Annotated in this window: 52 protein-coding genes and 2 pseudogenes (1 of these 54 only partly in view); 34 read left to right on the top strand and 20 right to left on the bottom strand. The window is 69.4% G+C overall.

Annotated features, from left to right (window positions below):
- Together AB0G28_RS38495 and AB0G28_RS38490 are read right to left on the bottom strand one after the other, a co-directional pair.
- On the bottom strand, positions 1-387 hold the start of the coding sequence (locus AB0G28_RS38495) for a HAMP domain-containing sensor histidine kinase (RefSeq protein ID WP_361101250.1). 951 nt of this gene lie to the left of the window's left edge; 387 of the gene's 1,338 nt are visible here — the first part of the coding sequence; it begins with the start codon at positions 385-387; its stop codon lies off the left edge, out of view.
- 8 nt (positions 388-395) lie between these two features.
- Positions 396-1,073 (bottom strand): response regulator transcription factor, encoded by a 678-nt coding sequence (locus tag AB0G28_RS38490; protein ID WP_361101248.1) that lies wholly within the window; start codon positions 1,071-1,073, stop codon positions 396-398.
- Between the two features lie 167 nt (positions 1,074-1,240).
- Between AB0G28_RS38490 and AB0G28_RS38485 the strand changes: the two genes are divergently transcribed.
- Together AB0G28_RS38485 and AB0G28_RS38480 are read left to right on the top strand one after the other, a co-directional pair.
- Positions 1,241-2,488 carry a bifunctional glycosyltransferase family 2/GtrA family protein gene (locus tag AB0G28_RS38485; RefSeq protein WP_361101245.1) on the top strand — a complete coding sequence of 416 codons (1,248 nt, stop codon included), beginning with the start codon at positions 1,241-1,243 and terminating at the stop codon, positions 2,486-2,488.
- Entirely contained in the window at positions 2,485-4,644 is a 2,160-nt protein-coding gene (locus AB0G28_RS38480) for a glycosyltransferase family 39 protein (RefSeq protein ID WP_361101242.1), read from the top strand. The genes AB0G28_RS38485 and AB0G28_RS38480 overlap by 4 nt, the downstream gene beginning before the upstream one ends.
- Before the next feature lie 124 nt (positions 4,645-4,768).
- Here the strand turns inward: AB0G28_RS38480 and AB0G28_RS38475 are convergent, their stop codons facing one another.
- The gene (locus AB0G28_RS38475; RefSeq protein ID WP_361101265.1) at positions 4,769-4,906 is read right to left on the bottom strand and encodes a fumarylacetoacetate hydrolase family protein; all 138 of its coding nucleotides are present in this window, start codon (positions 4,904-4,906) and stop codon (positions 4,769-4,771) included.
- Between the two features lie 374 nt (positions 4,907-5,280).
- On the opposite strand from AB0G28_RS38475, the gene AB0G28_RS38470 reads away from it, so the two are divergent.
- Together AB0G28_RS38470 and AB0G28_RS38465 are read left to right on the top strand one after the other, a co-directional pair.
- A complete protein-coding gene (locus AB0G28_RS38470) occupies positions 5,281-5,820 on the top strand; it encodes a hypothetical protein (RefSeq protein WP_361101239.1) in 540 nt (179 codons plus the stop codon).
- A 147-nt stretch (positions 5,821-5,967) separates the two neighbouring features.
- Positions 5,968-6,138, top strand: a pseudogene (locus AB0G28_RS38465) (CoA transferase); the annotation flags it as partial.
- A gap of 110 nt (positions 6,139-6,248) precedes the next feature.
- Here the strand turns inward: AB0G28_RS38465 and AB0G28_RS38460 are convergent.
- A pseudogene (locus AB0G28_RS38460) lies at positions 6,249-6,486 on the bottom strand (helix-turn-helix transcriptional regulator); the annotation flags it as partial.
- Here AB0G28_RS38460 and AB0G28_RS38455 point away from each other — a divergent pair.
- Positions 6,458-6,649 (top strand): hypothetical protein, encoded by a 192-nt coding sequence (locus AB0G28_RS38455; RefSeq protein ID WP_361101268.1) that lies wholly within the window; start codon positions 6,458-6,460, stop codon positions 6,647-6,649. The pseudogene AB0G28_RS38460 and the gene AB0G28_RS38455 sit on opposite strands and share 29 nt — an antisense overlap.
- A gap of 148 nt (positions 6,650-6,797) precedes the next feature.
- On the opposite strand, the gene AB0G28_RS38450 is transcribed toward AB0G28_RS38455, so the two are convergent.
- Positions 6,798-7,589, bottom strand: a complete 792-nt coding sequence (locus tag AB0G28_RS38450) for an SDR family oxidoreductase (protein WP_361101236.1) — start codon at positions 7,587-7,589, stop codon at positions 6,798-6,800.
- A 3-nt stretch (positions 7,590-7,592) separates the two neighbouring features.
- A complete protein-coding gene (locus tag AB0G28_RS38445; protein WP_361101233.1) occupies positions 7,593-8,411 on the bottom strand; it encodes a 3-hydroxyacyl-CoA dehydrogenase family protein in 819 nt (272 codons plus the stop codon).
- On the opposite strand from AB0G28_RS38445, the gene AB0G28_RS38440 reads away from it, so the two are divergent.
- Positions 8,374-9,591, top strand: a complete 1,218-nt coding sequence (locus AB0G28_RS38440; RefSeq protein WP_361101230.1) for a carboxylesterase family protein — start codon at positions 8,374-8,376, stop codon at positions 9,589-9,591. The genes AB0G28_RS38445 and AB0G28_RS38440 overlap by 38 nt on opposite strands.
- Before the next feature lie 612 nt (positions 9,592-10,203).
- On the opposite strand, the gene AB0G28_RS38435 is transcribed toward AB0G28_RS38440, so the two are convergent.
- From AB0G28_RS38435 to AB0G28_RS38425, 3 genes are all read right to left on the bottom strand, one after another.
- Positions 10,204-10,473, bottom strand: coding sequence for an NmrA family NAD(P)-binding protein (locus AB0G28_RS38435; protein WP_361101262.1), 270 nt, complete (start codon positions 10,471-10,473; stop codon positions 10,204-10,206).
- 25 nt (positions 10,474-10,498) lie between these two features.
- Entirely contained in the window at positions 10,499-11,419 is a 921-nt protein-coding gene (locus tag AB0G28_RS38430; RefSeq protein WP_361101226.1) for an NADP-dependent oxidoreductase, read from the bottom strand.
- Between the two features lie 116 nt (positions 11,420-11,535).
- Positions 11,536-11,976 carry a nitroreductase family deazaflavin-dependent oxidoreductase gene (locus tag AB0G28_RS38425; RefSeq protein ID WP_361101223.1) on the bottom strand — a complete coding sequence of 147 codons (441 nt, stop codon included), beginning with the start codon at positions 11,974-11,976 and terminating at the stop codon, positions 11,536-11,538.
- 124 nt (positions 11,977-12,100) lie between these two features.
- Between AB0G28_RS38425 and AB0G28_RS38420 the strand changes: the two genes are divergently transcribed.
- Entirely contained in the window at positions 12,101-12,667 is a 567-nt protein-coding gene (locus tag AB0G28_RS38420; protein WP_361101220.1) for a TetR/AcrR family transcriptional regulator, read from the top strand.
- A 923-nt stretch (positions 12,668-13,590) separates the two neighbouring features.
- Here the strand turns inward: AB0G28_RS38420 and AB0G28_RS38415 are convergent.
- Positions 13,591-14,637, bottom strand: coding sequence for a LacI family DNA-binding transcriptional regulator (locus AB0G28_RS38415; RefSeq protein ID WP_361101217.1), 1,047 nt, complete (start codon positions 14,635-14,637; stop codon positions 13,591-13,593).
- Between the two features lie 120 nt (positions 14,638-14,757).
- Between AB0G28_RS38415 and AB0G28_RS38410 the strand changes: the two genes are divergently transcribed.
- Genes AB0G28_RS38410 through AB0G28_RS38400 form a run of 3 tightly spaced genes read left to right on the top strand, consistent with a single transcriptional unit; the run spans position 14,758 to position 18,241 of the window.
- The gene (locus tag AB0G28_RS38410) at positions 14,758-16,200 is read left to right on the top strand and encodes an APC family permease (protein WP_361101214.1); all 1,443 of its coding nucleotides are present in this window, start codon (positions 14,758-14,760) and stop codon (positions 16,198-16,200) included.
- A complete protein-coding gene (locus AB0G28_RS38405; RefSeq protein WP_361101211.1) occupies positions 16,197-17,852 on the top strand; it encodes a N,N-dimethylformamidase beta subunit family domain-containing protein in 1,656 nt (551 codons plus the stop codon). Before AB0G28_RS38410 ends, AB0G28_RS38405 begins: the two co-directional genes overlap by 4 nt.
- The gene (locus tag AB0G28_RS38400; RefSeq protein ID WP_361101208.1) at positions 17,849-18,241 is read left to right on the top strand and encodes a cupin domain-containing protein; all 393 of its coding nucleotides are present in this window, start codon (positions 17,849-17,851) and stop codon (positions 18,239-18,241) included. Before AB0G28_RS38405 ends, AB0G28_RS38400 begins: the two co-directional genes overlap by 4 nt.
- A gap of 28 nt (positions 18,242-18,269) precedes the next feature.
- Here AB0G28_RS38400 and AB0G28_RS38395 read toward each other — a convergent pair whose 3' ends face one another.
- Both AB0G28_RS38395 and AB0G28_RS38390 read right to left on the bottom strand, forming a co-directional pair.
- Positions 18,270-19,652 carry an MFS transporter gene (locus AB0G28_RS38395; protein ID WP_361101205.1) on the bottom strand — a complete coding sequence of 461 codons (1,383 nt, stop codon included), beginning with the start codon at positions 19,650-19,652 and terminating at the stop codon, positions 18,270-18,272.
- Between the two features lie 100 nt (positions 19,653-19,752).
- On the bottom strand, positions 19,753-20,682 hold the full coding sequence (locus AB0G28_RS38390) for a dihydrodipicolinate synthase family protein (protein WP_361101202.1): 930 nt from the start codon (positions 20,680-20,682) through the stop codon (positions 19,753-19,755).
- Positions 20,683-20,803: 121 nt separating this feature from the next.
- On the opposite strand from AB0G28_RS38390, the gene AB0G28_RS38385 reads away from it, so the two are divergent.
- A complete protein-coding gene (locus AB0G28_RS38385; protein ID WP_361101199.1) occupies positions 20,804-21,784 on the top strand; it encodes a LacI family DNA-binding transcriptional regulator in 981 nt (326 codons plus the stop codon).
- Here AB0G28_RS38385 and AB0G28_RS38380 read toward each other — a convergent pair.
- Positions 21,776-22,363, bottom strand: coding sequence for a helix-turn-helix domain-containing protein (locus tag AB0G28_RS38380; protein WP_361101196.1), 588 nt, complete (start codon positions 22,361-22,363; stop codon positions 21,776-21,778). The genes AB0G28_RS38385 and AB0G28_RS38380 overlap by 9 nt on opposite strands.
- Before the next feature lie 127 nt (positions 22,364-22,490).
- Between AB0G28_RS38380 and AB0G28_RS38375 the strand changes: the two genes are divergently transcribed.
- On the top strand, positions 22,491-24,164 hold the full coding sequence (locus tag AB0G28_RS38375) for a carboxylesterase/lipase family protein (protein WP_361101194.1): 1,674 nt from the start codon (positions 22,491-22,493) through the stop codon (positions 24,162-24,164).
- Here AB0G28_RS38375 and AB0G28_RS38370 read toward each other — a convergent pair.
- Entirely contained in the window at positions 24,161-26,119 is a 1,959-nt protein-coding gene (locus AB0G28_RS38370; RefSeq protein ID WP_361101191.1) for an acetoacetate--CoA ligase, read from the bottom strand. The genes AB0G28_RS38375 and AB0G28_RS38370 overlap by 4 nt on opposite strands.
- Positions 26,120-26,308: 189 nt before the next feature.
- On the opposite strand from AB0G28_RS38370, the gene AB0G28_RS38365 reads away from it, so the two are divergent.
- Genes AB0G28_RS38365 through AB0G28_RS38320 form a run of 10 tightly spaced genes read left to right on the top strand, consistent with a single transcriptional unit; the run spans position 26,309 to position 35,942 of the window.
- On the top strand, positions 26,309-27,166 hold the full coding sequence (locus tag AB0G28_RS38365) for a VOC family protein (protein WP_361101188.1): 858 nt from the start codon (positions 26,309-26,311) through the stop codon (positions 27,164-27,166).
- A 29-nt stretch (positions 27,167-27,195) separates the two neighbouring features.
- Entirely contained in the window at positions 27,196-28,383 is a 1,188-nt protein-coding gene (locus tag AB0G28_RS38360; RefSeq protein ID WP_361101185.1) for a CoA transferase, read from the top strand.
- The gene (locus AB0G28_RS38355) at positions 28,376-29,173 is read left to right on the top strand and encodes an enoyl-CoA hydratase-related protein (protein ID WP_361101182.1); all 798 of its coding nucleotides are present in this window, start codon (positions 28,376-28,378) and stop codon (positions 29,171-29,173) included. Before AB0G28_RS38360 ends, AB0G28_RS38355 begins: the two co-directional genes overlap by 8 nt.
- Positions 29,174-29,178: 5 nt before the next feature.
- Positions 29,179-30,396 (top strand): acyl-CoA dehydrogenase family protein, encoded by a 1,218-nt coding sequence (locus AB0G28_RS38350; protein WP_361101179.1) that lies wholly within the window; start codon positions 29,179-29,181, stop codon positions 30,394-30,396.
- Positions 30,393-31,148: a 3-oxoacyl-ACP reductase family protein gene (locus AB0G28_RS38345; RefSeq protein ID WP_361101176.1), complete on the top strand. Its 756-nt coding sequence runs from the start codon at positions 30,393-30,395 to the stop codon at positions 31,146-31,148. Before AB0G28_RS38350 ends, AB0G28_RS38345 begins: the two co-directional genes overlap by 4 nt.
- 16 nt (positions 31,149-31,164) lie before the next feature.
- A complete protein-coding gene (locus AB0G28_RS38340) occupies positions 31,165-32,040 on the top strand; it encodes a 3-hydroxyacyl-CoA dehydrogenase family protein (RefSeq protein ID WP_361101173.1) in 876 nt (291 codons plus the stop codon).
- Positions 32,041-32,055: 15 nt separating this feature from the next.
- Complete coding sequence (locus AB0G28_RS38335) at positions 32,056-32,931, top strand: 3-hydroxyacyl-CoA dehydrogenase family protein (RefSeq protein ID WP_361101170.1); 876 nt, start codon at positions 32,056-32,058, stop codon at positions 32,929-32,931.
- Positions 32,928-33,713: an enoyl-CoA hydratase-related protein gene (locus tag AB0G28_RS38330; protein ID WP_361101167.1), complete on the top strand. Its 786-nt coding sequence runs from the start codon at positions 32,928-32,930 to the stop codon at positions 33,711-33,713. Before AB0G28_RS38335 ends, AB0G28_RS38330 begins: the two co-directional genes overlap by 4 nt.
- Complete coding sequence (locus AB0G28_RS38325) at positions 33,710-34,687, top strand: acyl-CoA dehydrogenase (RefSeq protein WP_361101164.1); 978 nt, start codon at positions 33,710-33,712, stop codon at positions 34,685-34,687. Before AB0G28_RS38330 ends, AB0G28_RS38325 begins: the two co-directional genes overlap by 4 nt.
- Positions 34,688-34,694: 7 nt before the next feature.
- Positions 34,695-35,942 (top strand): acyl-CoA dehydrogenase family protein, encoded by a 1,248-nt coding sequence (locus AB0G28_RS38320; RefSeq protein WP_361101161.1) that lies wholly within the window; start codon positions 34,695-34,697, stop codon positions 35,940-35,942.
- A gap of 38 nt (positions 35,943-35,980) precedes the next feature.
- Here the strand turns inward: AB0G28_RS38320 and AB0G28_RS38315 are convergent, their stop codons facing one another.
- Positions 35,981-36,697, bottom strand: coding sequence for an FCD domain-containing protein (locus tag AB0G28_RS38315; RefSeq protein WP_361101158.1), 717 nt, complete (start codon positions 36,695-36,697; stop codon positions 35,981-35,983).
- Positions 36,698-36,823: 126 nt separating this feature from the next.
- Between AB0G28_RS38315 and AB0G28_RS38310 the strand changes: the two genes are divergently transcribed.
- The gene (locus AB0G28_RS38310) at positions 36,824-37,984 is read left to right on the top strand and encodes an alcohol dehydrogenase catalytic domain-containing protein (protein ID WP_361101155.1); all 1,161 of its coding nucleotides are present in this window, start codon (positions 36,824-36,826) and stop codon (positions 37,982-37,984) included.
- Here AB0G28_RS38310 and AB0G28_RS38305 read toward each other — a convergent pair.
- Positions 37,975-39,165: a flavin reductase gene (locus AB0G28_RS38305; protein WP_361101152.1), complete on the bottom strand. Its 1,191-nt coding sequence runs from the start codon at positions 39,163-39,165 to the stop codon at positions 37,975-37,977. The two genes, AB0G28_RS38310 and AB0G28_RS38305, sit on opposite strands and share 10 nt — an antisense overlap.
- A gap of 161 nt (positions 39,166-39,326) precedes the next feature.
- Between AB0G28_RS38305 and AB0G28_RS38300 the strand changes: the two genes are divergently transcribed.
- From AB0G28_RS38300 to AB0G28_RS38270, 7 genes are all read left to right on the top strand, one after another.
- Positions 39,327-40,904, top strand: a complete 1,578-nt coding sequence (locus AB0G28_RS38300; protein ID WP_361101149.1) for an ABC transporter substrate-binding protein — start codon at positions 39,327-39,329, stop codon at positions 40,902-40,904.
- A gap of 15 nt (positions 40,905-40,919) precedes the next feature.
- The gene (locus AB0G28_RS38295) at positions 40,920-41,336 is read left to right on the top strand and encodes an SDR family oxidoreductase (protein ID WP_361101146.1); all 417 of its coding nucleotides are present in this window, start codon (positions 40,920-40,922) and stop codon (positions 41,334-41,336) included.
- Between the two features lie 228 nt (positions 41,337-41,564).
- On the top strand, positions 41,565-42,506 hold the full coding sequence (locus AB0G28_RS38290) for an ABC transporter permease (RefSeq protein ID WP_361101143.1): 942 nt from the start codon (positions 41,565-41,567) through the stop codon (positions 42,504-42,506).
- Complete coding sequence (locus AB0G28_RS38285; RefSeq protein ID WP_361101140.1) at positions 42,476-44,473, top strand: dipeptide/oligopeptide/nickel ABC transporter permease/ATP-binding protein; 1,998 nt, start codon at positions 42,476-42,478, stop codon at positions 44,471-44,473. The genes AB0G28_RS38290 and AB0G28_RS38285 overlap by 31 nt, the downstream gene beginning before the upstream one ends.
- Positions 44,466-45,437 (top strand): ABC transporter ATP-binding protein, encoded by a 972-nt coding sequence (locus tag AB0G28_RS38280; RefSeq protein WP_361101137.1) that lies wholly within the window; start codon positions 44,466-44,468, stop codon positions 45,435-45,437. The genes AB0G28_RS38285 and AB0G28_RS38280 overlap by 8 nt, the downstream gene beginning before the upstream one ends.
- Positions 45,438-45,460: 23 nt before the next feature.
- Positions 45,461-46,264: a nuclear transport factor 2 family protein gene (locus tag AB0G28_RS38275; protein WP_361101134.1), complete on the top strand. Its 804-nt coding sequence runs from the start codon at positions 45,461-45,463 to the stop codon at positions 46,262-46,264.
- 105 nt (positions 46,265-46,369) lie between these two features.
- A complete protein-coding gene (locus AB0G28_RS38270) occupies positions 46,370-47,059 on the top strand; it encodes a signal peptidase II (RefSeq protein WP_361101131.1) in 690 nt (229 codons plus the stop codon).
- 60 nt (positions 47,060-47,119) lie between these two features.
- On the opposite strand, the gene AB0G28_RS38265 is transcribed toward AB0G28_RS38270, so the two are convergent.
- A complete protein-coding gene (locus AB0G28_RS38265) occupies positions 47,120-47,995 on the bottom strand; it encodes a fumarylacetoacetate hydrolase family protein (RefSeq protein WP_361101128.1) in 876 nt (291 codons plus the stop codon).
- A gap of 222 nt (positions 47,996-48,217) precedes the next feature.
- Between AB0G28_RS38265 and AB0G28_RS38260 the strand changes: the two genes are divergently transcribed.
- Complete coding sequence (locus AB0G28_RS38260; RefSeq protein WP_361101125.1) at positions 48,218-50,461, top strand: zinc-binding dehydrogenase; 2,244 nt, start codon at positions 48,218-48,220, stop codon at positions 50,459-50,461.
- Between the two features lie 25 nt (positions 50,462-50,486).
- Here the strand turns inward: AB0G28_RS38260 and AB0G28_RS38255 are convergent, their stop codons facing one another.
- On the bottom strand, positions 50,487-51,023 hold the full coding sequence (locus tag AB0G28_RS38255) for a cupin domain-containing protein (RefSeq protein WP_361101122.1): 537 nt from the start codon (positions 51,021-51,023) through the stop codon (positions 50,487-50,489).
- A gap of 115 nt (positions 51,024-51,138) precedes the next feature.
- Between AB0G28_RS38255 and iolM the strand changes: the two genes are divergently transcribed.
- The gene (gene iolM, locus AB0G28_RS38250) at positions 51,139-52,296 is read left to right on the top strand and encodes a scyllo-inosose 3-dehydrogenase (RefSeq protein WP_361101119.1); all 1,158 of its coding nucleotides are present in this window, start codon (positions 51,139-51,141) and stop codon (positions 52,294-52,296) included.
- A 52-nt stretch (positions 52,297-52,348) separates the two neighbouring features.
- Here iolM and AB0G28_RS38245 read toward each other — a convergent pair whose 3' ends face one another.
- Positions 52,349-53,866: an FAD-binding oxidoreductase gene (locus AB0G28_RS38245; protein WP_361101116.1), complete on the bottom strand. Its 1,518-nt coding sequence runs from the start codon at positions 53,864-53,866 to the stop codon at positions 52,349-52,351.
- Positions 53,867-53,988: 122 nt separating this feature from the next.
- Between AB0G28_RS38245 and AB0G28_RS38240 the strand changes: the two genes are divergently transcribed.
- Both AB0G28_RS38240 and AB0G28_RS38235 read left to right on the top strand, forming a co-directional pair.
- Entirely contained in the window at positions 53,989-55,635 is a 1,647-nt protein-coding gene (locus tag AB0G28_RS38240) for an FAD-dependent monooxygenase (protein WP_361101113.1), read from the top strand.
- Positions 55,636-55,682: 47 nt separating this feature from the next.
- Complete coding sequence (locus AB0G28_RS38235) at positions 55,683-56,039, top strand: carboxymuconolactone decarboxylase family protein (protein ID WP_361101259.1); 357 nt, start codon at positions 55,683-55,685, stop codon at positions 56,037-56,039.
- A 16-nt stretch (positions 56,040-56,055) separates the two neighbouring features.
- Here the strand turns inward: AB0G28_RS38235 and AB0G28_RS38230 are convergent.
- Positions 56,056-56,748, bottom strand: a 693-nt coding sequence (locus AB0G28_RS38230) for a glycoside hydrolase family 43 protein (protein ID WP_361101110.1), incomplete at its 5' end; no start/stop codon positions are given.

Raw genomic sequence — 56,748 nt, 5'->3', positions numbered from 1 at the left:
CGGACCCAGCAGGACCCGCACCGGCGTGCCGGACTGCGTGTAGCCGTCTCGCAGCGTCACCGCGCGCGTCGTCCGGTCCGATGCCGCCGGCACGACCGAGTCCACGCCCGCGGGCGAGCAGGTCGTCCCGTCGGACTTGAGCAGCTGCACGCCTTCGAGGAACCGCTGCAACGGACGGCCCCGGTTCACCGCGCGGCACAGATCGGCCCAGTCGGGTTTCGGTGCCGCGGGATCCTGCGCGCCGGGTGGCGGCCAGCCGCCGAGCAGCGTCTCGTCCAGTTGCGCACGCAGGTTGTGCTGAGTGGAGACGTAGGTGACGGTGCTGATCGACGCGATCGCGAACGCGACGATGGCCGCGGTGATCAGCGCGACGCGGCTGCGCAGCATCCGCGGCCTCACGGTGCCCGCAACACGAACCCGACACCGCGGACGGTGTGCAGCAGGCGGCTCGCCCCGCCCGATTCCGTCTTGCGCCGCAGGTACCCGACGTAGACGTCGAGGTTGTTGGTGCGGCTCGGTTCCCGCCCCCACACGGCCTGCCTCAGCTGGTGTTTGGTCAGCACCTTGCCCGGGGCGTCCAAGAAGGCCGTCAGGAGGTCGAACTCCGTCGGTGTCAGCTCCATCCGATGCCCGCCGCGGGTGACCTCGCGGGTGTGCGGGTCGAGTTCGAGGTCCGCGAACCGGCGGACCTCGGGCACGGAGCAGCGGCTGCGGTTCTGCTTCAGCAGCGCCCGTACGCGCGCGAGCAGCTCCTCCAGGGCGAACGGCTTCACGAGGTAGTCGTCGGCTCCGGCGTCGAGCCCGGTGACCCGGTCACCGAGCGCGTCACGCGCGGTGAGCATCAGCACCGGCAACCGCTCGCCTGTCGCGCGGATACGCCGACACGTCTCCAGACCGTCGACCCCGGGCATCATCACGTCGAGGATCACCAGATCGGGCCTCCGGTCGCCGACGACAGCTTCGAGCGCCGTCGCCCCGCAGGTCGCCGTGCCGACGTCGTAGCCTTCGAACTCCAGGCTGCGCTGAAGGCTTTCCCGCACGTCAGGATCATCGTCCACCACCAGCAGTCGCACCCGGCAGAGGCTACGCCGCCGGCCTGTGTGTGAGCTGTAGATCCACTTCTCATGATTCTCTCAGGCGAATTCCAGGTGCTTCTCACGATCGGTAGCCCACCGTATGAGCAACGTAACCGGTCACACAGCGTCGTGTTCGGCCGCAGGAAACCCAGAACGGAGGAAGCATGTCGGTCGGCGCGACCGGAGGCCTCACCACCTCCCCCGAACAGCGTGCTGTGACAGCCACGGTGGACATCGTCGTCCCGGTGTACAACGAGGAACGCGCGCTGCCGGGGTGCATCCACGTGCTGCGCGAGTTCCTCCGCGACCAGTTCCCCTTCGACTGGACCATCGTGGTCGCGGACAACGCCAGTACCGATCGGACCCTCGAAGTCGCGGAGGCCCTGGCCCGCGACGACGAGTCCGTCCGCGTGCGCCACCTCGACCGCAAGGGCCGCGGCCTGGCCCTGCGGGAAACCTGGCGGGCCAGCACCGCCGACGTCGTCGTCTACATGGACGTCGACCTCTCCACCGGGCTCGACGCGCTGCTGCCGCTGGTCGCGCCGCTGGTCAACGGCCACTCCGATGTCGCCATCGGCTCGCGGCTGGCCCCGGGGGCGCGCACGGTCCGCGGGCCGAAACGCGAGTTCGTCTCCCGCTGCTACAACGGGCTGATCCGGCTCAGCCACGGTGCCCGGTTCTCCGACGCGCAGTGCGGCTTCAAAGCCGCGCGCACCGACGTCGTCCGGCCGCTGCTGGACCACGTCGAGGACGACGCCTGGTTCTTCGACACCGAGCTGCTGCTCCTGGCCGAGCACAACGGGCTGCGCGTGCACGAAGTCCCGGTCGACTGGGTCGAGGACACCGACAGCCGCGTCGACGTCACCAAGACCGCTCTCGACGACATCCGCGGGCTGATCCGCGTCGCCCGCGCGAAGGCGGCCGGGACGGCGCGCGTGCCGGACCTCCCCCGCCGTCCCGCCCCGCGCGCCGCCCACCCGGACGCCGTCCTGGGCACGCCGAGCGGCGGCCGGCTCTGGGAAATCCTGTCCTTCGCCGTGGTCGGGGTCGTCTCCACGATCGCGAACCTGGTGCTGTACGCGGTGTTCCGGTTGTGGTGGCCGGTGCTGGTGGCCAACCTCGTCGCGCTCGTGCTCACCACGCTTTTCAACACCGAAGCCAACCGCCGCTTCACCTTCGCCGGCGCGAGCACGTCACGGGGCAAGGCGCACCTACAGGGGCTCGTCGTCTTCGGGCTGTACTACGCCTTCACCTCCGCCGCGCTGCTGGCCCTGCATGGGTTCGACCCCGAGCCGGGCCGCGCGCTGGAGCTGACGGTGCTGTTCGCCGCCTCGGTGCTCGGCACCGCGGGCCGGTTCGTGCTGCTGCGCAGCTGGGTCTTCCGCAATTCCCCAGGAAAGGACGAAGAATGACAGTCGCCGCCGACCAAGCGGCACCGGCCGGTTCCGTCACCACCACCCCCGCCCGCACGCGGTGGCGGGGCTGGGCACTCGCCGGGATCTGCGTCGCCGCCGCCGTGCTCTACGCGTGGCGGATCGGCGCGGGCCAGCTGGGCAACACGTACTACTCGGCCGCAGTGAAGTCCATGACGGACAGCTTCACGAACTTCCTGTTCGGCTCGTTCGACCCGTACGGCGTGTTCACCGTGGACAAACCACCGATGTCGCTGTGGCCGCAAGCGCTTTCGGTGCTGGCGTTCGGATTCCACGGCTGGGCGCTGCTGCTGCCGCAGGTGATCGAGGGCGTCGCGGCGGTGTTCCTGCTGCACCGGACGGTCCGGCACTGGGCGGGCGAGAACGTCGCCCTGCTGGCCGCACTGATCCTGACGCTCACCCCGATCACCGTGGCGATCAACCGGGACAACAACCCGGACACGCTGCTCGTGCTGCTGCTCATCGCCGCGGCATATGCGTTCACGCGCTCGGTGAAGGCGGACACGAGCCGCACGCGGACACGCTGGCTGCTGTGGTGCGCGTTCTTCGTCGGCTGCGGGTTCGTCACGAAGATGATGCAGGCGTGGATCGTCGTCCCCGGGTTCGCGCTGGCGTACCTGGTCGGCACGCGCGCGGCGGTCAAGCGGCGGATCGTCGACCTGCTCGGGGCGGGTGTCGTCCTGTTCGCGTCGTCGTTCTGGTGGGCGGCGCTGCACGACTGGTGGCCGGGATCGAAGCCCTACATGGGCGGCAGCACCGACGGCACCGCGTGGAATCTCATCTTCGGCTACAACGGCTTCGGCCGGATCTTCGGCGGCGAAGGCAACCTCGGCCCCGGTGGTGGCGGCGCGCGGCCGGATCTTCCCGAAGGGATGAGCCTACCGTCCGGGATGGGCGGCGGCATGTTCGGCGGCGACACCGGGCTCGGCCGGCTGTTCGGCTCGTCGGTGGGCGGGCAGATTTCGTGGCTGCTGCCGCTCTCGCTGGTCGTGCTGGTGGTCGTCGCCATCCAGGGCGTGCGGGCGAAAGGATCGGGTGACCCGGCTTCGCGGGCGGGCTGGTTCGCCTGGGGCGGCTGGCTTCTCGTGACGGGGGTGGTGTTCAGCTACGCCCAGGGCATCTGGCACCCGTACTACACGACGATGCTCGCCCCGGCGATCGCGGCGATCTCCGCGGCCGGGCTCGCGCGGTTCTGGCGTGCGTACCGCGGGGACGGGGTGGCCTCGTGGCTGCTGCTGCCCGGGGCCGTCGCTCTCACCACGGTGTGGGCGTTCGTGCTGGCGGGCCGCGATCCGTCGTGGCACGGCTGGACCCGCTGGGCGGTCCTCGTCGCGGGCGTGGTCACCGTGGCCGCGTTGCTCGGGGCGCGGCTCGTCGAGACGCGCCGGCCGCTGGTTTCCCGGGTCGCGTTGGTGTTCGGGCTGGTGACGGTGCTCCTCGTGCCCGCGGTGTGGTCCACCGCGACCGCGGCGACCGGCGAGAACCTCGGCGCGATGCCGGCCGCGGGACCGAGCGGCGGCGGGTTCGGCGGCATGCGCCCGGGCGGCTTCCCCGGCGGTTCGGGAGACCTGCCGCAGTTCCCCGGCGGCACCGGTGGGTTCCCGGGCGGCATGTCGCAGCTGCCCGGCGGCACCGGCGGCTTCCCCGGTGGCGACCTCCCGGAAATGCCGGGTGGCTCGGGCCGCGGCCGCGCGGGCGGCGGTTTCGGCGCTGTGGACGGCAAGCTCACCGACGAGCAACGCCGCATCCTCGACTACGCCCGGCAGCACAAGGGGAACGCGGAGATCACCCTGGCCGTCGACGGCTCGGCGACCATGGCCGCGGGCTTCATCATCGGCTCCGACGAGACAGTCATCGGCATGGGCGGCTTCTCGGGCGGCGACGACTCGCCCTCGGTCGACCAGCTCCAGCAGTGGGCCGCCGAAGGCAAGCTGAAGTTCGTGCTCGGCACCGAGTCCGGCGGACGCGCCGGCGGAATGCCCGGCATGAACGGCGGGGCCGGCCAGCAGCGGCAGCAGTGGATCGCGCGGCACTGCACCAAGGTCGACCCGGCTGCCTATGGCGGGCCGCAGCAGCAGGGTCAGCAGCCGGTGGGACCGACGGAAGCGCAGACCCTCTACGAGTGCCACTCGTGAGCGGCGTTGCCGTCCCGGGACGCGCCCCGGGTCCGGGACGGCAACGCCGCCGCCAAGCCGGCCGCGACGAAGGCCCGGCACCGCTCGCAGCCGCACCTCGTGACGGCCACGCTCCGGCTGCCGGCTACGGCTTCCGCACCGCCCGGAAGCCGTTCCGCAGCCCACCCAGGCCGTCGATACGGCTGGTCAGCACGTCTTCCGCGGTGAGGCAGCGCGGCGGCGTGCGGCGGTTGCCGACACCGGCCGGGGTGCCGGTGAAGATCAGGTCCCCCCGGCTGGAGCGGGCACACCGCCGACAGCCGAGCGACCAGATCCGGGACGTCGGGTTCGCCTCTTATCGCCGCCGTACTCCTCCGGGAGCTGGGACTGCGGCTCGGATCGGCCCACGGTGTCCTGACAAGCCTCGTGAAACGGGAACCTTGGACACTGCTGCTCAACGAGACTGAAGCCGATTCGGATCAACTCGAACCGCTCGAAATCATCACCTCACTCGCCTTGATGCTCGCCATCCGGCATCAGACGCCCGCCGCCTAGGAGCTGGTCCGAACCTGGCTCTCCGATCCCACAGCGACGGCGGCCGCCCAGCACGCTGTCGGCAACCTGCGCGCGTGGACTGAACTGCCACCTGGACAAGCCGTGGAACGCGCACGTGCTTTCGACATGCTGGAGGCCGCGACCGCCGCACTGGCTCGACTTCGCCATGCAGCAACCGACTCCCCGGATCGGCCGGGCAAGATCTTTCTCACGGCCGACCTCATCTCCCGCAACATCAACCTCGCCTCAGAAGCGGTTCTAGTGACCAGCGGTCAACCCACCGAAGATCGCGAATTCGCCGCGAGAGCCCTCACCGTATTGGACGGGATCGCCCAATTCAAGCATCCCTCGATCACACACTTCCTGATCGAAGCACTGGGCCATCTTGCCGCCGCCGACCCGTCCCGAGCCTTCCACACAGCAGCAACAGCGGTGCGCACAGGCGACGAGTACACGTATGACTCAGTCGCAGCCGCCGAAACGACCAAATTCATCGAGCGCTACCTGGCCGAGTTCCGCGAAGTCGTGATCGCCGACGACAAGTTGCTGACGTCGATCCGGTCGGTACTCCATGCCTTCGTCGACGCTGGCTGGCCTTCGGCTATTTCCCTGGCCTATCGGCTGAGTGAAGCGTTTCGATGAGGACTACCACCGAGGCTGAACAGCCACCCGAGACCGCATGACGCCGGACCGAGTTGATCTATAACCCCACCCTGAGATTTGCCACGGACCCGCAAGTTGGCTGACGTCCAGAAGCCCAACCGCGACGCGGGGAAGCTCACGTTCGCCGTGCGGCCCGGCCTCATCCACGTCACCGCCAGCTGCCACGGCGGAACCGGCCCCTGGGCCCAGCGCGTCGGCTTCGACCAGGTCGCCGGCACGGTGACCGGCATGGTCGCCGCCGAAGGCAGCCTCGAGGAACCGAAGCTCCCGCCGACCTCGATCATCAACGACTACCTCGTCGCCTGGCTCGGCGCGACCGGCGCCATGGCCGCCCTCGCCCGCCGCGCCACCGAAGGCGGCAGCTACCGGGTCCCACGTCTCCCTCACCCGCGCGGCGATGTGGGCGATCACCCTCGGCTTCTTCGACTGGGACAGGCCTCGCGCAGCCGGCGACGTGAGCTGATGCCGAGCTTGCCGATGACGTTGTGCAGGTGCCATTCCACGGTGCGCGGGCTGAGGAACAGCCGCGCGCCGATTTCGGGGTTCGAAAGGCCCTCGCGGACGAGGCGCACGATCTGCAGCTCCTGGGCGGTCCGCTCCTCGGGCGCCCCCGGTCGTGCGTTTGCACGCCGTTTCGCCGATGGCCAACGGCATCCCGGTCGACGACCGCATGGCCGCCGGCGACGGGCTGTGGGCCGTCGCCGACGTCACCGGGCAGCGGAGCCTGACCCACGAGTACCAGGGCCGGGTCGTGGCCGCGAACATCCTCGGCCGGCCCGCGAAGGTGAACTACGACGCCATTCCGTGAGTGGTGTTCACCGACCCGCAGGTCGCGGCCGTCGGCGCCGCCGAAGGCGCCGTCACCGCCACCGTGCAGCTCTCCGACGTGGCCCGCACAGCGACCTACCCCCGCGCCTACGCCGTCGGCCCCGAAGCACGCGAGGCCACCCGACCACTCACACTCCGCGGAAGCTATCCCTGACCATTACCAACGACTTTGCCTGGACCGTGCAGGACGCCCCGTCCAGGCGGAGCATCGCGCCGGTGCTGAACGACGAGGCGTCGGAGGCGAAGTAGAGGGCGGCGGCGGCGATCTCCGCCGGCTCGCCGATCCGCCCCAGCGCCGCGCCTGCGGCCAGTTCGGCCTCGACGTCGGAGGACCAGGCGCGAGAGATGTCGGTCCGGAACGCTCCGCATTGGATGGTGTTGACGCGCACTTTCGGGGCGAAGGCCTTGGCGAACCCTTCGGTGAGTGTGTTGAGGCCTGCCTTCGCGGCGGCGTAGGGAAGGAACTCGGGTTCCGGCCGGATCGCGGCCATCGAGCTGATGTTGATGATCGAGCCCCCGTCTCCCGCGGCCATGCGGGTGCCGATCGCGGCGGTGAGCCGGAACGGCCCCTTCAGGTTGACGCCGAGCACCTTGTCCCACAGGGCCTCGCCGACCTCGTCGAGGCTCGGGTACGGCACGGACATGCCGGCGTTGTTCACGAGCACGTCCACTCGGCCGAGTTCCCCGTAGACTTTTTCGACCAGGCTGTCGCACTGCGCCCAGTCGCTCACGTTGCACGCGACCGGCAGCGTGGTCCGGTCGTACTTCTCCCGGATCTGCTGGGCGAGCGCCGCGCACTCGTCGATCTTGCGGCTGGCGATCACCACGTGCGCGCCCTCGGCGGCGAAGGCGTCGACCATCACCTTGCCCAGTCCGCGGCTGCCGCCGGTGACCAGCGCGATCTTCCCGTTCATCCGCATCGCTCAACTCCTGCTCAGAAACTCGCCGGCGGCGGCGCACGCGCGCACGTTCTCCGGGACGATGAAGCGGTCGCCGTACTTCGCGCGCAGCTCGTCGGCGCGGGCCGCGAAGCCGGCCGGGCCACCTTCGTACTGGTCGATGTACTGCAGGGTGCCGCCCGTCCACGCGGGGAACCCGATGCCGAAGATCGAGCCGATATTCGCGTCGGCGCTGGACCGGACGATGCCCTTCTCGTAGCAGCGGGCGGCCTCGAGCGCGGCGGCGACGGGTAGACGCTCGGTCATGTCCTCGAAGGGAAGGTCGACCTCGGGGCGGTGATAGTGCTGGATCAGCGCCGGCCACAGCCCCAAGCGGGTTCCGTCCTCGGCGTAGGAGTAGAACCCGTTGCCTTCCAGGCGGCCGGGCCGCTCGAACTCCTCGACCATGCGGTCCACGAGGTGGCTGCCCGGGGTCTGGGCGAACGCCGGGTTCTCCGTCGCGATCGCGGAGAAGCCTCGGTTGATTTTCTGGATGGTCTTCATGTTGATCTCGTCCAACAGCGCCAGGACGCCGACCGGGAATCCGGCCTGGGTGGCCGCCTGTTCGACGCTGGCCGGATGCGCGCCCTCGGCCGTCATCGACAGCGCTTGGTCCACGAACTGCATGATCACGCGGTTGGCGTAGAAGCCGTAGACGTCCGTGACGACGATCGGGGTCTTCTCGATCTGTCGTGCGAAGTCCAGCGCGCGGGCCAGTGTCTCGTCGCCGGTCTGCGCGCCCACGACGATCTCCAGCAGCGGCATCTTGTCGACGGGCACCCGGCCCGGATGCCGGCCGGTCATCGTCTACCTCTACGGCGGCGGGAACCGCACCGGGTCCGCTTCCCTCTATCCCGGCGCCCCGCTCATCGGCGGGTCCGACGCCGTCTTCGTCAGCTTCAACTTCCGGATCGGAGTCCTGGGCTTCCTGGACCTCGCCGGCCTTGACGCGGGCGGCGGGTTCGACTCCAACCTGGCTCTGCGCGACCAACTCGCCGCGCTGACCTGGGTTCAGCAGAACATCGCCGCGTTCGGGGGCGACCCCGGGAACGTCACCATCTACGGAGAATCCGCCGGAGCGCTGGCCGTCACGACCCTTCTCGCGGTCCCGGCAGCCGCCGGCCTGTTCGCCCGGGCCGTAGCCGCCAGTTCACCGGCGTTCCACGTCCACTCACGTGAGCGGTCTCGAGCCTGGGCACGACGGTATCTCCAGCTGCTCGATCTCGACCCGGCCAATCTGGAGGACATCCGCGACATGCCGGTCGACCGGCTGCCGGCAGCAGCCACGACCTTCGACAAGGCGACGAAGCGAGATGACCCCGGAACCATCAGCGTCAGCTACGTAGTCGACGGCGAACTCCTGCCCCAGAGCCCGATCGACGCGATCCGCGCCGGCCGCGGCCACCGAGTACCGCTGCTCATCGGCACCTGCCGCGACGAACACACGCTCTTCCAAAAGATCCTGAAGGGTGAGCTCGCCGGCAACTACGACGACCTCCGCCGCCTCTTCGCGCGGTCCGGCGACGATGTCCTCGATCGCGTACTAGCCGCGTACGGCGGCCCCGGCGACACGGCGCAACACCCTCGGGTCGGCGGCGACGCGGCATTCTGGTACCCGTCGGTGGCGCTCGCCGAGGCCCACTCCACAGTGGCACCGACCCGGATGTTCCGCGTCGACCACACACCCCGCGTTTTCGGGCTAACCGGCCTGGGGCCCACGCACGGCACGGACGTCCTGCTGCTGTTCGGCCACCTTGAGAAGGTCGAGCGGTGGCTCGGCGCGGCCCGCCGCGACCGCGCCTTCGTCGACCATCTGCGAGCGAACCTGATCGCCTTCGCCCGACACGGCGAGACCGCATCAGAATGGCCGCTCTACGAGCCAGGCCGGCGCACGACACTCGTCTACACGCAGACGACAGCCCTCATCGACGACCCACACGCCGACCGCCGAGCCGCCTGGACCGGATTCATCGGATACACGTGACCTAGTAGTTTGTCGCTGCTTAGATATGGCACATGCTACTGGGAGGCTGTTGCCCGGCAGGTCCCTTTCCATGCCGGACAAGGACTTTTGACATCGGCCGGGTTTGAAAAACGGAACTGCGTCCTCATCTGAGAAAGTGCTGGAACATCCCACCGCCGGCGAACGCGGAGTGCGCCGCCCCGCATGGAGGACGTCCTCTCCGTCTACGCCCGGCCGTACGATCCCGCCCGCCCGGTCGTGCGCATGGACGAGAAACCTTTCCAGCTCCTCGGCCGCGTCCGCGACCCGCTGCCCACCCGGCCTGCCAACGATGCCTGTGAGGACAGTGAATACGTCCGGTGCTGCACCTGCTCGATCTTCGCATGGGCCGAGCCCCTGCACGGGTGGCGCCGTGTCCACGCCCTGGCCCAGCGCACCAAAATCGACTGGGCCGGGCAGGTCAAACAACTCCTGACCGTGGACTATCCCGACGCCGAGACCGCGGTGCCGGTCAGGGACAAACTCAAGACCCATGGCATCGCCGGGTATCGAGAACGTTCTTCTGCCGCAACGAAAGAAACGACTCCATCGCAGCGTTGTCACCGCAGGCACCGACTCTGCCCATCGCCCCGGTCAGCCCATGAGCACGCAGCAGAAGCCGGTGGGCCGCCGATCGGAATCAGGCGCCGCGGTGTCTTCGAGGGTCGACCAGATCGCGTGTCCCACGCCGGCCGCCTTTGCCGCGCGCGCCATTGCGTGAACCTGATCGATCTCGGCCTTCGGGTCCATCAGCTCCGCCCAGTTCGTAACGAGATACGCGGCGTCAACACCCTCGAAGGCCACCCGCAGGCTCGCCTCATCCGACAAGTCCGCCTTCACAACCTCCGCCCCACGCTCCCGCAACGCCTGCGCGGCCTCGGAGTCGGGGTTACGGGTAATCGCCCGCAACGCGGACCACGATCTTTCCCTGCGTGTGTCCGCGCTCGGCGTATGCGTGCGCTTCCGCGATCTGTTCGAGCGGGTACGTCCGCTCGATGCGCGGGGTGTAGCGGCCCTGTCGGCCGAGTTCGCCCGCTTCGGCGAGGAGCGTGGGGTCGTTCAGCACGTTGGGCAGGTGCACGCCCAGGCGATGCGCGTTGGCGTGGTCGGCGATCGTCGACACGCGGGCGGGGTCGCCCACGATCGCGACGAGATCGGCCAGGGAACCGGAGGCCGCGGTGTCGAGTGCGATGTCGACTCCGCCCGGAGCCAGGGTGGCGAGGCGCTGCGCGAGGCCGGGGCCGTAGGTGGTGGGAACGGCTCCGAGCGAGGCGAGGAACGCGTGGTTGCGCTCACGGGCCGTGCCGATCACGGAGGCGCCCTGAGCCACCGCTATCTCGACAGCGGCACTGCCCACGCCTCCGGCGGCGCCCTCGATGAGCAGAGTGCGGCCCCGCAGGGGACCGAGCGCCTTCAACCCGCTCATCGCGGTCACGGATGCCAGAGCGGCGCCGGCGGCCTCCTCGTCGGTCCACGTGGCGGGCGCGTGGGCCCAGGCCAAGAGCACGACCAGCTCCGCCGTCGCGCCGGTGAGGCCGCCCAGCCCGAAGACACGGTCACCGATGCTCACCCCCTGCACCCACGCACCCACCTGGTCAACGACACCGACGGCCTCACGCCCGGGAATCGCGGGCAGGTCGACGGGAAGCACCCCGCGCGCGGCACCGGAACGCAACTTCCAGTCGATGGGATTGACGCCGGCCGCTGCGACACGGATACGGATCTCGCCGGGCCCGGGACGGGGCTCCGGCACCTGCTCGACCACGAGGGTCTCCACACCGCCGTACTCGTGATAGCGGACTGCGCGCATGAGGTTCTGCCTTTCCACGCGGCCGGAAAGGGCCGTTCGTGAGATCAGTAGGTGAAGCGGGGTGTGCGTCAGAGGGGGTGCCGGGGCCCGCGTGAATGCGGGCCCCGGCGCGGCGATCACCCGGGTGTGCGCGTCAGGACGAAGACCGGGATCAGGCGGTCGGTCTTCTTCTCGAAGTCGACGTAGTCGGGCGCTGCCTCGACCGCGCGTTCCCACCACACCGCGCGCTCGTCGCCCTCGATCTCGCGGGCCACGTAGTCGTGCTTCTCCCTGCCGTCCTGCAGCTCGACGTGCGGGTCCTTGCGCAGGTTGTAGACCCATCCCGGGTTTTGCGGCGCGCCGGCGAGCGAGCCGACCACGGCGTACTCCCCGTTGTGCTCGACCCGCATCACCGGGGTCTTGCGCAGCTTGCCGGTCTTGGCGCCGACCGACGTCAGGATGACCACGGGCCTCCCCATGAGCTCGACGGCCTCGGCGCCTCCGGACGCCTCGTAGGTTTCGACCTGCTTGCGGGCGAAGTCGGACGGACTCGGCGCATATTCTCCGCTCAATGGCATTACGCCAGGCTCCTGGTGCTGGGAGGGTCACGTGAAGGCTGCTATCGTCACGAGACGGAGACAACTCTCCGTTTCCGCGAACATACGGAGATGCCTCTCCGCTTGTCAAATGGAGGCAGGGAACGTGACAGCCACCACACCGCGACCGCTGAGGGCCGACGCCGCCCGCAACCGCTCCAAGCTGCTGGCGACGGCCGGCGAGGCGTTCTCGATCCGGGGCCTGGGGATCTCCATGGACGACATCGCCCGAGCCGCCGGCGTCGGGGCCGGCACCCTGTACCGCCACTTCCCCACCAAAGACCACCTGGTCGCCGCCGTCCTGGACGAGCGGATCCGCGAGCTGGCCCGCGAGGGCAGGGAACTGCTGGACCTCACCGGGCCGCGCGAAGCCCTCTTCATGCTGCTGCGCAAAGTCGTCCTGGAATGGGGACCCACCGACCGCGGCCTGGTCGAGTCGCTGGCCAGCACCGCCGGACAGGAAGAATGCGTCCCTCGCAGCGCACGCGAAGACTTCACCTCCAGTATCGACCTGCTGTTGCAGGCCGCTGTACACGAAGGGGTCGTGCGAGCCGACGTGACCAGCGACGAGGTGGAAACCCTCATCGTCGGCTGCCAGGCGATGCAGCAATACCGGCCGGACCTGGCGGAAAAAACGCTCGCCATCATGCTCGACGGCCTACGCTCCACCTGACCTGCACCGGCCACGTCAGCCGATCGACTCGCGAGCGGCCGAGATCACCAGGCCCGCCGAGGCCGATGGCCACACGGACGCACTGCCCGACGCACGACAGCAGGAAGATCCGCATCCGTCGAACTCCGGGCGTGGCTCGCCGGCGCCCGGGCGTAGCGGGTCAGCGCCACGGAAGCCGGCCTCGGCCTCCAGCAGGTGCGCCGGCCGCAGCGTGACCGGCTCCCGCTGCTCGGTTCCGACTGGCGGTCCGCCTGCTTGCGGGGAAGGACACGGAAGTCGTGGACGTCGCCGACAGCCTGATATCGAGAGGCTGACACGTCTCGAACACGACGCCGTCCGCGGCGGCACGTCATCCGCGTCTACGGGGATAGCCTGCGATGACTCACCGCATCACGGGCAGGGCGACCGCTTGCCCGGCGTGGACACCCGGAGCCGGCTGACTACCGCTGGTGGACCGGGTCGATAGGGGTGATGACCCCGGCTCGGTCCTCGATGGCCTGCGCGGCGTCGAGGATCCAGCTCGCCCGCTTGATCTTCGCCGCCATCGCGGTGAAGCCGATCGCGAAGACGCGACCCGGCCCGCGGACTCGCCGACTTCGTCATCCAGGGCCTGACCGAGCACCGCACCACTGTGCTCGGGAAGCCGATCGGCCGGTCCTCTGAGGTGACCGTGGACGGCGGCGCTGCCGAGCAGCTGGAAGCCCGCGATGCGGGCGAAACCGGTGTTGCGAACCTCGCTCGCCGTGCGTGGCGAACGCTGTTCTGCACGACCAGTTTGCCGCCAAGCGAGTACGTGCCCACTCCCGACACCACGCCGGCCTTGTCCACCCAGCCACAGAAGTTCGCCCCGCGCGGCGCCGCTGCCGCCCACCTCGGACCTGCCGCGCGGGCGGCTCGTCCCACACCCGGGACGCTCTCGGCTGCTACTGGCTCCCGCTCGGCCACTCCCGCCGGACGAGAGCAGTGCTGGCCCGGGCGCGCAGTTCGGTCGGGGTGTTCAGCTCGCCCGCGGGGCGACCGCCCCGGAGCAGTTCGAGCAGGGTGGCGACCGCGGTGCGCGCCTGCGCCTCCGGGAACAGATCCACTGCCGTGATCGGTGGGTCGGTAGCGTGCAGGGCCGGCTCGTCGCTGTCCTGGGCGAGCAACAGGTCGTGCGGCACCCGCAGGCCCAGATCGCGCGCCGCGGCCAGGACACCGACGCCGAAACCCAGGCCCAGCGCGAGAATCGCGTCCGGCGGATCGTCCCGGAGGACCTGCAGCGCGGCCTGCCGCGCCGACTCCGACATGGTGCCGGCGGAAAGCTGCGCCGGCGGGGGTACCCGCACGGCGGCCGGTTCGATGTTGCGGGCGCCGCACCAGCGCCGGTAGGTGGCGATCGAGCGTTCGGTCCACTCCCACGCCATGTCCGGCGCCACCGCGGTGATCCGGGCGGCACCCTGGGCGGCCAGGTGGTCCAGGAGCCCGGCCACGGCGGCATCGGTGTCCGGGGCGACCTGGTGGGCGATGCGCCCCGTCGGGTCCCGGCCGAGGGCCACGGCAGGCACGCCCAGGTCGGCGAGCGCGGCCAGGCGCGGATCACCTTCGCCCGGCTCGACCAGGATCAACCCGTCGAACGCCATTCTTCGCAGCTGACCGGCGTCGTGAACGGCCGGGAGCAGCAGCAACCCGTGCTCGGCCTCGAACGCGGCTTGGGCCGCGGCCGTGGTCACCCGGCCGTACCACTCGAACGACAGGATGTCGTCGCGACGCTGCCCGATCACCGTGCCGAGCGCCATGCCGAGCGTCGCGGTGCGGCCGGAGCGCAGGCCGCGCGCGACCGGGTCGGCCGCATACCCCAGCTCGGTGGCGATCCGGCGGATGCGCTCCCGGGTGTCCGGGTCGACGCGGCCTTTGCCGTTGAGCGCGTAGGACACGGTGCCCACCGACACACCCGCGACGGTGGCGACGTCCCGCAAAGTCGGCTTCGCCATGCCCGCACTCTAGCGCACAAACGTTTCATCACTGGTATTGACTTCGCTTAAACGTTTGTGCACGCTGTGCCGAACGCCGCGCGGGGTAGCCCCGTCGAACGAGAGCGAGGAGGGGCCGTCATGGGGCCTGAGCTGCCGGACACCGGAACCGCCCTGCGCGCCGACGCCGTCGGCGTGCGGGACTTGGTGTTCTTCGTCCTGTCCGCGGCGGCGCCGCTGACCGTGATGGCCGGGTTCGCCGCGATCGCGTTCCTGGTCGGCGGCATCGTCGCGCCGGCCGGGTTCCTCATCGCCGGCGTCGTGTTCGCCGTGTTCGCGGTCGGCTTCACCGCGATGAGCAGGCACCTGCGCGGCAGCGGCGCGTTCTACGTCTACATCCGGCGCGGGCTCGGGCCGCTGGCCGGGACGGGTGCCGCGCTCGTGGCGTACGTGGCCTACGCGCTGGGACAGGTCGGGTTCGTCGCGGTGGCCGGGCTCTTCGCCTCGACGACGTTGCGCGACCTGCTCGGGTGGTCCGCGCCGTGGCAGGTGTGTGCTCTGGTGCTCGGGTTGCTCGTGGCCGTGCTGTCCTACCTGAAGGTGGACATCGGTGCCCGGGTCCTGGCGGTGCTGCTCACCGCGGAGGTCGCCGTCCTGTTCGTGCTGTCGGCCGCAATCCTGCTCCACGGCGGCCATGAGGGACTGTCGTTCGGCAGCTTCGACCCGGCCAACCTGCTCACGCCGGGGCTGGGTTCGCTGTTCGTCATCACCTTCGTCGTCTACCTGGGGTTCGAGCAGACCGCGATCTACAGCGAGGAGGCCCGGGACCCTCGCCGGACCGTCTCCCGGGCCACCTACATCGCGGTGGCCACCCTCGCGGTGCTCTACACGTTCGTTTCGTGGGTGATCCTGATGGGAGCCGGCCCGAACCGCCTCGCGTCGCTGCTCGCCGGTGATCCCGCCGACCTGGTCTTCGGCCTCAACACCGAGTACGTCGGCACCGCGATGACCGACGTGATGCACGTCCTGATCGTCACCAGCTTCTTCGCCGGCGTGCTCGCCCTCCAGAACGCCGGCAGCCGGTACCTGTACTCGCTCGGGCGCGACGGCGTTCTCCCGGCGGCGTTCGCGCGCACCAGCCGAGGCCGGACACCCAGCACCGCCGGAGTGATCCACACCGTGGTCGTGCTCGGCGTGCTGGCCGGGTTCGCGCTGGCCGGATTGGACCCGTACCGGCAGATCGTGGCGTGGACCAACGCCCCTGCGTTGGTCGGCGTGCTGGCGCTGGAGGCGGCCACGTCGATCGCGGTGATCCGGTTCTTCCGCCGGAACCGGACCGGGGAAACGGCGTGGCAGCGGCTCGTCGCGCCCGCGCTGGCGGCGGTGCTGCTCGTCGCCGTGCTCGTGCTGGTGATCCTCCGGATGAACATGCTGACCAACCTCGGGCCGACGGGCAACTTCCTCGTGCTCAGCCCGCTGGTCGCCGGCCTGCTCGCCGGCTGCGGCCGCGCGCTGTGGCTGCGCGGCGCCCACCGCCACCCAGCCGAAGAGGCCGACCCCACCTCGGAGGAAAACCGTCGATGACGCACCACCCCCTGCCCCCGCTGCCCGGGCCGTCGGTCACCGGCCCCGGTCTCCGTCCGCGCTACGCCTGGTCGATCCCCGGCTTCGCGGTGGAACGCCCGTCCGGAACCGGGGACCCGGAGATCTGGTGCTACACCGACAAGTTCGGCTACCGGCCCGGCGAAGTGATCGACGTGCACGTCCACACCACCGCGGCACGCTACGACCTGACCGTGCTCCGGGACGGCGCGGCGCCGAAGGTCGTCTGGCACCGGCGGGACCTGGCCGGCGCAGCCCACCCGACGTCCGAGGACGCGTACCGGCGAGGGTGTGACTGGCCGGTGGCGCTGCGGATCGAGGTCGATCCCCAGTGGCAGTCCGGACTTTACCTGCTGGTCGTCGGAATCGAGGTGGACGGCCGGCGGTACGAACGCGAGCACTTCGTCGTGATCCGTCCAAGCGGGACAGTCCCGCGCACGCCGTTCGCTCTGGTGCTGACGACCAGCACGATGATCGCCTACAACGACTGGGGCGGCGCCAACCACTACCGTGGTCTCGGCGACGATCCCTACGCCGACGTGCCCTCCCCCGAGCTGTCGATCCACCGACCCGTCGCCCGTGGCATGCTGCGGCTGCCGCCCGGCGCACCCCGTGCCGCCAATCCGGACACGCCCGGAATCGACTACGTACCCAGGCATCCCGCCTACGAATGGGCACACGCGCACGGCTACTCGCGGCACTACGCGGACGCGTTCTGGGCGACCTACGAGCGTCCGTTCGTGGTCTGGGCCGAGCGCAACGGCTACGCGTTCGACTACCTGACCCAGCACGACCTGCACCAGGACCCGCATTGCCTCGACGGCTACCGGTGCGCGATCCTCGTCGGCCACGACGAGTACTGGACCGCCCGGATGCGCGACACACTCGACGCGTTCGTCGACGGCGGCGGGAACGTCGCGCGGTTCGGAGCGAACTTCGCCTGGCAGATCCGGCTGCAGGACGACGACACGACCCAGGTCTGCTACAAGGACCCGAGAGCCGACCCCCTCGCCGCGACCGAGCCGGAGCAGGCGACCACGCTGTGGGACGCGCCGGCCGTCGGCCGCCCCGGGGCGGCGACCATGGGCTTGACCGCGGTCGGCGGCGGCTACACCCGGTACGGGTCCACGACGCCCCGCTCCAGCGGCGGCTACACCATCTACCGGCCCCGCCACTGGGTGTTCGACGGAACCGACCTGCGCTACGGCGACGTCTTCGGCCAGGCTCCGATCTGCGTCGTCGGCTTCGAAGTCGACGGCGTGGACTACACCGTCCGCAATGGACTTCCCTACCCCACCGGGACGGACGGCGCGCCGGACGATCTCGCCATCCTGGCGATGGCCCCGGCCGTGATCGGGGAAACCGACGACTGGCAGGGCATGGTCCCGCTCGGCGCCCCGGCCGACGAGGTGATCAGCCTGACCGAAGTGTTGTACGGCACCGCCGTCCCCGAGCGGATGCAGGGCGAACGTTACGGCGCGGCGATGATGGCGGTCTTCTCCCGGGGGCTCGGCACGGTGTTCAACGCCGGCACCTGCGAATGGGTCAACGGCCTGATCCATCGCGACGAGTTCACCGAAACCATCACCCACAACGTCCTGCGCCGATTCGCCACCACGGGAGCGAAGGCATGAACATCGACGACATCCGGACGATCACCATCGGATCCGGCACCCCGGTCCACCCCGAATGGCCACCGGGACACGCCAGCCCGACCTGGTCGGAAACCGAATGGCGCTGCTTCGGCAGCGAAGCCGGAAACCACTGGTTCGGCGGCGCATGGGAAGGCGAGCCAGGCACCCTCGACCTGCCCGCCTACCCCTACGACGAACTGTGCGTCATGCTCGCCGGCCGCGTAGCCCTCACCGACGAACAAGGTAACCGCCGCGTCTTCGAGGCCGGCGAAGCGTTCTTCGTGCCCCGGGGTTTCCGAGGCCGTTGGGAAACCCTCGAACCTTCGAAGAAGATCTTCGTCGCGCTCGGCCCGTTCTCCCAGGCCCAGCGCGACAGGACCGTCAACTGAGCTTCCACACCGCCGAGCCTGCCCTCGATCACGGTGAAAGCTCTTCGAGAACCTTGTTCCTGGTTTCGATGGCGAACAGGATGGTGACGATTCCGCCGATGAGCGCGACCGCGGCGAAGGCGGAGAAGACGTAGCGGATGCCGAGGTCGGCGACGATCCAACCGACCAGCAGCGGGCCGACGGAGGAGCCGGCGCGCAGCCAGGCGCTGCCGAAGCCGGTGCCGATCGCGCGCAGCCGCGTCGGATACAGCTCGGCCGAGTAGAGGTACAGGGAGAACGAGATCGTCTGCAGGATCGCGTAAGCGAGCGTGGCCATGATCAGGACCTGGATCGCTGTGGTGGCGCCGGAAACGGTGAGGGCGACCAGCGGCACGATCGCGAGCAGGAAAGCCCACGAATACCATCGTTTGCGGCCGACCTTGTCGATCAGCAGGGCGCAGGCGACCGAGGCGAGCACGCCGACACCGGAGGTGACCCAGCCGTAGGCGAGGCTGGTCTGCAAGGGCAGGTGGAAGAGCTGCTTGTAGAGGGTGGGCAGCCAGGTGACCAGGCCGTTGTTGACCAGGTAGACGGTCGCCCACAGCACCCAGATCATCAACGTGCGCCTGCGGTAGATGCCCTGGAACAGCTCACGCCAGTCCGAGCGGGTCTTCACCTTCGGGTCGACCGGGCGGACGACGGGCTCGGTCAGGACGTGCCCCTGCTTCACGGCCTCGTTCTCGAGCATCGAGACGACCTTGTCAGCCTTCTCGACGCGGCCGTTGGCGGCCAGCCAGCGCGGTGATTCCGGCATCAGCAGGCGCAGCGGGATGGTCAGCACGGCGGGGATGAGCCCGACGACGAACAGGGCGCGCCAGCCGTAGACCGGGACGAGGAAGTAGCCGGCGATCCCGGCGAACATCAGCCCGACCGGGAAGATGACCTCGTAGAGCAGGAAGAACCGGCCGCGCTTGCGGGCCCCGATGAACTCGTTGAGGTAGGCACTGGCCACCGGGACTTCGCCGCCGGTGCCGATGCCCTGCAGGAACCGGAAGATCAGGATCGACGTGCCGCTCCAGGCGAACAGGCACGCGACGTCCATCGAGACGAACAGGACGATGGTGATCAGCAGCGTGTTCATCCGGCCGAACTTCTCGGCGATCCAGCCGAAGGTGACCGCGCCGATGAGCTGGCCGACGTAGCCGGCGGAGAGGATGGCGCCGACCTGGGCTGGACTGAGGTGCCATTCGGTGACCAGCTGGGGCATCGCGAAGGCGATGACCAGCACGGTGTAGGCGTCGAAGAAGGTCGCCGAGCCGATGATGACGCGGATCAGCAGGAGCCTGCGGGTGATCGGGAGCCGCTCGAGGCGGGCGACCAGGGCCGCGGTCGCGGTCGCCGCGGCCGGTCCGCCTGCAGCAATGGTGGTCATGGGTTCGTTCCTCGCTCTCCGCCTCATTGCGGAGTCCTTCGGGACTGCATTGTCACCGGATCGCGGGGCGGCAGCGACGTGCTGCCGCCCCGATCGACGTTCAGAGGAGTTCGGCGGCCTTGAGCGCGAGGACGATCTCTTCTTCGGCCTCGGCGGACAGGTCGATCAGCGGGGACCGCACGGTCGCGGTCGGCAGGACGCCGCGGGCCTTGAGGCCCAGCTTGAGCGCCACGGTGCCTTCCATGTGCGAACCGCGGTGGTAGACGGCCTTGGTCACCGGCAGCAGCCGGTCGTGGACCGCGCGGGCGGCCGGGTAGTCCCGCGCCTTGCCCGCGGCGATCAGCTCCAGCAGCGGCTCCGGCGCCAGGCCGCCGTAGCCGACCAGCAGACCGTCGACGTCGAACATCGTGTGCAGCAGGTACTCGTCGTGGCAGGACAGGATCTGCAGCTCCGGGTGCTCGGCCCGCAGCACCGGGATCTCGGTGTCCCAGCGGCGCATGTTGCGCACCCCGTTCTTGGTGGCGAACACGCCCGGCTGCGCGGCGATCTCCAGCTGGGTCGCCAGGTCGTAGCTGGCCTTCGTGACGTCCGGGTACTGGAACAGGATCAGCGGCAGCCCCGAGGTCTCGAAGATCGCCCGGTAGCGGTCCTGCGGCGCACCGGTCTGGAAGCCGAACCGCAGCCAGCCGTGCGAGGGGTAGACCAGCCCGGCGGACGCACCCGCGTTCACCGCACGCACCGCTTCCTCGGCGGCGACGGCGGTGCCCTCGCCGGTGATGCCGGCGATGATCGGGACCGTGCCGGCGACCGCCTCGACCAGGGTGCGGATGGTGGCGACCTGCTCGTCCTGGGTCAGGAAAGTGCCCTCGCCGGCGTGCCCGAGGCAGACCAGGCCCTTCACCCCCTCGAACCCGGCCAGCCACTTCCCGTAAGAGGCGAGCGCCGCGTGGTCGACCGCACCGTCCACGGTGAACGGCGTGACGGGCGCGGGCACCAGTCCGCGCAGGTCGAGGGTGTGTTCGGGGGACATTCGCAAGCCCTTCTCGACAGGTATGGGAACGTTCGCGGGAACGTTCCCATACGATGCGCTCCACGGCCTTGTCCGTCAACCCCTCCCCGGAAAATGACCCTGTGGCCAGTAGCCTGCACCTGTGGTGACCATCCTCGACGTCGCACGGGCGGCTGGCGTCAGCAAGTCCACCGTGTCCCGCGTGCTCGACGAACGGCTCCCCCGGTCCAACAGCGAGACCGCCCAGCGCGTCCGCCAGGTCGCCGCCGAACTCGGTTACGTCCGCGACCCGCTCGCGTCCGGCATGCGCCGCGCCGGCACCAGCACCGTCGGGGTGATCGTCCCCCGGCTCACCGACACCGTCATGGCGATGCTGTACGAACAGATCGCCACCGCGGCAGCCGGCCGCGGCCTCTTCGCTGTCGTGGCCACCACCGAGGACGACCCCGCCACGGAGCAGTTCGCCGTCCAGACACTCGTCCGCCGCCGCGTCGACGGCCTCATCCTCACCACCGCGAGACTCGGCGTCCCCACCGCGCAGGGCGTCCCGCACGCACTCGCGCTGCGCACCGACGGCATCGGCCCGGCCGCCATCGGCGACGACCGCCTCGGCGCCCGGCTGGCCGTCCGCCACCTCATCGACCTCGGCCACCGCAGGATCGGACTCGTCGGCGGCCCCGGCTACGCCTCCAGCGCCCACGGCCGGCTCGACGGCTACCGCGACGCGCTCACCGAAGCGGGGGTGACCGTGGACGAGTCCCTGATCGCCGGTGACTCCTTCTCGATGAAGTCCGGTGAAGCTGCCGGCCGGACCCTGCTCGACCGCACCGACCGCCCCACCGCCATCTTCGCCGTCAACGACAACACAGCCATCGGCGTCATGGCCGCCGCCCACGCCCTCGGACTGCGTATCCCGGAAGACCTGTCCCTGGTCGGCTACAACGACATCCCCGTCGTCAGCAGCCTGCCCGTCCCGCTGACCACGGTGCGCGTCCCCTTCGCCCAGATCGCCACCAACGCCCTCGACCTGCTGAACGAAGCAAGCGCCGACCGGCCACCGCGGACCGTCGTCGCCGCACCGACTCTGATCCCCCGCCGTTCCACGGCACCACGATCACCTTGAAGTGGCGACGGCGTCGACGATGGTGAGTGCGAGCCGGTGGGCGGACTGGGCGCGGTCGGCGGGGAAACCCATCTCCGCGAAGGTCCAGTGGCCGTAGGCCAGGGCGAGGATCTGGTAGGCGGCGTCGTGGTAGGTGGCGGGCGGGCGGCCGGGGTGGTCGTCGGCCAGCGCGTCCCGGAGCAGCGTCTCCAGTCCTGTGTAGACAGTGCGGATACGTTCGCGCAGTGCGTCGTCGAAGCGCACCGCACCCAGGATGGCGTTGATGGCGGCGTTGTCGTCGCTGGGTTCCATCTCTTCGCCGAAGAAGTAGCCGACGATGGCCTCGGCGCGGCGTCCGGCGGCCCCGGCGTGGGCGAGCTGTTCGGCGCGGCCGGCGTATCTGCCGACGATGCGCTGGGCGAACAGCTCGCGTAGCTCGTCGCGGTTGCCGACGTAGTGGCGGATGTGGCCGCGGGCCATGCCCGCTTCGTCGGCGACGCGCTGCAAGGTGACGCCCTCGAGCCCGTAACGGGCCACGCAGCGGGTGAAGGCGTCCAGCACCTCGTCGATGCGCTTCGGCGCTTTGCTCGGGCGCCCCACGGGTCGTCTGCTCTCGCCCATCGCACTCCCTGATTGTTAGTCACGTTTGACGAGAAAATATCCGGCGTGGAACTCTGCACGCCACCGCGGGCCGCACCGGCCTCCTGGTCAGGACGAGGAGAAGCCGATGGCAGAGCAGCGGAAGGACCGGGCATGGCCGGTCGTGCGGAGAGTGCTCGCCGGCTGCGCGGCGGTGTCGCTCGCCGTCGTATTGGCGGCTGCGCCGGCCAGGGCACAGGGCGAGCCGCAGGTCGTGACCGATGCCGGGCCGGTGACCGGAACGACCGAGCAGGGCCTGTCGGTGTTCCGGGCGATCCCCTACGCGGCACCGCCGGTCGGGCCGCGCCGATTCCTGCCGCCCGCGCCGCCGCAGAAGTGGACCGAGCCGCGCGACGCGCGGACACTGGGGCCGGCGTGCGTGCAAGACCCCGACGAACACGAGATGCCCGCGGGCACACCCACGTCCGAGGACTGCCTGACGCTGAACGTCTGGACGCCCGCGACCCAAGGCCGCAAGCCGGTCATCGTGTTCGTCCACGGCGGCGGGTTCACCTCCGGCACGGCCCGCAACCCGTGGTACGACGGAGCCGCGCTGGCTCGCCGGGACGCGGTCGTCGTCTCCATCCAGTACCGCGTCGGGCCGTTCGGCTGGCTGGATCTCTCCTCGCTCGGCGACGCCTACGCCACCAGCATGAACAACGGCCTGCTCGACCAGATGGCCGCCCTGCGCTGGGTCCGCGCGAACGCGGGCGCGTTCGGCGGCGACGACCACAACGTCACCGTCGTCGGCGAGTCCGCGGGCAGCATCAGCATCTCGGCGCTGCTGGGCACCCCCTCCGCGGACAGCCTGTACGACCGGGTGGTGCTGCAGAGCGGGACCGCCGGCGAGGTCGCCACCCGCGCCTGGTCGGCGAACATCGCCGACCAGTTCACCAAGCTGGCCGGTGTCTCCGACCGCAGGCAGCTGCTCGGGCTGAGCACCGCCGACCTCCAGCAGGCCGCCGGCAAGCTCTACGACGTCCAGTTCTCCGACACCGCGTTCCATCCCGTCGTCGACGGCACCCTGATCCCCGGCCTGCCGATGAAGCGGATCGCCGCACCGGACGGCCCGGCCAAGCCCGTCATCATCGGCACCACGCTGGACGAAGCCCGCTACTGGCTGTACTACATGCCCGCGCTGAACTGGCTCCCCCAGCTCTTCTACCTGCCCTGGCTGCACGACGTGGCCGGCGACCGCGCCGACCGGATCGCCGACGCCTACCGGCGGGAACGCCCCGAGCTGACCGGCCCGCAGGCCGGACTGGCGCTCGTCGGCGACGTCGCCTTCCGGATGCCCGCCATCCGCATGGCCGAAGCGCTCTCCCGCCGCGGTGTCCCCGTCCACATGTACCTGGCCAAGATGACCTCCCCCGACCTGAACGGCACGCTCGGCGCGCCCCACGCGATCGAGCTGCCCTTCGTGTTCGGCACCCTGACCGCCGCCGGGGCGCCCGCCTTCGTCGGGACCGACCCCGCCAACGCCCGGCTGTCGGACACCATCCAGCAGCTGTGGACCTCCTTCGCCCGCACCGGTGTTCCCGCAGCGACAGGCGTGACGTGGCCGGCCTACGACGTCGGACAGCGGCGCACGCTCACCCTCGACCGCACCGCCGTCGAGGTGGTCGGCGACCCGTACCCGCAGGCCCGCAGAGCCTGGGGCGGCCTGCGGTTCGACGGCTCCGACCCCGGCCTGGACCGGCTCACCCCGCTGCAGCCCCTCGCCCGCTTGGCCTCCTGCATCGTCACGGGCATTTGCGGCTAGGCGGATGTCTTCGGCACGTCGATCTTCTCGAACTGTGCCAACAGGGCCGGGTCGTCGATCGCATCCCGGCTGACGACTTGCTCCGGATCCGCCCCCTGGAGGATCCGCTTGACGGGCACCTCGAGCTTCTTGCCGGTCCTGGTGTGCGGAATGGCGGCCACCTGGAGGATCGCGTCCGGCACGTGCCGCCGCGACGCGTGCACGCGCAGCTCGTGGCAGATGAGGGCGCGCAGGTCGTCGTCGAGGACGCGATCGCCCTCGAGTGCGACGAACAAGGCCATCCAGTAGCCGCCGTCCGGCAGGTCGATGCCGACGACCAGCGCCTCGGCCACTTCCGGCACCTTCTCGACGACCTCGTAGATGTCGGCGCTGCCCAACCGGACGCCGTTGCGGTTGAGGGTCGCGTCCGAGCGGCCGTGGATCACGACACTTCCGCGTTCGGTGATGGTCGCCCAGTCGCCGTGGCGCCAGACTCCGGGGTAGACGTCGAAGTACGCCGCTCGGTACCTCGACCCGTCCGGGTCGTTCCAGAGCCGCACCGGCATCGTCGGCATCGGCTTGGTCACCACCAGCTCGCCGACGGTCCCCCGGACGGGTTCGCCGGCTTCGTTCCACGTGTCGACGGCAACGCCCAGCGGCCGCGCCGAGAGCTCGCCGGGCCAGATCGGCTTGGTCGGAACTCCGGTGGCGAGGGCCGAGACGATGTCCGTTCCGCCGGACATCGAGACGAGCGGCATGCGGTCGCCCAGCTGCGCGCGAATCCAGTGGAACGCGGCAGGCGGCACGGGTGAGCCGGTGGCCCCGATCATGCGGAGCCGGTGTCCGGAAGGCACCTGGGTGCCGTGCCGCTCGCACGCCTGGAGGTAGCCCGGGCTCGCGCCGAGGATCGTGGCGCCGTGTTCGACGGCGACCTCCCACAGCCGGTCCGGCGTCGGGTGGGCCGGGCTCCCGTCGTAGGCGACCATCGAGCCGCCGATGAGCAACATGTTGACGGCGAAGTTCCACATCATCCAGTTGGTCGTCGTGTACCAGAGCATGCGGTCCGCCGCACCGGCGTCGAGCTGCAACCCGACGTGCTTCTGGTAGTCGAGGGTCACTGCGCCGTGCCCGTGGACGAGGCCTTTCGGGATTCCCGTGGTTCCGGAGGAGTAGAGCACCCACAGGGGGTGGTCGAACGGCACCGGTGCCGGCACCAAGGCGTCATGCGCCGTCGCCAGGACCTCGTCCCACGTCGCGACGTGGCGATCGGCCGCGATCGGGGGCAGGCCGAGATGCGCCACGTGCACGACGTGCTCGACGGTCGGCAGCAGTTCGAGGAGCCGAGCGCCTTCGTCGCGGCGATCGAAGGTCCGGCCGCCGAAGTGATAGCCATCCGCGACAAGCAGCAGACGCGGCTCCAGCTGGGCGAGCCGGTTTGCCGCGGCCTCGGCCGCGTAGTCCGGTCCGCAGCACGACCACACCGCTCCGATGCTGGCGGTCGCCAGGAACGCGACGATCGCGGCGGCGCAGTTGGGGAGGTACGCGACGACCCGGTCACCTCGTTCGATCCCCCGCTCGGTCAGGGCTGCCGCGACGGCGGCGACCTGGTCTTCGAGCGCACCCCACGTCAGCGACCGGCTCGCCCCCGGCTCGGTCACTTCGACGACGGCGACAGCTTCCGCGTCGCGTTCCCGGAAGACATGGCTGACGTAGTTGAGGTGCACGCCGGGGAACCAGGTCGCGCCGGGCATCTCCGCCGAGGCGAGCACCGTGGTCGGTGCCGGTTCGGAACGCATGTCGAAGAAGTCCCACGCGGCCGCCCAGAACTCCTCCAGGTGCTCGACGGTCCAGGCCCACAAGTCGTCGTAGTCGTGGAACCGAATGCCGTGCGCGGCTTCGATGAGTGCCGCGAACTCCGCGAGCCGGCTGCGGGCGGCGTCCTCCGGATCGGGGACCCAGACGGGGATGGCGGGCATGGGTGCTCCAGTCGCTGATAGTCGGAGAGCAAAACTACGACGACAACACCTTGACGCATAGTCTGAGGTTTGTCAGGATCCACAGAGGCAAATGTCAGACCGAATAACCCTCGAGGGGGAGTGATCGTGGTGTCAGCAACCGCGGCAGGCCGGCCTGCGCCGCTGGTGTCGAGCCTGGGCTATGTCGGTGTGACCGCTGTCGACGTGGGCGCCTGGGAACAGTTCGGCACCCGGGTGCTCGGTCTCGAAATCGCCGAATCCGGCCCTGACCGCCTGCTGTTGCGCGCCGACGAGCGTGCGTTCCGCGTCTCGGTGACTCCCGGCGACGGGAGTTGCGACTTCATCGGCTGGGAGGTGGCGGACGCGGCCGCGCTCGGGGAGGTGGTGGCGGCGCTCGGCCGCATCGGCGTCGAAACCACGCGCGATCCGGTGCTCGCCAAGGAGCGGAGTGTCGCCGACCTCGTCCGGGCCGTCGATCCGGCCGGGACGAACCTGGAGTTCTTCTACGGCCAGGAGACGGCGGCGACGCCGTTCAAGTCGCCGGCGGGCGCCACCTTCGTCACCGGAGAGCTCGGGCTCGGGCATGCCGTGCTGGTCGTGCCGGACATGGCCGAGGCTGAGCGCTTCTACCTGGAAACGCTGGGCTTCCTCGAGTCCGACCGCGTCCGGACGCCCCGTTTCGACGTGCTGTTCACCCATTGCAACCCGCGGCACCACAGCCTGGCGATGATGCCGACGAAGACCGGGCTCGAGGCGGGTCTCCACCACTTCATGATCGAGGTCGACGACCTCGACACGGTCGGTCACGCGCTCGACCAGGTCCTGGACGGTGCCGCGCGGCTCAACAGCACGATCGGCAAGCACATCAACGACCTGATGGTGTCGTTCTACTGCCAAACGCCCTCGAAGTGCGAGGTGGAGTACGGCGTCGGCGGCATCACCATCGACGACGCGACCTGGGTCCCGAGCGTCCACACCATCGAGAACGTGTGGGGACACCGCCGGCTGCCGGGCGCCCCGCCGGACGGCATGCCGGCCGGGATGTGAGCGCGCAGCCGGCCGGGCCGCTCAGGGGTTTGCGGATCACCGACCTTTCCACGTCGTACGCCGGACCGACGGCCTCGATGTACCTGGCGGATCTCGGCGCCGACGTGATCAAGGTCGAGCGCCCGGGCTCCGGAGACGACGCCAGGGCTTGGGGGCCGCCGTTCGCGGACGGCGCGTCGGCGTGGTTCGCCTCGGCCAACCGCAACAAGCGGTCGGTCTGCCTCGACATCCGCTCCCCCGCCGGCCGCAAGGTGCTCGCCCGGCTGATCGATGCGTCGGACGTGTTCGTGCAGAACACCAACCCCGCCAAGCTCGTCGAGCTCGGGATCGACCCGAAGTCGGTGCTGGCGCGCAACCCACGCCTCATCTATTGCGCGTTGTCCGGGTTCGGCCTGGACGGTCCGGATGCGCATCTTCCGGGATACGACCTGGTCGCCCAGGCTCGCTCGGGTCTGATGTCGGTCACCGGGGAGGAAGGGCGCAGTCCGCAGCGGGTGTCGACGGCCTTGTCCGACATCGTCACCGGGATCTGTGCGGCGCTGGCCGTGTCGGCTGCCGCGGTCCGGCAGGCGAGCACCGGCCAGGGCGAGGTCATCGACGTTTCGTTGCTCGACACGGACCTTGCGCTGATGGCGCCGAGAATCGCCGCGTTCCACGCCGGCGAGCCGGAACCCCGCCCCAGCGGCGGCACCGACTCGGTGCTCGCCGTCTACCAGCCGTTCCAGGCCGCCGATGGCTCGATGGTCATCGCGGTGGGCAACGACCGGATGTGGACGCGGTTGTGCGCGGTGCTCGGGTTGGCGGAGCTGGCGGCGGACCCGGCCCTGTCCGGCAACGCGGGCCGGCGGCAGCACCGCCCGGAGATCACGGCGCGCATCGCCGAGGTCGTCAAGACCAAGCCGGTGGCCGAATGGCTGACCACCTTCGAAGGCGCCGGCGTGCCGGCTGCCCCGGTTCAGACCCTGTCGAAGGTGGTGTCCGATCCGCAGGTCCAAGCGCGGCGCGGGCTGTTGCCGGTCCCGGGATCGGACGGCTCGCTCATCACCGTCCACCCGCCGTTCCGGCTCGCGTCGAACCCCGAGCCCCGGAACGAGCGGTTTCCCGAACTCGGCGCCGACACCGAGTCCGTGCTCGCCGGCCTCGGTTTCCCGAGGGCGGAGATCGAGTCGATATTGCTCGAAGTCGGCCTCGTCGCCAAGGAGAAGCCCCATGTCTGAGCTGCCCCCTCCGGTGGTCCTGGTGGAGGATCAGGGGCCGGTCCGAGTGGTGACCATCAACCGGCAACACGCCTCCAACGCGCTCAACCGTGAAGTCCTGTGTGGACTGAAGTCGGCCGTCGTGGCAGCTCCTGGCGCAGGAGCCCGCGCTGTCGTCTTGACCGGTGCCGGCCGGAAGGCGTTCTGTGCCGGCGCCGACCTCAAGGAGCTGGCCGGCCTCGGGCCGGACGATGCCTATGCGCTTCTCGCGGACGGTCAGGCGACGCTGCGCGCCATCGAGCGCTCGGCCGTTCCCGTGATCGCCGCGGTCAACGGACTGGCCTTGGGCGGTGGCTTCGAACTCGTGCTGGCGTCGACCTTCTGTGTCTTGGCGGACCATGCCACCCTCGGGCTCCCCGAAGCAGGTCTGGGCCTGATCCCGGGCTACGGCGGGACGCAACGCCTGCCCAGGCTGATCGGCCGGGCTGCAGCGGCGCACGTCATGGTGACGGGAGCACGGATCGACGCGGCGCGAGCCTTCGCGTGGGGGCTCACCCCGGTCGAGCCGGTGGCGGGAGACCCGTGCGAGGCTGCGCTTCACCTCGCGCGTGAGGTGGCGACAAAGGGTCCGCAGGCGGTCCGGGCAATCCTCACGGCGCTGGATCTGGGCGAGGACGCGGCCATCGACACCGGCCTGGCCATGGAGACCGGGCTGGCCGCCGTCGCGACCAGCGGTCCGGAAGGTGCCGAAGGGCTCGCCGCGTTTCTCGCCAAGCGCGCCCCGGCGTTCGCGGCCAGGGGCGATGGGTGATGCGGATGCAGCCGCTCGAGCTCGACCGCGTGGCCGGCACCTATCTCGGGCTGCACGACCTCCTCGACGAGCCTGCGGTGGACCAGTCGCTCACCGAGCGCGAGAAGACGTTGCGCCACATGGCGCGGGGCATCGTCGCGCGCGAGGTGGCTCCCCGCGCACCGGAGCTGGATCGCGAAGGGAAGTTCGCTCACGAGAGCTACCAGGCGCTGGCCTCGGCCGGACTCGGAGGGCTCGTCTTCCCCGAGGAGCTCGGTGGTACCGGCGACTCCACTGTGGCCTACGCGGTGGTCATGGAGGAGATCGCCGCGGCCTGCGGGGCAACGAGCCTCGTCTTCATGACGCAGACCCACGCCGCCTACCCGATCCTGGTCGCAGGCTCGGAACCCGCCCGCCAGCAGTACATTCCGTCGCTGCTCTCGGGTACCGCCTACGGTTCCATGGCGATCACGGAACCCGATGCCGGGAGTGACGTCTCCAGTCTTCGGACGACTGCGGTCCCGCAGGGCGGCGGATACCGCCTCAACGGCACCAAGACCTTCATCACCACCGGCGATCGCGCGGACGTGATGGTGTGTTTCGCGACCACCGACCGAACGTCGAGGCGAGCCGGTGTGAGTGCCTTCGTCGTGGAGGCGTCGTGGCCCGGTGTCACCCACGGCAGTCCGTTCGACAAGCTGGGCATGCACGGGTCGTCGACCGCCGAGGTGTTCTTCGACGACGTGGCCGTGCCTGCCGCGAACCGCCTCGGCGACGAGGGTGCGGGCTGGTCGATCGTCATGCGGTCCGTCATCAAGTCCCGGATCAGCGCTGCGGCGCAGGGCGTCGGGCTCGCCCGGGGCGCCTATGCCCGGACGCTCGCGGTGCTTCGGCGCATCCACGGCAGCAGGGTGCCGGCCGACGCGCTGCACGAGCTGGCCGGGTGGCGGAGCCGGATCGCGCAGGGCCGGCTGCTTCTGCACGCGGTCGCCCGTCAGGTCGACGCCGACCCCGGCACGAGCCCGGGCCGGATCGGGCTCATGAAGCAGGCCTGTACGGACCTCGGCTGGGACGTCGCCCTCGGCGCCACGGCGCTGCTCGGACCGTATGGCGACCTCGCCCTGTTCGGCGTCGAGCGCTGCCTCCGCGATGCCCGGGTCACCCGGATCTACGACGGAACCAACGAGATCCAGCGGCTGCTGATCAGCCGCGAGATCGCGAACGTGATCCAGGAGCTGCCATGAACGGGGTGCTGGACGGCAAGGTCGCCGTCGTGACCGGGGCAGGCCGCGGCCTCGGGAAGGCCATGGCCCTCGCCCTCGCCGATGCCGGTGCCTCGGTCACCCTCGCCGGGCGCACCGCCGCGCACCTGGAGGAGCTTGCCACCGAGATCAAGGCATCGAACGGCGAAGCACTGGCCTGCCCGACGGACGTCACGGACGAGGCCGCCGTCGAGCGGATGGTCGCGGCCACGGTCGAGACCTTCGGGCGCGTCGACATCCTGGTCAACAACTCCGGTGTCCTCAGCACGACGCCGCTGCTGGACCAGCCCGCCGACGATTGGGACCGGATCATCGGCACCAACCTCCGCGGGACGTTCCTCGCCACGAAAGCCGCCGGTCGCCACTTCGTCGGCCAACGATCGGGCAAGGTGCTCAACGTGGCGTCGAGCTTCGCGCTCAAGGGCGTTCCCCACCACGCCGCCTATTGCGCTTCCAAGGCCGCGGTCATGGCCTTCACCAGGTCGATGGCCGTGGAATGGGCGCGCCACAACGTGCAGGTCAACGCCCTCGCGCCGGGCTATTTCACGACCGACATCAACGCGGACCTGCGTGCGGACGAGGAATTCACGGGAAAGGTGCTCAAGACGATCCCCGCTCGCCGGATGGGCAGCCCGGACGAGTTGGCGCCGTGGCTCCTGCTCCTGGTGGGACCCCAGTCCGCGTACACCACCGGCTCGATCGTCGTCATCGACGGCGGTCAGTCCCTGCAGTGAGGGCCGACAGAACCCCATGAATCAGCACAGCACGGTAGCCGTCCTCGGGGCGGGCACGATGGGATCCGGTATCGCGACCGTCCTGAGCCGCGCGGGCTATCGCACCTTCCTCCACGACGTGGACGAGCCAAAACTGCGTCGAGGTGTCGCCGCCGTCAACGGCTTCTTCGAGCGGAGCGTCAGCCTCGGCAAGCTCGATCAAGAACAGGCGCTCGAAGCCAAGGCGAATCTGGTGGGAGTCACCGAACTGCGCGAGATCGCCGACGCGGACGTCGTCGTGGAGGCCGTCTTCGAGGACCTGTCGCTGAAGAAGGAGCTCTTCGCCCGCCTCGATGAAATCGTCTCGGCGAGCACTCTGATCCACACCAACACCTCGACGCTCTCCGTCACGGGGATCGCCTCGGGTTCACGCCACCCGGAGCGCGTGGTGGGCACGCACTACTGCAACCCGGCGCCCCTCATGAAGCTCGTGGAGGTGGCGGACGGACGGCACACGGCGGACTGGGCGCACAAGGCCACGATCGACTTCCTGGGCTCACTCGGCAAGACGACGGTGGTCACGAAGGACCGCCCCGGATTCATCGTGAACAGGTTCCTCATCCCCTGGGAGAACCGGTGCATCGCCGCCCTGGAATCGGGGCTCGGCACGACGGAGTCCATCGACGCGGCGGTGACCGGGGCGCTCGGGCACCCCATGGGGCCGTTCCGGCTGCTCGACATCGTCGGTCTGGACATCCACCAGCAGGTGGCCACGAGGCTCTACGAGCAACTGCGCGAGCCTCGGTACTTCCCGCCCCCGATGGTCGAGCGCATGGTCGCGGCCGGAGACCTGGGCCGCAAGACCGGCCGCGGCTTCTACACCTACGACGACACCCGGCTGTTCGGGTCCTGAAGCGAGGAGAGACACATGATCGACAGCCACCTCGACTTCGCCCGCACCGGCGTCGTCGGATTCGGCACGATGGGCGCGGGCATCGCCCAGGTCGTCGCCCAGTCGGGGCGGGCCGTGACCGTCCTCGAGCTGGACGCGGACCGGCTCGAGACCGGGTTGGCAGCGGTGCGCACTTTTCTCGACGACGGCGTCGCCCGCGGCAAGCTGACCGGGAACGAACGCGACGCCGTCCTGGGCCGGATCACGGGAACCACCGACGTCCACGACTTCGCGGGCTCGGAGCTGGTCATCGAAGCGGCCACCGAGAACTCGGGCACCAAGCGGGAGATCCTTGCGCGAGTCGCTGCCGTCGTCGGCGATTCCGCCGTGATCGTGACGAACACCTCGGCGCTGTCGGTCACGGACCTGGCCACGGCCCTCCCCCACTCGGAGCGGTTCGCGGGACTGCACTTCTTCAATCCCGCGCCACTGATGCGCGTGGTGGAGGTCGTGCGAGCGCTGCAGACCGACGAGACCGTGGTCGAACGGCTGGTCTCCCTCGCCGAGTCGTTCGGGAAGGACGCTGTCGTCGTGAAGGACCGTCCCGGGTTCCTGGTCAACCACCTGCTGATGCCGTACCTCAACGACGTCATCCAGGAGTACGACGACGGTCTCGCCACCGCCGAGGACATCGACACCGCGCTCAAGCTCGGGCTGGGGTACAAGCTCGGTCCGCTCGAGCTTCTCGACCTGATCGGGCTCGACGTCCATGACCACGCGACGACAAGCGCTTTCGAAGCCACCCGGGATCCGGCTTACGCATCGCCGCCCCTTCTGCGGCAAATGGTGGCAGCCGGCTATCACGGGACCAAGAACGGCCGGGGCTTCCGGACGGGGCAGGTGCCGGCATGAATGCCCCTGTCTACGAGGACATCCTCACCGCTGTCGACGGGCCGGTCGTCACCTGGACCATCAACCGACCGGACGCCGGCAACAAACTGCGCGCCCGGACCTGCTTCGAGCTCACGGACGCCCTGCAGAGGTTCCGGCTCGATCCGGATCTGCGGGCAGCGGTCCTGACCGGCGCCGGGGACAAGTTCTTCTGCATCGGTGGCGAGCACGACCCGATGACGTCCCTCGACCAGTCCCAGGTGCTGCCCATCATCGATCTCTATCAGGCCATCGATACGACGATGAAGCCCGTTGTCGCGGCCGTCAACGGATTCGCCGTGGGCGGCGGAAACGTCCTGCACACCGTCTGCGACTTGAGCGTCGCCAGCGACAGCGCGGTTTTCCGGCAGGTCGGCCCCCTGGTGGGCAGTTTCGACGCCGGCTACGGGACCTGGTACCTGGAGGACACGATCGGCCGGAAGCGGGCGAAGGAGATGTGGTACCTCAACCGCAAGTACACCGCCGAGCAAGCGCTCGCCATGGGTCTCGTCAACGAGGTCGCCCCCGCCTCCGGGCTGGTCGCTCGCGCGCAGGAGGTCGCCGCCGAGATCGCGTCGAGGAGCCCACTCGCGCTCGCCGGGCTCAAGGCGGCGTTCTCCGGGCGCCACAACGGTGTCTCCGGTCAGGCCCGGATGGCACACGACCAGCTCCTCACCCTCTACCTGGCCACACAGGAGGCCCACGAGACGAGCGCCGCCTTCGCCGATCGGCGGTCGCCGGACCCCGGGAAGTTCTGGTCGTGAGCTGGCACGGACCTGCGCTGAGTTCCGATCAGCACGACGTTCTCAAGCTCGTCGACGAGATGCTCCGTGGCGTGGATCCCGACGACGTCGCGAAGGTCCGCGAGTTACCGGGTGCGCTGGCCGCTCTCGGGTTGTGGACCGTCGGGGTGCCCGAAGAGCTCGGGGGCGGCGGTGCCGACTGGCCGATCACCGCGGTGGTGATCGAGCGGATCAGCCGCGTGGTGCCCGAGCTGGGCGTGGCTTGTGCGCATGCCCAAGCGGCGGCGCTCGCCGTCTCCGGGGACATCCGCGCACTGCTGCACTCGGGCGCGATCGAGATCGTCGTGGTCGAGTCCTCGGCGCTCCACGTGTCGGTCGATCTCGCCGGTGGGCGGTGGACGGGGCAGATCGATCGATTCGACGCCTTCGATCCCGACCGCGCACACGTGGTTCTCTTGGGCGACGAGTCGGTGCTGATCGAGCCGGCGGGAATTTCCGTCGGCCGAACACAACGGACGACCGGCCTCAGCAGCCTTCGTACGGTGACGCTCACCCTTGAGGGAACCTCCGTACACCCTCTGCCTTCCGATGCGACGGCAGTGCGGTCAAGCCTGCTCATGGGACTGGCGGCGGTCGCGGCCGGCATCGCCGGAGCTGCCGTGGACGCGGCGAGCGCCTACGCCGCGCAGCGACACCAGTTCGGCGGCCCGTTGGCCGCCTTGCCCGTGGTCCGGGCGTCGTTGACCGACCAGGTGCAGCGCACAGCTGTCCTCACCCACGCGGTCTTCGCAGGTGCGCCGGACTCGCTGGGTGCGATCGCCGTCGCCAGGCTGGGCTTCGACCTCGCTCTGGACGTCGCGGACGCGGCGCTGCAGGTCCACGGCGGCTACGGCTATCTGCGCGAGTACCGGATCGAGCGGTCACTGCGCGACGCCCTCTCACTGCGTGCGTCCGTCGATCTCGCCGGCGCACCATCGACCCTACAACCCGAGTGAGGAAACAATGTCCGACAACATCACGCTCGACGCCCGGCAGGGTTCCGTGTCCGCCGAGCAGGACCTCACTCTCGAAGTGGCGCTCGAGATCGCGCGTTCGCTCCGTCCGCGACTGGTCGCGGAGCAGGCCGCCACCGAGGCCCGCACCACCTATTCGCCCGAGCTGCACCAGGTCTTCAAGGACGCCGGCTACTACCGCCTCCTGGTGCCTAGGGCCTACGGCGGCCTCGCCTGGACGATGCCCGATTTCGTGCGGCTGATGGGCGAGGTGGCGCGAGGCTGCATGTCCACCGGCTGGTGCTTGTGCCTCGGCGCGAGCCATGCCCTGCTGGTCAGCTCGCTCTGGCCGAAATCGGCCCAGGACGCGGTGTTCGAGGACGGTCACGTCGTGATCCCGTCGACGGCGCGGCCGGGTGGCCCGGCGACCCGCGTCGGCGGTGGATGGCGGCTCAACACCACGCATCCCTACTCGTCAGGGGCGCCGTACTCCACCCATTACGTGGGCCAGGCGTTCGAGTACGGGCCGGCCGGGGGCGCGCCGGTTCAGCAGATGCTCTTCGTCGCGCCGCGGGACGCCTATGAGATCAAGGACGACTGGGGGAACACCCTCGGGCTGAAGGGCAGCGGGTCGAACACCATCGTCTTCCACGACGCCTTCCTGCCGGACGACCACGTCCTCGAGGGCACCATGCAGGTCGACATCAGGAGCTCGCACACGTCGCCGGGTTTCGAACAGCACGGCAACCCCATGCACCTCGCGCCGGGTCAAGGGTTCTTCGGCCTGGACCTGGCGACCGTGTTCGTCGGCGGGGCGTTCGGTGCGCTGGACGAGTACGAGCGCCTCATGCGGGAACGAAAGACCGCGGGTGACGCCGGCCGGGCGCCGGCCGCACGGCTCACCGACCCCGACTACCAGCGCTGGTTCGGCCTCGCCACCGCCCGGTTGAACTCGGCTCAGGCGATCATCCACGACACGGCGGAGCGCTGGATGGAGCTCTGCCACCGCGCCGCGGCCGGCGAGGAACCGTTCACGACAGCCGACGACATGATGCTCAACATGATGTGCCGCGAGGCGACCCGGCTCGCGTGGTCGACGGTGCAGGACACGATCTTCCGGACAGCGGGCTCGTCGGCGGCGGTCAACGGGGAGCGGCTGGAGCGCGCCTACCGGGACCTGTCGCAGGCGTGGGGCCACGTGAACATGATCATCGAAGACTCCATGGCGCGGGCGTGGACGGCCCGGACCTCGGGCTGAGCCGAGGTGAGGACGCTCTGGGCGGAGCGGATCTCCGCTCAGAGCGCGTGGTGCCGGACCATGTCGAGCTGCGAGGTCACGGCCGCGGCCGCCTTGTCGGCGTCACCCCTGATGATCGCGTCGACGAGCACGCCGGTCAGGTCGCGGGCGGCTGCGGCATCTTCGGCCGGTAAGTCGCGCATGTACACGGGGATGGTGACGCCACCCATCGCGGAGACGAAGGACGCGAGCAGCCTGTTGCCGCTCGCCTCGGCCACCAGCGTGTAGATCGACTGACCGAGCTCGAAGAGCTCGGGGTCGCGTGCATCGCGCGACGGCCCGCTCATCATCTCGTTCTGCCGGTCGATCAGCCGGGTGAACTCGGCCACCTGCTCCTCGGTGCGGTTCTGCGCGGCGAGCCGGGCGGCGGGAACCTCGAGCATCCGCCGGACATCGTTGATCTCGTCCATCGTGAGGCTGCCGAACTTGAGGATGGTCTCCAGCGAGCCCGAGATCAGGTTGGTGAGCGACTCGTGGTCGACGTTCTGGACGAAGCTTCCGCCGCCGGCGCCCGGGACCTTGGAGATGAGCCCCTCCGACGCGAGGACGCGAAGCGCCTCCCGGACCGTCGAACGGCTGACCTGGAACTCGCGCGACAACTCGGCCTCGCTCGGCAGGCGTTCGCCACGCTTGAACGTCGAGGACACGATCGCGTCGCGAAGCTGCTTCTCGACCTGCTCGCGGGGCCGGCGGACGGGCTCGGGGCTGAAGGGCATAACTTCGATTTTATCCAACACAGCTCTTCCCTTACCACTTGGGGATTCGTCGGCTGTTCCACACTGAAGGCCCTGTCTGGCAGCATACCATCAGACTGTAATTTGTTGGACGTTTGGAGGTGGGCGATGCGAGCCCTGGTCGTCACCGGTGACTGGCAGCCCCGGCCGGGCTACGTACCCGACGAGGAGGAGCTCGCGGGCCGACGGGCGCGCAACGCCGGCCAGGTGTGGCGGCACCCCCGATGGGCCGCCGCCACCCTTCCCGATCCCGTCCTGAAGTCTGCGACGGATGTGCTCGTCCGCGTGCGAGCCAGCGGCGTCGCTGTGTCGACGCTGCGAATGACGGCCACCGATGACGACGGCTACGTCACCCTCCCCTATCGCATGGCTCTCCCGCTCGTCCCCGGGCACGAGTTCGCGGGGGAAGTCGTCGAGGCCGGCTCCGCGGTGACCGACCTTCGGGTCGGTGATGCGGTCGCAGTCGAGACGCTCCGGCCGTGCGGCCGGTGTCCCGCCTGCCGACGTGGTCGGGTCAATGCGTGCCTGGACGGCCAGTTCGCCGGGTTCGACATCGACGGTGGCTTCGCCGAATACGCGGTCGTGCCGTCCGGCCACGCTCGTTCGCTGGAGGCGTTGCGAGAGCGCTTCGACGACGACAGCGTCTTCCAGGTCGGAGCCCTTTGCGAGCCCGCCGCGACCGTCTACAACGGACTGTTCGAGGTGGATCGTCACCTGCGGCCGGGCATGCGCGTCGGGGTACTGGGGTGCGGCCCGCTGGGGCTCGCCGCGGTCGCGTTGGCCAGAGCCGCGGGGGCCGCTCGAGTCCTGGCGTTCGATCCGGTCCCCGACCGCGCCGGCCTGGCCGAGGTGCTCGGCGCGGATCGAGGCTGGTCGGCACGCGAGCTCGAGCCCAGTGCGCTTCCCGCTGTCGTGCAGGACGAAACGGCCGGGCGCGGCGTTGATGTCGTCGTGGACGCCAGCAGCGCCCCCGGGGTGGTTCTGCCCGTGGCGCAGCAGCTGCTCGCCGTGGGCGGCCACATCGTGCATCTCGGTGTCGGCGGTCCGCCTGGTTCGTTCCGGCCGATGGCGACGATGGGGCGTGCGGTGACCCACGCGTTCAGCATGGGGCACATCGGTGGCTTCGACCCGGTCATTGCCCTGCACGCCGCGGGCAGGATCGATCTGACGCCGATGGTCGGAGGGCGATGGGCCCTCCAAGACGGCCTGGCCGCGGTCGAGCACGCCACTGACAAACGAGTCGCCAAGACCCTCGTCGTTCAGACCTGAAGGAGCGCCGTTGCCGTCGGCAGACTTGCCTCCACCTGCGCCGCGGCGGCTCGGAGGTCCGAGGCCCACCGCTTGATCCGTTCGCCCGAGGAGGGCGTCGGCAGTTGGGCGAGCCTGAGGAGCAGGACGACGTTGCCGTCCTGGCCGAGGACGGGCGCCATGAGGCCGCCGATGTCGTATTCCCGTTCGTCGGCGAAGTCGGCGGCGTCCACCGACGGCATGGACTCCGCCATGCGCGCCAACAGCGCTCGCTCGCGTGCCGGCGTGAGGTCACCGGCGGCATATTCGTCCATCATGGCCGCGACGTCGGCCTGATCGCTCGAGGCGATCTGCCACGCGGCGTAGCCCCGTGCCCGGATCGCCGCCAGTCGCCGCTGGTGGGCCTCGAGCCGGTCCGGGTCCTTGCCCACCATCGTCAGCCATCGCGCCGCGGCTTCGTCCGATGCCCACGCCACGTACGCCTCGCCGAGTGGCGGCTTCATCGGCAACCTCTCCCCGAGCAGCTCCCGCATGACCGCGGATCCGCCGTGCGCGGTGGCCGCGGTGGTCAGTTCGAACTCGTTCACGGCCACGAGCACGGCGGCCTCGCAAGCCAGCTCGCGGGCCAGGACCTCGATCTGCGGGCGAGCCAGGTCCGCGAGCCGGATTCCCGAGATCAGCTCGGCATCGCCGCCGGCCGTCATGCCGTGGGGCGAGAAGCCGCCGTATCCGCCCTGGAAGAACAGCAGCGGCGTGACCTGCCGGTGCACCTCCATGGACTCGACCTCGCAGAGCTGGATGAAATGATCTCCTGCTTCGATGGCTTGTCGCGGCGCACAGTGGACGTGTGCCACTGCTCCGGCGATGGCCGGCGCTCCGGTCGGGGACGCGCTCCATTCGACACCTCTGAACTTGCCCGGCGCCGGGCTCGACATCGTCCGGCACAGCTCCACCTGGTCGTGCGCGAGCACGTTGATGCAGAAGGACCGCGCGGTCCGAAGGCGCGCGAACGTCCTGGACGCCCGGGTGGGCAGGAACGCCACCAGCGGCGGATCGAGCGAGACCGCGGTGAAGGTCCCGATGACCATGCCCGCGGGTTCGCCGTCGTCCGCGATCCCGGTGACCACCGTGACGCCGGTCGGGTAGTGCCCCATCACTTCGCGATAGCGCAGTGAGTCGATCGGGGGAAGCGGGTCGGTCATGGCAGCTCCTCGGGTCGGTGGTACCGGAGTCCATGCTCGGCGAACTGTCAGACATTTGCAAGAGCTTCGATGGTCGACCGGATAGACGGACCATTGACGCAGGTAGTGATCGCGGTTACGTTGGCGATCGATAAACATCGCACATTAGACAGAGGTGTCTCTTGTCCGTCAAAATCACCCGGCGCCGTGCGGCGTCCGTGCTCGCCGGCGTCGCGGCGTTGGCATCCGGCGTCTCCGCCTGCTCGAGCGGTTCCTCGGCCGAGGGCGCGAACGGCGAGACGCTGACCATCTCGGTCTCGGGCGATCCGCTCAATCTCGATACGGCGAACTGCGTCCCGTTGGTCTTCTGCAGCGCCGCGTACGACTCCTTGATCCACATTTCCCCCGGCACCGGCGAACTGCAGCCGGGTCTGGCCACCGCCTGGGAGTGGGTCGACAAGGAGCACCGCACGTTCCGCCTGACGCTGCGCCAGGGAGCGAAGTTCGGGGACGGCGCACCGCTGAACGGCGAGGCCGCGGCTGCGTCGCTGAACTCGTACCTCCAGGCGCCTGGGCCCTTCGCGTCGCTCAGCTACCCGCTGAAGGGAGCGCAAGCCGCCGGGCCGGACAAGGTCGACGTGCAGTTCGCGGAGCCGGTCTCCACCCACTACGCCCTCTACCTGCTCGCCGGCCAGAGCGGTGTCGGATACGTGGTGGGTCCCAAGAGCGCCGCCGACCGCAAACTCCTGCTCGCGGACACGGACGGCATCGGCCCTTACCAGCTCGATCCCACCCAGACCATCAAGTCGGTCAAGTACGTCTACGTCCCGAATCGCCAGTACCCCGAGCAGGACGCGATCAAGTACGCAAAGGTCGTCCTGAAGCCCGTGATGAATCCGCAGACCCGGCTGAACTCGATCAGGTCGGGCGAGGTGGACTGGGCCCTCAACATCGCCCCGGCGGACCTGTCCGCCGTCACGCAGAGCGGCGCCTCGATCGCTCGCGGTCCGCTCGGATCATTCGCCTCGATGGCGCTGATCAAGCGCGCGAACGGCCCCTTGGCCGACCAGCGGGTTCGCCAGGCCCTCGCCTACGCGACCCCGCGCCAGGACATCGCCACGGCGATCTTCGGGACCGACGCGGTCCCGACCAGTTCCGTCGTCGCCGACGGCGCGGAGGGCTACAACGCGGCCGACGTGAACCAGTACGCGTACAACCCGGAGAAGGCGCGGCAGCTGCTCGCAAAGGCGGGACAGGCCGACGGACTGACGATCCAGGTCTTCGACCCGTCGTTCTTCGATCCGGGAAGCGCCGTCGGCCAGGCACTCAAGGCGGCCTATGCGAAAGTCGGCGTGACGGTCGATCTCGTGCCCAGCGACGCGTCCCCGGGCGTGGTCGCCCAGCAGATGGGCAAGTACGACGCGGTGATCATGACCAACGGCGCGAACGGCCTCTCGGAGGCGGTCTTCACCATGTTCCGGCCGATGGGGCTGGCGAACCCGCTGGGCGTCCCCCTCGATCCCCAGCTGACCACCCTGATGCGGGCGGCTGCCACCACGGCAGACCCTCAGGATCAGGAGGCGAAGATCAAGATCGCCACGGCGCGCCTCGACGAGCTGGTCTACGCGGTCCCGATCGCCGGCATTCCCACCCTGCAGGCCATCAGCTCGAAGGTCGCCAACGTGCGCGAGAAGTTCTGGACCATCGAAATGAACCCGTTCAGTCCCGTCGCGAACGAGGCCTGGCGTCCGGCGAAGTGACAGCTGGTGTCCCCCGTGGACCGAAGACGGAAGGCAAGAGCGATGTTCCACGGCGAAGGCCGCGTCGCCCTCGTCACCGGGGCGGCGACCGAGCCGGGGCGGCGCATCGCTTCGGCTCTCGCCGGGCGAGGCATGACCCTGGTGCTCACCGACGTCAACGAGGAGCACCTCGACTTCGTCGCCGCCGGGTGGCCGAGTGGTGTCGAGAAGCCCTTGACCCGGCGCCTGGACGTGACGGACCGCGCGGGCTGGTCGGCTCTTGTCGCCGAGATCGAGGCAGGCGTCGGTCCCCTGCACGCGCTCGTCGGCGCCGCCGAATTCGATCCGGGAGCCACCGCCGTGGACCTCCCGCCCGAGAGCTGGGAGCGTGCCGTCGCGATCAATCTGACGGGTGTCCTTTATGGAATCAGGGCTGCCCTGGACGGCGCCTGAAGTATCAGAACCCGGTGTTGGTGTGACCCGAAGCGGTCGGAGTCGAGGAGAAGTCTTGTCAGCGAAAGTCGAGATAGCCAGGACGGCCGTTCGTGCCCCGTCTCCGAGCACCGTTCGTACAGTCGAGGCGACCGGCGTCGCCAGTCTCACGCCTGACGTGCGCCGACGGCAGTCAGCCAAGCAGACCGCCGGAGATCGTTCTCGATCGGACCGGATCGGCCGGCTGCGGTGATCCGGCTGATCGTGCGCCGTCTGCTGCTCGCGGTGCCGCTTCTCCTGATCGTCTCCACGCTGACGTTCGTGCTCACCGCCGTGGCGCCCGGGGATCCGGCCGCGACCATCCTGGGCAGCTCGGCCACCCCGGAGTCGATCGCCGCGCTCAACGCGAAGCTCGGTCTGGACGACCCCATCGTCGTGCAGTACTGGCACTGGCTCGAGCGTGCGGTCACGGGTGACCTCGGCGCGTCGGTCGTGACCTCCCAGAATGTCGGCCAGGCGATCGGAACGCGGCTGCCGACGACGCTCTCCCTGGTGCTGCTCGGCACTCTGGTCGCCGCAGTTGCCGGTATCGGACTCGGCATGGTGAGCGCTCTCGGCGGCCGTCGCCTCGGCCGCGTGACCGACGTCCTGGCCGTGGTCGGCTACGTCATCCCGAACTTCTGGCTCGGCCTCATGCTCGTCTACTTCCTGTCGGTGAAACTCGGCTGGTTCCCGGCAACGGGATACGTCGGACTCGGCGATTCGCCGGGGGGCTGGCTTCGCTCGCTCGTCTTGCCCGTCATCGCACTCGCGGTCATGGGAACCACCGCCGTCGCGAAGCAGACGCGCGACGCGATGCGCGAGGTCATGGGCCGCGAGTTCATCACGGCGTTGCGCGCTGACGGCTTCTCCGAACGACAGATCATGTTCCGCCATGGGTTGCGTAACGCGGCGATCCCCATCGTGACGGTGACCGGGGTGCTGTTCATCGGCATGTTCGGGGGAACCGTCCTGGTCGAGTCGGTTTTCGTCCTGCCCGGCCTGGGCGGGCTGGCGGTCAGCTCCGCCCAGACCGGTGACCTGACGATGCTCCAGGGTGTCGCTGTCGTGTTCTGCCTGGCGGTCGTCGCCGCAAACCTCGCCGTCGACCTCGCGTACGGATGGCTCAACCCGAAGGTGCGTGTGCAATGAACGACGCAACCGCCGCGGTGCCGGTCCCGCCGCCGAACCCGCTGCAGACCATGCTGCGCCAGTACCTCCGCAACGGTCTCGCCACCGGGTCGCTGGTCCTCCTGGCCGTGATCGTCGCCGCCTGCGTGCTCGCGCCCGTGTTGACCTCGGGCGGGCCGAACCAGGTGAATCTGGGGCACAGCCTTGCGGGGCCGAGCGCGCAGCACCTCCTCGGAACCGACCAGCTGGGACGCGACCTGCTGACCCGCCTTCTGTACGGCGGCCGGACCACGCTCTTGAACGCCTTCGTCGTCAGCGTCGTCGCCGTGGCCGTCGCGGTCCCCCTCGGCGTGGTGGCGGGGTACGCCGGTGGGTGGGTCGATCGTGTCGTGACGACGGTGACCGACGTCGGTCTCTCCCTTCCCGCCATCGTGGTCATGCTTGTCGTGGTGTCGACGTTCTCCGGGCACCTCGGCTTGGCGATGATCGCTTTGGGATTCCTCCTCGCACCGTCCATCGTGCGCAACGTCCGTGGCCCGGCCTTGGCGGTGAAGGGCGAGCTCTTCGTCGATGCGGCGGTCGTCGCCGGGCTGCCGTCGCGACGGATCATCTTCAGGCACGTCCTGCTCAGGGTCCTCGGCCCCGTGTTGGTCCAGAGTGCCCTCGCCACGGCCATCGCGCTGCAGTTCACCGTCGGCTTGTCGTTCCTGGGATTCGGGGCGAAGCCCCCGAACCCCGACTGGGGCTCGATGATCGCCGAGGGGTCCCAGGTCCTCAACAAGAGTCCCTGGCCCCTCGTGTCCGGCGGCGTTGCCCTGGGGCTGGTGTCGCTCGCCTTGGTGCTGATCGGTGACGGCGTCCGCGATGTCGCGGTCGAGGCATGGAGCGGCGCACCCGCACGCCGGCGGCGTTCGCGGAAGCCGAGCCCCGGGGTCCTTGCCGGGCGAGCGCAGCGGCCCGCGGACGCCGAACCGGCGCCGGCCGAGGAAACGCTGCTGACACTCCACAACGTCTCCGTGGCGTACTCCGCCAGTGACGGCCCGCGGTGCGTCGCGAGCGACGTCAGCTTCTCGATCGCGGCCGGGGAATCGGTCGCCGTCGTCGGCGAGTCGGGGTGCGGCAAGAGTTCGATCGCCCGAGCCATCGCTCGCCTGCTTCCGCATGGCGGGGAGATCGTCGCGGGCTCCATCCGGTTCGACGACTACGACGTCGCGGCACTGGAGGGCCGCTCCCTCAACGACTATCGCCGCAACGCCGTCAGCTACATCGCTCAGGATCCGATGACGGCCCTGGACCCGACCCTGCGGGTGGGAGTCCTGCTCCGCCGGATCGTCCAGGCCAGAGACGGACTCTCGCGCAGGCAGGCCGAGGCCCGCGTGCTCGAGTTGCTCGAGCAGGTTCAGCTTCCGGATCCCGCCGGCGTGGCCAAGCGCTTTCCGCACGAGCTCTCCGGCGGGATGGCACAGCGGATCGGGATAGCGCGGGCGATCGCGACCCGGCCGCGCCTGCTCATCGCGGACGAGCCGACGACTGCCCTCGACGTCACCGTGCAGTCCGAGATCCTGAGCCTCCTGCGCGCGCTGCAGAAGGACCTGGGCATGGCACTTCTCCTGGTGAGCCACGACTGGGGCGTGGTGGCGCAGGTCTGTGACCGGGCCCTGGTGATGTACGCCGGCGAGCTGGTCGAGCACGGGCGGCTGAACAGGATCACGCACGAGCCGGCTCATCCCTACACCTCGGCGCTCCTCGCGTGCCGTCCCTCCACCATCGTCGACGACGACCTGCCGCTTCCGACGATCCGCGGTTCGGTCTCGGCGCCGGGAGAGTGGCCGACCGGATGCCGCTTCGCGTCGCGCTGCGACTTCAGCACCGAGCAGTGCCGGTCGGCAGCTGTTCCGCTGACCGAAGTGGACGGAGAGCACAGTGTGCGCTGCCTGAACCCCCTCCGCGTCGGCCCCGAACACGAGGAAGTGTCGGAACGTGTCTGAGTCTCCCCTGCTCGAGGTCGCCGACCTGGCGATCGAGTACCGGCGCGGCATCCACCGGGTCACCGCGGTCTCGGGCGTGAACTTCACGATCCGGGCCGGCCAGACACTCGGCCTGGTGGGCGAATCCGGCTCCGGAAAGACGACGATCGGTCGCGCCATCCTCGGGCTGGTGCCCATCAGCGCCGGACGCATCCTGTTCGACGGGCAGGACGTCAGCGGCGACGCCCATCGTCGCCGGCGCCGGGAACCGGGCCAGATCCGGGCGATCTTCCAGGACCCGTACAGCTCGCTCAACCCGTCGCTGCCGGTCGCGGTCAGCGTCGCCGAGGAGGTGCCCAGGAGCCGGCGCGTGCGGAGCGAAGCGTTCGCCAGGCTCTCGGATCTGTTCGACCGCGTGGGACTGCCCCGCGCGGTGGCGGCGAGCTACCCCGCGCGGCTCTCCGGAGGGCAGCGCCAGCGCGTCGCCATCGCGCGTGCCCTCATGAGCGATCCGAGCCTCGTCATCTGCGACGAGCCGGTCAGCGCGCTCGACGTGTCGGTCCAGGCGCAGGTGCTGAACGTCCTCAAGGACGCGCAGCGAGCCGGTTCGCTCAGCTACTGCTTCATCGGCCACGACCTCGACGTCGTGCGCTACATGTCCGACTGGATCGTGGTGCTCTACCGCGGCCAGGTGCTCGAGGACGGGCCCGCGCGGACGGTGGCCCGTCACCCACGCCATCCGTACACCCAGGCCCTGGTCGCGGCCTCGCCCGAGCTCGACCGGCCGGCTCAGCCGCGCCGCGCGCCCGATCCTCACCCCGAGCCACCGCGGGGTGGAGGCTGCCCCTTCGCACCCAGGTGCGGGTTCGCGGAGGACCGGTGCTGGGTCGAGCAGCCGCCGGTCCACCTCGCGGCCGACGGCGGACACGTGGCCTGCCACCGCTATGACGCCGCCGCGGACACGACGGCGGGAGTCCTCCTCTGATTGCGACCGGAGAACCACAGCTCATGCTCGAATCCGAACGCCGGCGTCAGTCGGTCCTGCGCATCTACGACGCCCTGACCACCGGACGCCTCCACGTCGAGAGCGGCGACGTCCTCGAGACGATCTTCTGGCCGGATGCCTGCCATCACCGCTCCTCCCAGCCGCTCGGCGACGGACCGGCCGGAGCGCGTCGGCTCTACCTCGAGCTGCAGACTCGCCTTCCCGGAGTCGTCGCAACGGTGAAACGAACCGTCTCCGATGGCGAGTTCGTGGCCGTGCACTGGCAGGCTTCAACCGATCCGCGTGACGAGTTCAGCGGCGAGTCCTGGTGTGAATTCTTCCGCTTCGCCGGCGACCGGGTCGCGGAGCACTGGCAGCTCCACGCCGCCGTGCCGTCGAGCACGGTCAGCGGAAGGTCGGTGTTCAGCGATGCCTACCAGCTCACTCACGGTGCGGGGCAAGGGGAAGCCGCGATCAACCGCGAGGTCGCGTCGGCGGCCTTCGCCCGATTCCTGGAGTTCGATCCCACTGTCGTGGCCGATCACTGGGGCGATGTCTACCTCCAGCACAACGAGAACATCCCCGACGGTCCTGAGGCCATCCGCCGCTCCCTGGAGGAAACCGGTGGCCTTCCGGATGAGTTCAGGCCGAGCTTCACGGTGGTCGTCACCGTCGCCGAAGGCGATCTGGTGTGGTTGCTCGAGCGCGTCCGCGTCGGAAACCTGACCGGCCTCGGTGTCGACATCTTCCGGCTGGCCGATCGCCGAATCGTGGAGCACTGGGACATCCCGGCGCTCAGACCGGATTCCGTCGATGCTGAGTTGTGAGCAATTGGCACACAGAAGGTTACTGATCGTAAAGATTCCGCAATAATCAACAGTCACCCTGGGCGACAAGAAGCACACTGACCGCTACCGCCAGGGGACGCGATCATGAGCGACGACTCGACGACAGCCGCTGTCCACCCAACCCAGGTGACACGAAACGGTGGGTTGGCGCACCGACCGGCGATGCTTGCCCTGATGGCGGTGGTCACCGTGGTGGACCAACTCGGCAAGTGGTGGGCCTGGCGGCACGCACCTCTGGCGAAAATCAACTACGGCGGCAACTTCCTCGTCGGCGACACGATCAGTCACTGGTACGCCGACCCGACCACCGGCGCACTGCTCGACCTGATGGACTTCGGTGTACTGACTGCCGCCGCGGTCGTCCTGACCCGCCGCCGACCGTCCGCGGTCATTCTCGTTCCCGCCGGCCTCATGGTCGGTGGCTGGATCAGCAATCTGTTCGACCGCCTGGGGTTGCACTACCTGACCGCCCCGGGCAGCGTGCGCGGAGCGGTCGACTTCATCGCGCTCGGTCCGATTCGCTACAACCTGGCCGACGTGTTCATCGTCTGCGCCACGCTTCTTTTCATCCTCGCCGTGATCGCAACCACCTTGTCCACCAACCGATCCCCAGCCGTGTCCCCCGCACCCCCGAGGCGACACCGTCGACGTCGAACCTGGTTGTCCGGAGCCGCCACTGCCACCTGTCTCGTCCTTGTCGTCGGTTTCGGCGCGCTGAACTACGGCGGCGTGACCACACCGAATCCCTCCTCCAGCAACAACAGCACCCGATGACCGCCGGGGTCGAGCAGGAAGTCCTTGCTCCACCCCGGCGATCGTTCCGGCAGCGCCGGGTCAGACCGCGGCTGTCGCCGAGTCCTCGATCCACTCCACGGACGCGCCCTCCTGGACGATGCGGTTCTCGAGGTGACCGATCCCGTCGATCTCGACCCGCACGACGTCACCGGGTACGAGGAAGCGGTTCTCCATGACGCCGACGCCGCCGGGGGTGCCGGTCGCGATCACGTCGCCCACCTCCAGGGTCGCGGCGCTGGACAGTTCCTCGATCAGGCGGTAGCAGTCGAAGATGAGGTTCTCCGTGGTGGAGCTCTGCCGCACCTCGCCGTTGACGATCGTGCGGATCGGCAGCCGGTGCGGGTCGACCTCGTCGGGCGTGACGAGCCACGGCCCGATGACGCCGTGCCCGTCGAACGACTTGCCGAGCACCCACTGGCCCCCGCGCATCTGGAAGTCCCGGACGCTGTAGTCGTTGACGACCGTGAAGCCGGCGATGACCCGGTGCGCGTTCTCCCTGCTGACGTGCCGGCAGCGCTTGCCGATCACGACTCCCAGCTCGCACTCGAAGTCGAGCCGGTCGGACACCGCGGGCCGCTCGACGTCGGCGTAAGGCCCGGTGACGGTGTTGGGCATCTTCGCGAAGACGGTCGGGAACTCGGGGAACGGCTTCCCGGTCTCGCGGACGTGCTCGGCGTAGTTCATCCCGATCGCCCAGAACTTCGGCGGCCGGGGAATCGGTGACATCAGCGTCGACGGGTCCAAGGCCGACCGCGCGGCCCCCGAAGCGATCGCGTCCGCGATCACGCCGAGACCGACCTCGCCGAGCTCGAGGATCCCCACCAGGGTGCCGGGCAGTCCGGGCACCGCATTCGCGATGTCGACGATTTCGTCGCCGACCACGACGACCGCCGCCGGACCGGATTCTGTACGCACTGTCGCAAGCCGCATCGGGCGTCTCCCATCTCCTTCCGAACAGGTCGGAAGCGCATCGTGAAAAGTAACCCTCTCCGCTGAAGTTTGACATCAAAAAGACTGGTTGACAAATGTCAGACAGATGCCATAGCGTCGGCTACGGGCGGGCGGTGTGCGCGCGCAAGCGGGATTCGCCACGAGGCGGGACGCGGGCACGCCCGAGACAGCGATGGGAAGTAATCAATGACCACTGTGGATGTGGATCCGACCAGCACTGGACAGCCCGCATCGGTGGGCGCGGGTGAGCCGGACTTCGAGGAGCGCACCGACCGTCTCATCGAGAAGGCGAAGGTGCTGATTCCGACCCTGCGCGCACGCGCGCAGGAAGCCGAGGCGCTGCGCTACCAGCCGCCGCAGACCGTCAAGGACGCCGAGTTCCTCATGGATGCGCTCACCCCGCGCGTGTGGGGCGGCCAGGGGCTCGGATCCCGCGCGCTCTGCGAGGTCGCCCGCGTTCTGGCGCACGGCGACACGTCCGCGGCGTGGACGCTGGCGTTCCTGATGGAGCACAGCTGGATGGCAGCGCACCTCGACTGGGACGCGCAGAAGGAGATCTTCGCCGGGCGCACCTTCATCCTCGCCTCCGCTCCCCTGACGCCGGCCGGCAAGGGCGAGAAGGTCGACGGAGGGTTCCGGGTCAGCGGCACCTTCCGCTACGCCTCGGGCCTGTGGAACTCGACGCACACCTTCCTTTCGACGATGGTCACGATCGACGGCACCCTGACGCCGACGACGTTCCTCATCGAACTGGACCAGCCGGGCGTCACGGTCAACGACGACTGGCACATGTCCGGCATGGCGGCCACCGGGAGCGCGAGCGTCACGCTCGACGACGTCTTCATCCGCGACAGCTACAGCATCCCGCTCGAGGAGATGCTGTCCATCGACAAGCACCCCGGCACGTCGCACGAAGAGAAGTTCCTCCGCTACCCGCCCTTCGCGAGCCTCGGGATGATGATCACCGCCATCGCGCTGGGCTCCGCCGAGGCCGTGGTCGACATCGTGAAGTCGCGCCTCGGGACCACGCGGGCCTTCGGTGGCGCGACGCGCCAGGACCTGCCGCAGTCCCGGATGCGGTTCGCGGAAGCGTGGGAAAAGCTCCGCTGTGCCCAGATGCTCTACACGCACATCCTGGAGGACTCGATCCGGAAGTGCGACGCGCTGGAGCCGTGGAGCCAGGAGGAGATCGGGCAGATCGAGCTCGATCAGACCACGATCGTCCACCTCGCGCAGGAGCTGATCGGCATCCTCTGTGACGGCATGGGCTCGAGTCCGTACCAGAGCAAGGAAGCGCTGCAGCGCTACCGGCGGGACATCAACGTGATCGCCAACCACGCGTTCATGGACTGGGACCTGGTGGCCGAACGGTCCATTCGCTACGTGCTGGGTCTCGGCACCCGGTCCACCGACATGTTCCGCAGCCAGGTCACCGCGCAGGGCGGAGTCGCGAACAACCGCATCCCGGGGGCCACCGACAACGAGGAGAAGACGATGAAGGCAGCAGTCCTCAACGAGGTCGGTGGCGTACCCGCCGTCGGCGAGTTCGACGCCCCCCGGCCGGGTCCGGGCGAGCAGGTCGTCGACGTGATCGTCGCGGCGCTCAACCCCATCGATCTGCGACTGGCGGCGGGTGGCCCGTTCGGTCCTCCGGCGGTTCCCTCCGTGGTCGGTTCCGAGGGCGTGGGCCGGCTCGCCGACGGCACCAAGGTCTACTTCAGCGACGCGAAGGCACCGTATGGGGCGCTCGCCGAAAAGGTCCTGCTCGGCGACCGTTCGCGCTCCTACGCCATCCCCGACGGTCTCGACGACGGTCTCGCGGCGGCGCTCGGCACCTCGGGCATCACGGCGCTGACCGCCCTGCAGTGGCGCGCCGAACTCCGGGCCGGTGACGAGGTGCTGGTCCTGGGCGCCACCGGCGCGGTCGGCCAGGTCGGCGCCCAGGCCGCCAAGCTCCTCGGCGCCGGCCGGGTCGTCGGTGCGGGGCGGAGTGGCGAGACGCTCGAGAAGCTCAAGGGCGAAGGGAAAATCGACGACTTCGTCGTGCTCGGCGGCCAGGATGACGCTGCGGAACTGAAGGCGGCGGCCGCGATCGGCTTCGATGTCGTGCTCGACACCGTGATGGGACCGGCCTTCGAGGCCGCGCTCCCCGCCACGAAGATGGGAGCTCGCTACGTGGTCGTCGGCATGTCCGGCGGAACGCCTGCCAGCTCGATCGCCTACCCGTTCCTGACCGGTCGGAGCGTGTTCGGATTCCTGAAGCCCTTCGTGCCGCTCGACGCCTGGGAGGCCGCCTACCAGCAGCTGATCGGCTGGGCGAACGCCGGGCAGCTGAGCATCGAGGTCGAGCGCGTGCCGTTCGCGTCGGTCGGGGACGCGTGGGGCCGGATCCTGTCCAGCCCGCACCGCAAGCTCGTCGTCGAGATCTGATCTCGACGACGAGCGGCGTGCTCGCTCACCCCGCCTGTTCGGTTCCGATCGAGACGGCAGCGAGGATCGCGGGCTCATCGGCCCGGTTGGTCCAGGCGTGGCTGGTGCCGTTCTGGATGACGACGTCGCCGGCGCGCAGGTGGGTCTCCTCCCCCGTGTCCAGGCCGAGCCACAGTTCGCCGCTGAGCACGATCTGGTAGTCGACGGTTCGCGTCGCGTGGAAGCCCGGTCGGTCGGGATCGAACGTGTCGGCGAGTCCGGGAAGCTCGCGTGCCTGCTCTTCTGCTGCCGCCTCGAAGTCGACGTCCGCGAGAGCGGCGGCGGGAGGGAACCGCACGATGGTCAGCGCCGAGCCGCCCGGGCCGGGCATGAGCGTCGTCAGGCTCGGCGTCGGGTCCGCCGGCGATCCCGTCGGCGCGACCGCGTCGGCCAAGGACCAGACCGCGGTGTTGCTGAACCCGGGTAAGTGTTTGAAGTCGTGGGTCCGCGGCGCGGGCCCGTCGGAGACGACGCAGCTGCGTCCGTCCCGGTCGAAGCCGGTGACGACTCGGCGGATCTTCATCGATCGGCTCTCATTCCTGTCGTGATGGTTCGTACACTGTCAATGATACTAAATGTCAGATGTTCAACATAGGACTGATGTCTGACCTCAGTCCGTGGCTGCCGAGGGTGTCGAGATGCGTGCCGTGGTGATCAAAGGCGAATGGGCGCCGCGCCGTGAGCTCTCCCCGGAGGAGGTCGCCGGCCGTTGGGCGCGGGATGCCACGGCGGCTTGGCGCGAACCGAAGTGGACGCTGGACGAGCGTGCGGTGCCCCGCGTGGCGGGCCCGCACGACGTGCTCGTGCGGAGCAAGGCGGTCGGGATCTGCGGGTCCGATGTCCATCTCCACGAGACGGACGACGAGGGGTATGTGCTGCTCCCCTACCGGGTGCGGTTACCGCTCGTCCCCGGGCACGAGATCGCCGGCGAGGTGGTCGAGGTGGGTGCCGAGGTGCGGCGGGTCCGGCCGGGTGACCCGGTGGCGGTGCAGACGCTGCAGTACTGCGGACGCTGCGGCGCCTGCCGGTCCGGTCTCCCCGGCCACTGCGTCGATGCCGAGGACAGCGGCTTCACCATCGATGGCGGGATGGCCGAGTTCGTGCTGTCGAGGGAGAGCAACGTCCGCTCTCTCGCCGCTGTGCGCGAGCGGTACTCCGAGCGCGACACCTATGAAATCGGTGCACTCTGCGAACCGGCCAGCGTCGCCTACGTCGGACTGTTCCTGCGCGGCGGCGGGTTCCGCCCCGGCGGCATCGCGACAGTCCACGGCTGCGGGCCGATCGGGCTCGCTTCGGTTTCCCTGCTCCGCGCGGCCGGCGCGGCGAAGGTGCTGGCATTCGACACCGAGCCGGCTCGGTGCAAGCTCGCCGAACTCGTAGGAGCGGATGCCGCCTACGACGTCACCAAGCTGCGCGGTGACGGAATGCGTCCGTCCGATGTGGTCTTGGAGCAGACGTCCGGTGAAGGTGCCGACATGTGCGTCGAGGCGGCCGGGGCGGCTGCGGCTGTCCTTCCGGAGATCGAGAGGTCGATCTCGGTCGGCGGCAAGGTGGTGCTGCTGGGATCGGAGAGCGGCGCAGTGCCGATGCAGACGATGGCCTACCTGCTTCGCGGGGCGAGCGTGCACGGGTCGATCGGGAACATCGGCGGGCTCGATCCCGTCATCGCCCTGCATGCCGCGAGCCGGATCGACCTTCGCCCGATCGTCACCGCCCGCTTCGATCTGGCCGCGGCGACCGATGCCGTGCGGCAGGCTTCGCTGCGCCAGGACGCGAAGATCCTCGTGAAAGTGTGACGCCGGCAGTCACGAAGACCCGCCGGACCACTCGGTCCGGCGGGTCTTGTGCTCAACGCTGAACGCGCAGCTTCCGCGGCCAGATCCCTTGCTTGCCGGCCTGGAGGATCCCGTTGGGGTCCACCGCGTCCTTGATCGTCTCGACGAACCGCAGATACGCGTGATCGTTGAAGTCGAAGGTCGCGGCCACGGCGTCCATCTTGAAGATGTGCGAGCGGTACAACCCGTACCCCTCGGCCGCGATCCGCTTGAGCATGGGGTCGTAGTTGTCGTAGATGCGCTTGGTCTTCTCGGCGTCCTTGGGATCGAAGAACATCACGGACACGACCAGGATGCTGTTCGGGAGGAGCATGCAGCCTGCCGCGTACGGCTCGCCGAACTCCTCGTACATGCCGCGCACCAGCCGGATCATCTTGAGCACCTCAGTGCCGATGAGGGGGCCGACGGGCGAGAAGTCGAGGTGGCCGGTGTCCGGGCCGAAGGGAACCTTGTACAGGTCGAGCAGCTCCATGCCGGGGATCCCCGCCTGAACCTTGTCGTCGTGGATCCCTTCGAGCGGACCGGCCCGGTCGGTCCCGTCGAACACCTTGCGGCCGATCTCGACACCGGGAATCGCGCCGAGGACCCGATCGACGATGCGCCACTTCGCCTCGACGATCTCGTCGTATCCGTAGAGGGCGAAGCGCAGCGCCCACTTCTGGCTGTTCGGGTCGAGGTCGGGCTGGCCCTCGGCGTTGGCCGCAACGCCGCGGCCGAGGAACGGGTAGTTGTTGATCGTCTCGTCGAGCATGAGCTCGCGCATGGCATCGATGACCGGGACGATGATCTCGTCGCCGTCGAAGTGCACCCAGCAGGACGCGTACTTCTCGGGCCGCTTCATCAGCCGCCAGCCGATCTGCGTGACGATCCCCATGTTCGACTGGAAGAACAGGCCGTCGACCATCGGGCCGAAGCCGAACGGGTAGGCGTGGAAGGCGCGGTTGCCCTCCATGGCCCCCATGCCGGTGCGCATCACCTCGCCGTTCGGCAGCACGACCTCCATGCCGACGACGTTCTCGGCGTGCGAGCCGAAGCGCGTGTGCCCGCGGCCGTACTCGAGGCTGTTGCCGATCACCGATCCCCAGCCGAGGTCCGGGATGGAAGACCACCACTCACCGCCGTGGTCCTCGAGCGCGTCGACCAGGTCGAACCAGCGAACTCCGGGTTCGACGACCGCGTAGCCCAGCTCGGTGTCGACTTCGAGGACCCGGTTCATCCGGGACAAGTTGACGAGGATGGAGCCGGGCACCCGCGGTGAAGCGCCGCCGTACCCGTAGTTGCGGCCGGTGCTCACTGTCCACAGCGGAACCTTGAACTCGTTCGCGATGCGAACGACGGCCTGCACTTCCTCGACGCCGGCCGGCAGCACGGCCGCCGCCACGTCGTTGTCGTCCGAGCCCAGGATCCAGAAGGGGTCCCGGAACTCATCGAGGTCCGCGCGGCTCCTGAGCACAGCGTCGGGTCCGAGCGCCTTCTCGATCGCGTCGACGGCTCGTGCGACCGCCTCTTGGTCCACCGGCTGGGCGTCCATCCACCAACTCCTCTTCATCGAGTCCTGCCCGCGATTATAGTCTGACATTTGTCCATAGATGAAGACTGGATTGATGCCCTTCCAGCCCATACTGTGGCAGTCACGAGAAGAGAGGTTCGACCATGAGCACGAACAGGCCGGTGGACGCCCCGGTGGTCATCGCGGGCGGCGGCCCCGTCGGTTCGGCGCTGGCGATCGACCTGGCATTGCGAGGAGTGCGGAGCATCGTCCTCGAGCGGCGGGAGCGCGGAAAGCCGTTCCTGCTGCGCACCAACATGACGAACGTGCGCTCGATGGAGCACTTCCGCCGCTGGGGCATGGCGGACGCGTTGCGGAAGAACGACCCGGTGCCCGAGGACATCCAGCGCGACGTGTCGTTCGTGACCCGCCTCAACGGTCATCTCATCCTCAACCTGCCCCGTTCGTACGAGTGGAGCGAGCCGCTGCCGTTCGCGTCCGAGGTCGCCGAATGGGCGCCGAACGAGGGCATCGAGAAGACCATGTGGGCCCGGGTCGCCGAGCTGCCGTTGATCGACTACCGCAACGAGAACGAGGTGGTCACCTTCGCGCAGGACGACGACGGCGTCAGCGTCGAAGTCAAGGGCGCGGACGGTGCCGCCTACCGGGTCCGCGGCTCCTACCTCGTTCTCTCCGACGGCTCACGCGGGAACCTGCGCAAGGTCCTGAACGTGCGCCACGAGGGCCGCACCCTGGCGATGAGCCTCTCGTGGCATTTCCGCTCCAGGCAGCTCCGCGAGGTTTGGACCGCGGGACCCGCTGTGTCGATGGCCTACTTCTACAACGAGGACCGCGGAAGCGACTTGATCACGCCGCAGGGCCCGGACACCTGGCAGTACTTCGCCGGCCCGGCGCCGCAGGGCGTCGATGGCGACGACTGGGACCAGGTCAAGGGTCTCATCCTCAAGGCCGTCGGGCAGGAGGTCGATCTCGAGCCGCTCTCCGGCGGCGCTTTCGCCGAGAACTCGCTGCTCGCGCCGCGGTTCGACTTCGGGCGCGTCCTGCTCGCCGGCGATGCCGCGCACATGGTTTCCCCGCAGGGTGGCTTCGGCATGAACTCCGGGATCGGGGACGCCGCGGACCTCGGCTGGAAACTCGCCGCACTCGTGCAGGGGTGGGGCGGTTCGGCGCTCATCCCGTCGTACTCCATCGACCGGCGGGAGGCCGTGCGGTTCATCCAGCTGGGCTCCGAGGCCAACCACGCCCTGGGCGCCATCGAGCTCGTCCAGGACGGCATCGAGACCGACGGTCCCGAGGGTGACGCGGTTCGAGAGGCGGTCAAACAGGACATCCTCGAGCGCAAGCTGGTGCAGTTCAAGCGGATGGGCGGGCAGCTCGGCTACCGCTACTCGGCCTCCCCGCTGATCGTCCGCGACGGCACCGAGCGCGATCTGCCCGAACCGACCTTCGCCGACTACACGCCGTGCGCGGCTCCCGGTTACCGCGCGCCGCACCTCTGGTTGGCGGACGGAAGCTCGCTGTATGACCACCTCGGCCCCGGGTTCACGCTGCTCGACCTCGGCGCAGTAGACGCAACCGAGCTGACGAAGCGCGCCGAGGAACGCGGGATACCGCTGGCGGTCTTCGCGCCGGACGAAGGGGACCGCGAGTCGCTGTTGGCCCTGTACGAGCGCCGGGCCGCCCTCGTGCGCTCCGACCACCACGTCGTGTGGCGGGGGGACGAGCTGCCGGCGGAGATCGAGCACCTTCTCGACATCGTCACCGGGCACGCCTCGTGGGGGCACCTGTGACCGACCCGGAGCGCGACCTGGAATGGGACCCGGATTTCGTGCGCGGCATGCGGGTGCGCCGAGAGGTGCTGGGCGATGACCGTGTCGACGGCTCGATCGCCCGGTTGAGCCCGTTCAACCGTCCGTTCTTCGACTACCTGACCCGATCCGTCTGGGGCCAAGTGTGGAGCCGCGAGACGCTGGACCACCGCACGCGCAGCTGCATCACTCTCGCCATCCTCACCGCACTCGGACGCGAGGACGAGATCGCACTGCACACCGAAGTGGCAGTACGCAACGGACTGACTCCCGAAGAAATCGCGGAGGTACTGCTTCACTCAGCGGTGTACGCCGGAGTACCGAATGCCCGCGGCGCCATGCTGGTCGCCGAACGTGTGCTGGAGGAGCTAGGGGCGACTGACTGACGACTACGGTCGAGGTCTACCTGTTCTGGTATTTCTCGGCCAGCCGACGGTATTCGGCCTGGGTCACCGGCAGGACCGTGCCGTGCCGGGGCTTGCCGGGCAGCTGCGCACCCGTCACGGGGCGCCAGTCGCCGGAGTTCAGGTCCGTGGTTTCGAACGGCTGGTAGCCGGCGCCGCCGTACTCGTCGATGAACAGGTACCACTTCTTCTCGGTGTTCGAGCGGAACACCAGCGGGCCCTCGCCGCCGACGATCGCGTCCTTGCCGATGCACTCCTTCACCAGGTCGTAGCCGCGGCTGGTGAGCACCCTGGACTTCTCCTCGGTGATGTACCGGCCGCACGGCGTCGAGCCACCACCGCCGGGGCCGCGGTCGTCCTGGGAAAACCGGTAGTACTCGCCGCCGTCCCGGATCACCGTGGAGTCGATCACCGAATGCCCCGGGTCGAACCACGTCTTCGGCTCGCTGAACGTGCGGAAGTCCCGGGTGGTCGCGTACATGATCCGGTTGTACGACGTCGTGGTGTGGCCGGGGTCGTCCGCCGGGTAGACGTTGGACGCCCAGAACACCACGTACGCACCGCGCACCGGGTCGAAGAACGCCTCCGGCGCCCAGACGTTGCCCGCCGTTTCCGGCGCGACCCGCACCAGCCGCGGCGCGCTCCACCGCACGAGGTCCGCCGACTCCCACACCACGATCGAGCGGCTGCC

Source organism: Amycolatopsis sp. NPDC021455 (assembly GCF_040640995.1).
Lineage (GTDB): Bacteria > Actinomycetota > Actinomycetes > Mycobacteriales > Pseudonocardiaceae > Amycolatopsis.
The sequence above is the reverse complement of the archived record's forward strand: the minus strand, read 5'-3'. Positions and strand labels throughout refer to the sequence as shown.

Bases quoted from the DNA above. Each gene is read 5' to 3' on its own strand.
- AB0G28_RS38350 (WP_361101179.1), top strand. From the start codon at position 29,179: ATGCAGCCGCTCGAGCTCGACCGCGTGGCCGGCACCTATCTCGGGCTG.
- iolM (WP_361101119.1), top strand. From the start codon at position 51,139: ATGCGTGCCGTGGTGATCAAAGGCGAATGGGCGCCGCGCCGTGAGCTC.
- AB0G28_RS38260 (WP_361101125.1), top strand. From the start codon at position 48,218: ATGACCACTGTGGATGTGGATCCGACCAGCACTGGACAGCCCGCATCG.
- AB0G28_RS38255 (WP_361101122.1), bottom strand. From the start codon at position 51,023: ATGAAGATCCGCCGAGTCGTCACCGGCTTCGACCGGGACGGACGCAGC.
- AB0G28_RS38480 (WP_361101242.1), top strand. From the start codon at position 2,485: ATGACAGTCGCCGCCGACCAAGCGGCACCGGCCGGTTCCGTCACCACC.
- AB0G28_RS38405 (WP_361101211.1), top strand. From the start codon at position 16,197: ATGACGCACCACCCCCTGCCCCCGCTGCCCGGGCCGTCGGTCACCGGC.
- AB0G28_RS38240 (WP_361101113.1), top strand. From the start codon at position 53,989: ATGAGCACGAACAGGCCGGTGGACGCCCCGGTGGTCATCGCGGGCGGC.
- AB0G28_RS38310 (WP_361101155.1), top strand. From the start codon at position 36,824: ATGCGAGCCCTGGTCGTCACCGGTGACTGGCAGCCCCGGCCGGGCTAC.
- AB0G28_RS38415 (WP_361101217.1), bottom strand. From the start codon at position 14,637: ATGGCGAAGCCGACTTTGCGGGACGTCGCCACCGTCGCGGGTGTGTCG.
- AB0G28_RS38320 (WP_361101161.1), top strand. From the start codon at position 34,695: ATGTCCGACAACATCACGCTCGACGCCCGGCAGGGTTCCGTGTCCGCC.
- AB0G28_RS38340 (WP_361101173.1), top strand. From the start codon at position 31,165: ATGAATCAGCACAGCACGGTAGCCGTCCTCGGGGCGGGCACGATGGGA.
- AB0G28_RS38430 (WP_361101226.1), bottom strand. From the start codon at position 11,419: ATGCGCGCAGTCCGCTATCACGAGTACGGCGGTGTGGAGACCCTCGTG.
- AB0G28_RS38355 (WP_361101182.1), top strand. From the start codon at position 28,376: ATGTCTGAGCTGCCCCCTCCGGTGGTCCTGGTGGAGGATCAGGGGCCG.
- AB0G28_RS38285 (WP_361101140.1), top strand. From the start codon at position 42,476: ATGGCTCAACCCGAAGGTGCGTGTGCAATGAACGACGCAACCGCCGCG.
- AB0G28_RS38390 (WP_361101202.1), bottom strand. From the start codon at position 20,682: ATGTCCCCCGAACACACCCTCGACCTGCGCGGACTGGTGCCCGCGCCC.
- AB0G28_RS38395 (WP_361101205.1), bottom strand. From the start codon at position 19,652: ATGACCACCATTGCTGCAGGCGGACCGGCCGCGGCGACCGCGACCGCG.
- AB0G28_RS38485 (WP_361101245.1), top strand. From the start codon at position 1,241: ATGTCGGTCGGCGCGACCGGAGGCCTCACCACCTCCCCCGAACAGCGT.
- AB0G28_RS38410 (WP_361101214.1), top strand. From the start codon at position 14,758: ATGGGGCCTGAGCTGCCGGACACCGGAACCGCCCTGCGCGCCGACGCC.
- AB0G28_RS38270 (WP_361101131.1), top strand. From the start codon at position 46,370: ATGAGCGACGACTCGACGACAGCCGCTGTCCACCCAACCCAGGTGACA.
- AB0G28_RS38335 (WP_361101170.1), top strand. From the start codon at position 32,056: ATGATCGACAGCCACCTCGACTTCGCCCGCACCGGCGTCGTCGGATTC.
- AB0G28_RS38345 (WP_361101176.1), top strand. From the start codon at position 30,393: ATGAACGGGGTGCTGGACGGCAAGGTCGCCGTCGTGACCGGGGCAGGC.
- AB0G28_RS38445 (WP_361101233.1), bottom strand. From the start codon at position 8,411: ATGACCGGCCGGCATCCGGGCCGGGTGCCCGTCGACAAGATGCCGCTG.
- AB0G28_RS38425 (WP_361101223.1), bottom strand. From the start codon at position 11,976: ATGCCATTGAGCGGAGAATATGCGCCGAGTCCGTCCGACTTCGCCCGC.
- AB0G28_RS38275 (WP_361101134.1), top strand. From the start codon at position 45,461: ATGCTCGAATCCGAACGCCGGCGTCAGTCGGTCCTGCGCATCTACGAC.
- AB0G28_RS38400 (WP_361101208.1), top strand. From the start codon at position 17,849: ATGAACATCGACGACATCCGGACGATCACCATCGGATCCGGCACCCCG.
- AB0G28_RS38450 (WP_361101236.1), bottom strand. From the start codon at position 7,589: ATGCGGATGAACGGGAAGATCGCGCTGGTCACCGGCGGCAGCCGCGGA.
- AB0G28_RS38245 (WP_361101116.1), bottom strand. From the start codon at position 53,866: ATGGACGCCCAGCCGGTGGACCAAGAGGCGGTCGCACGAGCCGTCGAC.
- AB0G28_RS38370 (WP_361101191.1), bottom strand. From the start codon at position 26,119: ATGCCCGCCATCCCCGTCTGGGTCCCCGATCCGGAGGACGCCGCCCGC.
- AB0G28_RS38375 (WP_361101194.1), top strand. From the start codon at position 22,491: ATGGCAGAGCAGCGGAAGGACCGGGCATGGCCGGTCGTGCGGAGAGTG.
- AB0G28_RS38315 (WP_361101158.1), bottom strand. From the start codon at position 36,697: ATGCCCTTCAGCCCCGAGCCCGTCCGCCGGCCCCGCGAGCAGGTCGAG.
- AB0G28_RS38330 (WP_361101167.1), top strand. From the start codon at position 32,928: ATGAATGCCCCTGTCTACGAGGACATCCTCACCGCTGTCGACGGGCCG.
- AB0G28_RS38305 (WP_361101152.1), bottom strand. From the start codon at position 39,165: ATGACCGACCCGCTTCCCCCGATCGACTCACTGCGCTATCGCGAAGTG.
- AB0G28_RS38235 (WP_361101259.1), top strand. From the start codon at position 55,683: ATGCGGGTGCGCCGAGAGGTGCTGGGCGATGACCGTGTCGACGGCTCG.